Annotated in this window: 47 protein-coding genes (2 of these 47 cut by a window edge); 19 read left to right on the top strand and 28 right to left on the bottom strand. The window is 60.5% G+C overall.

Annotated features, from left to right (window positions below):
• The 7 genes from DSM14862_RS19330 to DSM14862_RS19300 form a co-directional block, all read right to left on the bottom strand.
• A protein-coding gene (locus tag DSM14862_RS19330; RefSeq protein WP_243254602.1) for a peptide ABC transporter substrate-binding protein crosses the window boundary here: on the bottom strand, positions 1-1,120 show its 5' portion. The gene continues 497 nt to the left of window position 1, outside the view; 1,120 of the gene's 1,617 nt are visible here — the first part of the coding sequence; the start codon lies at positions 1,118-1,120; the stop codon falls past the left edge of the window.
• Between the two features lie 158 nt (positions 1,121-1,278).
• Positions 1,279-2,070: an ATP-binding cassette domain-containing protein gene (locus DSM14862_RS19325; protein WP_007120749.1), complete on the bottom strand. Its 792-nt coding sequence runs from the start codon at positions 2,068-2,070 to the stop codon at positions 1,279-1,281.
• Positions 2,070-2,939 carry an ABC transporter ATP-binding protein gene (locus tag DSM14862_RS19320; protein ID WP_007120750.1) on the bottom strand — a complete coding sequence of 290 codons (870 nt, stop codon included), beginning with the start codon at positions 2,937-2,939 and terminating at the stop codon, positions 2,070-2,072. The genes DSM14862_RS19325 and DSM14862_RS19320 overlap by 1 nt, the downstream gene beginning before the upstream one ends.
• Entirely contained in the window at positions 2,936-3,787 is an 852-nt protein-coding gene (locus tag DSM14862_RS19315) for an ABC transporter permease (RefSeq protein WP_007120751.1), read from the bottom strand. The genes DSM14862_RS19320 and DSM14862_RS19315 overlap by 4 nt, the downstream gene beginning before the upstream one ends.
• Positions 3,780-4,766 (bottom strand): ABC transporter permease, encoded by a 987-nt coding sequence (locus DSM14862_RS19310; RefSeq protein ID WP_007120752.1) that lies wholly within the window; start codon positions 4,764-4,766, stop codon positions 3,780-3,782. Before DSM14862_RS19310 ends, DSM14862_RS19315 begins: the two co-directional genes overlap by 8 nt.
• 86 nt (positions 4,767-4,852) lie before the next feature.
• Positions 4,853-6,379 (bottom strand): ABC transporter substrate-binding protein, encoded by a 1,527-nt coding sequence (locus DSM14862_RS19305; RefSeq protein WP_007120753.1) that lies wholly within the window; start codon positions 6,377-6,379, stop codon positions 4,853-4,855.
• A 43-nt stretch (positions 6,380-6,422) separates the two neighbouring features.
• Positions 6,423-7,991, bottom strand: coding sequence for a phytoene desaturase family protein (locus DSM14862_RS19300; protein WP_007120754.1), 1,569 nt, complete (start codon positions 7,989-7,991; stop codon positions 6,423-6,425).
• Between the two features lie 103 nt (positions 7,992-8,094).
• Here DSM14862_RS19300 and DSM14862_RS19295 point away from each other — a divergent pair, with 103 nt between their 5' ends.
• Positions 8,095-9,654 carry a phytoene desaturase family protein gene (locus DSM14862_RS19295; protein ID WP_007120755.1) on the top strand — a complete coding sequence of 520 codons (1,560 nt, stop codon included), beginning with the start codon at positions 8,095-8,097 and terminating at the stop codon, positions 9,652-9,654.
• On the opposite strand, the gene DSM14862_RS19290 is transcribed toward DSM14862_RS19295, so the two are convergent.
• The 9 genes from DSM14862_RS19290 to DSM14862_RS19250 all read right to left on the bottom strand — a co-directional run bounded on the left by DSM14862_RS19290 (position 9,651) and on the right by DSM14862_RS19250 (position 19,299).
• Positions 9,651-10,682 (bottom strand): trans-3-hydroxy-L-proline dehydratase, encoded by a 1,032-nt coding sequence (locus tag DSM14862_RS19290; protein ID WP_007120756.1) that lies wholly within the window; start codon positions 10,680-10,682, stop codon positions 9,651-9,653. The genes DSM14862_RS19295 and DSM14862_RS19290 overlap by 4 nt on opposite strands.
• Entirely contained in the window at positions 10,675-12,372 is a 1,698-nt protein-coding gene (gene lhpI / locus DSM14862_RS19285; protein WP_007120757.1) for a cis-3-hydroxy-L-proline dehydratase, read from the bottom strand. Before lhpI ends, DSM14862_RS19290 begins: the two co-directional genes overlap by 8 nt.
• Before the next feature lie 16 nt (positions 12,373-12,388).
• On the bottom strand, positions 12,389-13,390 hold the full coding sequence (locus tag DSM14862_RS19280; protein ID WP_007120758.1) for a 4-hydroxyproline epimerase: 1,002 nt from the start codon (positions 13,388-13,390) through the stop codon (positions 12,389-12,391).
• Between the two features lie 8 nt (positions 13,391-13,398).
• Positions 13,399-14,622, bottom strand: coding sequence for an NAD(P)/FAD-dependent oxidoreductase (locus DSM14862_RS19275; RefSeq protein WP_007120759.1), 1,224 nt, complete (start codon positions 14,620-14,622; stop codon positions 13,399-13,401).
• Positions 14,622-15,344: an amino acid ABC transporter ATP-binding protein gene (locus DSM14862_RS19270; RefSeq protein ID WP_007120760.1), complete on the bottom strand. Its 723-nt coding sequence runs from the start codon at positions 15,342-15,344 to the stop codon at positions 14,622-14,624. Before DSM14862_RS19270 ends, DSM14862_RS19275 begins: the two co-directional genes overlap by 1 nt.
• Positions 15,337-15,990 (bottom strand): amino acid ABC transporter permease, encoded by a 654-nt coding sequence (locus DSM14862_RS19265; protein ID WP_007120761.1) that lies wholly within the window; start codon positions 15,988-15,990, stop codon positions 15,337-15,339. The genes DSM14862_RS19270 and DSM14862_RS19265 overlap by 8 nt, the downstream gene beginning before the upstream one ends.
• 13 nt (positions 15,991-16,003) lie before the next feature.
• The gene (locus DSM14862_RS19260) at positions 16,004-16,669 is read right to left on the bottom strand and encodes an amino acid ABC transporter permease (RefSeq protein ID WP_007120762.1); all 666 of its coding nucleotides are present in this window, start codon (positions 16,667-16,669) and stop codon (positions 16,004-16,006) included.
• Positions 16,670-16,729: 60 nt separating this feature from the next.
• Complete coding sequence (locus tag DSM14862_RS19255) at positions 16,730-17,536, bottom strand: ABC transporter substrate-binding protein (protein ID WP_007120763.1); 807 nt, start codon at positions 17,534-17,536, stop codon at positions 16,730-16,732.
• Between the two features lie 245 nt (positions 17,537-17,781).
• Positions 17,782-19,299, bottom strand: a complete 1,518-nt coding sequence (locus DSM14862_RS19250; RefSeq protein ID WP_007120764.1) for an aldehyde dehydrogenase (NADP(+)) — start codon at positions 19,297-19,299, stop codon at positions 17,782-17,784.
• Positions 19,300-19,404: 105 nt separating this feature from the next.
• Here DSM14862_RS19250 and DSM14862_RS19245 point away from each other — a divergent pair, with 105 nt between their 5' ends.
• The 5 genes from DSM14862_RS19245 to DSM14862_RS19225 all read left to right on the top strand — a co-directional run bounded on the left by DSM14862_RS19245 (position 19,405) and on the right by DSM14862_RS19225 (position 26,291).
• A complete protein-coding gene (locus DSM14862_RS19245; protein WP_243254633.1) occupies positions 19,405-20,433 on the top strand; it encodes an Ldh family oxidoreductase in 1,029 nt (342 codons plus the stop codon).
• 206 nt (positions 20,434-20,639) lie between these two features.
• Positions 20,640-21,191, top strand: a complete 552-nt coding sequence (locus DSM14862_RS19240; RefSeq protein ID WP_007120767.1) for a 2OG-Fe(II) oxygenase — start codon at positions 20,640-20,642, stop codon at positions 21,189-21,191.
• Between the two features lie 379 nt (positions 21,192-21,570).
• A complete protein-coding gene (locus DSM14862_RS19235) occupies positions 21,571-23,070 on the top strand; it encodes a glucan biosynthesis protein (protein ID WP_007120769.1) in 1,500 nt (499 codons plus the stop codon).
• 172 nt (positions 23,071-23,242) lie between these two features.
• A complete protein-coding gene (gene mdoH, locus DSM14862_RS19230; protein ID WP_007120770.1) occupies positions 23,243-25,045 on the top strand; it encodes a glucans biosynthesis glucosyltransferase MdoH in 1,803 nt (600 codons plus the stop codon).
• The gene (locus tag DSM14862_RS19225; protein ID WP_007120771.1) at positions 25,032-26,291 is read left to right on the top strand and encodes an OpgC family protein; all 1,260 of its coding nucleotides are present in this window, start codon (positions 25,032-25,034) and stop codon (positions 26,289-26,291) included. Before mdoH ends, DSM14862_RS19225 begins: the two co-directional genes overlap by 14 nt.
• A 14-nt stretch (positions 26,292-26,305) precedes the next feature.
• Here the strand turns inward: DSM14862_RS19225 and DSM14862_RS19220 are convergent, their stop codons facing one another.
• The 4 genes from DSM14862_RS19220 to DSM14862_RS19205 form a co-directional block, all read right to left on the bottom strand.
• Entirely contained in the window at positions 26,306-27,862 is a 1,557-nt protein-coding gene (locus DSM14862_RS19220) for a phospholipase D-like domain-containing protein (protein ID WP_007120772.1), read from the bottom strand.
• Between the two features lie 91 nt (positions 27,863-27,953).
• Positions 27,954-31,073: an efflux RND transporter permease subunit gene (locus DSM14862_RS19215; RefSeq protein ID WP_007120773.1), complete on the bottom strand. Its 3,120-nt coding sequence runs from the start codon at positions 31,071-31,073 to the stop codon at positions 27,954-27,956.
• Positions 31,070-32,239 (bottom strand): efflux RND transporter periplasmic adaptor subunit, encoded by a 1,170-nt coding sequence (locus tag DSM14862_RS19210; RefSeq protein ID WP_007120774.1) that lies wholly within the window; start codon positions 32,237-32,239, stop codon positions 31,070-31,072. Before DSM14862_RS19210 ends, DSM14862_RS19215 begins: the two co-directional genes overlap by 4 nt.
• Positions 32,240-32,839: 600 nt before the next feature.
• Positions 32,840-34,951: an NAD(+) synthase gene (locus DSM14862_RS19205; protein WP_007120776.1), complete on the bottom strand. Its 2,112-nt coding sequence runs from the start codon at positions 34,949-34,951 to the stop codon at positions 32,840-32,842.
• Between the two features lie 183 nt (positions 34,952-35,134).
• On the opposite strand from DSM14862_RS19205, the gene DSM14862_RS19200 reads away from it, so the two are divergent.
• The 6 genes from DSM14862_RS19200 (at position 35,135) to DSM14862_RS19175 (ending at position 41,498) form a co-directional block, all read left to right on the top strand.
• Positions 35,135-35,764 carry a glutathione S-transferase family protein gene (locus tag DSM14862_RS19200; protein WP_007120777.1) on the top strand — a complete coding sequence of 210 codons (630 nt, stop codon included), beginning with the start codon at positions 35,135-35,137 and terminating at the stop codon, positions 35,762-35,764.
• 182 nt (positions 35,765-35,946) lie between these two features.
• Complete coding sequence (locus DSM14862_RS19195) at positions 35,947-37,035, top strand: acyl-CoA/acyl-ACP dehydrogenase (RefSeq protein ID WP_007120778.1); 1,089 nt, start codon at positions 35,947-35,949, stop codon at positions 37,033-37,035.
• Positions 37,032-37,730 (top strand): PIG-L deacetylase family protein, encoded by a 699-nt coding sequence (locus DSM14862_RS19190; protein WP_007120779.1) that lies wholly within the window; start codon positions 37,032-37,034, stop codon positions 37,728-37,730. The genes DSM14862_RS19195 and DSM14862_RS19190 overlap by 4 nt, the downstream gene beginning before the upstream one ends.
• Positions 37,730-38,293, top strand: a complete 564-nt coding sequence (locus DSM14862_RS19185; protein WP_007120780.1) for a class I SAM-dependent methyltransferase — start codon at positions 37,730-37,732, stop codon at positions 38,291-38,293. Before DSM14862_RS19190 ends, DSM14862_RS19185 begins: the two co-directional genes overlap by 1 nt.
• Positions 38,290-39,333 (top strand): glycosyltransferase, encoded by a 1,044-nt coding sequence (locus DSM14862_RS19180; RefSeq protein WP_007120781.1) that lies wholly within the window; start codon positions 38,290-38,292, stop codon positions 39,331-39,333. The genes DSM14862_RS19185 and DSM14862_RS19180 overlap by 4 nt, the downstream gene beginning before the upstream one ends.
• A 101-nt stretch (positions 39,334-39,434) precedes the next feature.
• Complete coding sequence (locus tag DSM14862_RS19175) at positions 39,435-41,498, top strand: catalase (protein ID WP_007120782.1); 2,064 nt, start codon at positions 39,435-39,437, stop codon at positions 41,496-41,498.
• A 35-nt stretch (positions 41,499-41,533) separates the two neighbouring features.
• Here the strand turns inward: DSM14862_RS19175 and DSM14862_RS19170 are convergent, their stop codons facing one another.
• Positions 41,534-42,316, bottom strand: a complete 783-nt coding sequence (locus DSM14862_RS19170; protein ID WP_007120783.1) for an IclR family transcriptional regulator — start codon at positions 42,314-42,316, stop codon at positions 41,534-41,536.
• 164 nt (positions 42,317-42,480) lie between these two features.
• On the opposite strand from DSM14862_RS19170, the gene DSM14862_RS19165 reads away from it, so the two are divergent.
• The 7 genes from DSM14862_RS19165 to DSM14862_RS19135 all read left to right on the top strand — a co-directional run bounded on the left by DSM14862_RS19165 (position 42,481) and on the right by DSM14862_RS19135 (position 50,913).
• Complete coding sequence (locus DSM14862_RS19165; protein WP_243254631.1) at positions 42,481-43,998, top strand: ABC transporter substrate-binding protein; 1,518 nt, start codon at positions 42,481-42,483, stop codon at positions 43,996-43,998.
• 114 nt (positions 43,999-44,112) lie between these two features.
• Positions 44,113-45,030, top strand: coding sequence for an ABC transporter permease (locus tag DSM14862_RS19160; RefSeq protein WP_040702053.1), 918 nt, complete (start codon positions 44,113-44,115; stop codon positions 45,028-45,030).
• 1 nt (position 45,031) lies between these two features.
• Entirely contained in the window at positions 45,032-45,934 is a 903-nt protein-coding gene (locus tag DSM14862_RS19155) for an ABC transporter permease (RefSeq protein WP_007121381.1), read from the top strand.
• Positions 45,935-45,937: 3 nt separating this feature from the next.
• Positions 45,938-46,936: an ABC transporter ATP-binding protein gene (locus tag DSM14862_RS19150; protein WP_007121382.1), complete on the top strand. Its 999-nt coding sequence runs from the start codon at positions 45,938-45,940 to the stop codon at positions 46,934-46,936.
• Positions 46,933-47,928 (top strand): ABC transporter ATP-binding protein, encoded by a 996-nt coding sequence (locus DSM14862_RS19145; protein WP_007121383.1) that lies wholly within the window; start codon positions 46,933-46,935, stop codon positions 47,926-47,928. Before DSM14862_RS19150 ends, DSM14862_RS19145 begins: the two co-directional genes overlap by 4 nt.
• A 4-nt stretch (positions 47,929-47,932) precedes the next feature.
• Positions 47,933-49,516 carry a gamma-glutamyltransferase gene (locus tag DSM14862_RS19140; RefSeq protein WP_243254630.1) on the top strand — a complete coding sequence of 528 codons (1,584 nt, stop codon included), beginning with the start codon at positions 47,933-47,935 and terminating at the stop codon, positions 49,514-49,516.
• Between the two features lie 2 nt (positions 49,517-49,518).
• Entirely contained in the window at positions 49,519-50,913 is a 1,395-nt protein-coding gene (locus tag DSM14862_RS19135) for a M20 family metallopeptidase (protein ID WP_007121449.1), read from the top strand.
• 35 nt (positions 50,914-50,948) lie between these two features.
• Here DSM14862_RS19135 and DSM14862_RS19130 read toward each other — a convergent pair whose 3' ends face one another.
• The 7 genes from DSM14862_RS19130 to DSM14862_RS19100 form a co-directional block, all read right to left on the bottom strand.
• Entirely contained in the window at positions 50,949-52,121 is a 1,173-nt protein-coding gene (locus DSM14862_RS19130) for an iron-containing alcohol dehydrogenase (protein WP_007121450.1), read from the bottom strand.
• The gene (gene glpK / locus DSM14862_RS19125; protein WP_040702080.1) at positions 52,085-53,581 is read right to left on the bottom strand and encodes a glycerol kinase GlpK; all 1,497 of its coding nucleotides are present in this window, start codon (positions 53,579-53,581) and stop codon (positions 52,085-52,087) included. Before glpK ends, DSM14862_RS19130 begins: the two co-directional genes overlap by 37 nt.
• 78 nt (positions 53,582-53,659) lie before the next feature.
• Entirely contained in the window at positions 53,660-55,357 is a 1,698-nt protein-coding gene (locus DSM14862_RS19120; protein WP_040702056.1) for an ABC transporter substrate-binding protein, read from the bottom strand.
• 87 nt (positions 55,358-55,444) lie between these two features.
• On the bottom strand, positions 55,445-55,717 hold the full coding sequence (locus tag DSM14862_RS19115) for a DUF2160 domain-containing protein (RefSeq protein ID WP_007121386.1): 273 nt from the start codon (positions 55,715-55,717) through the stop codon (positions 55,445-55,447).
• Between the two features lie 15 nt (positions 55,718-55,732).
• Positions 55,733-56,572, bottom strand: a complete 840-nt coding sequence (locus DSM14862_RS19110) for a carbohydrate ABC transporter permease (RefSeq protein WP_243254636.1) — start codon at positions 56,570-56,572, stop codon at positions 55,733-55,735.
• Positions 56,573-56,622: 50 nt separating this feature from the next.
• Complete coding sequence (locus DSM14862_RS19105) at positions 56,623-57,495, bottom strand: carbohydrate ABC transporter permease (RefSeq protein WP_007121388.1); 873 nt, start codon at positions 57,493-57,495, stop codon at positions 56,623-56,625.
• Positions 57,492-57,671, bottom strand: the final stretch of a protein-coding gene (locus tag DSM14862_RS19100) for an ABC transporter ATP-binding protein (protein ID WP_007121389.1). Its footprint extends 906 nt past the window's final position; only the last 180 of its 1,086 coding nucleotides appear in the window; its start codon lies off the right edge, out of view — the gene reads right to left on this strand; it ends in the stop codon at positions 57,492-57,494. Before DSM14862_RS19100 ends, DSM14862_RS19105 begins: the two co-directional genes overlap by 4 nt.

The following is a 57,671-nucleotide window of genomic DNA, read 5'->3' as shown; positions in this document are numbered from 1 at the left end:
CCATCAACTCTTTGGCCTTCTCAACCCGCTGCGCCTGATCCATGTTGTCAGCCCAGTCCAGCTCGGGCCGCTCGAAATCGGCAATCGCCCAATGGGTCCAGTTATAAGACGGCTTCTGCCCGCCTTGCAGGATACGGTCGACGATGATGTCGCGGTCGATCGTATAGGCCAGCGCCTTGCGCACGCGCGCATCCTTCAGCGCTTCGGGCCCCTTTTCGCCGACGTTCAGCATGTAGATATAGGAACAGTTATAGGGGGTGGAGACGGCCTGCTCAGGGTATTCTTCTTTCAAGCGCGGGTACTGACCGGCGGGGATATCGACGCGGTCCAGCTCACCAGCCAGATAGCGGGTCAGCGCTTGGTTTACGTCATTGATGGTCAGCGCGGTAAGCTTCTCCATCACCACGTTTTCAGCATCCCAATAGGTGTCGCTCTTCTCCATCACGACGCGCTCGCCCAACTGGTGCTCGACCAGTTTATAGGCACCGTTGCCGACCAAGGTGCCCGCATCGGTCCAGTCATCGCCGTGCTCTTCGACAGCACTTTGCAACACGGGGAAGGTCGAGCCATGCACAAGCATCTGCGGGAAATAGGGCAGCGGCGTGGTGATCTTGACCTCAAGCGTGTGATCGTCGACCGCGCGGATGCCCAGCTCTTCGGGGGATGTGTTGCCTGCGATGATCTCAGGCGCGTTTTCGACCTGCATCAGCTCCATGTACCACGCATATTCCGACGCAGTCGCCGGGTCGGCCAGACGGCGCCAAGAATAGACGAAATCATTCGCCGTTACAGGCTCCCCGTTCGACCACTTCGCATCGTCGCGCAGCTTGAAAGTATAGGTTTTGCCGTCTTCGGAAACCTCATGCTCCAGCGCGACGCCGGGCACCAGTTCGCCATTGCCGTCTTCGTTATAGAGCCCCTCAAAGAGGTTACGCAGTACATCGGAACCCTCAACATCGGTGTTGATCTGCGGGTCCATCGACTTGATCGCGTCGAGCAGCCAGAAGGTGTAGTTTTGGTCTTCGGCAAGGGTCACGCCCTCGGGCACATCGGCGGCCTGCGCCTGAAACGCAAGGCTCAGCGCCAGTGCGGAGGATGCAAGAGTGGTACGAAATTTCATGGGGGCTCTCCGTTGTTTTTATGTTCGTGTTCTGATTGAAAAGCAATCAATCGAAAACGAAGAGCATTTGCAAGACGTTGCCTCGCGTAAGCCTAAGACGGCGGCTTAGCGCCGAGGAAATGACTCGCCACCGACCTTCTCGTCACTGGTTTATCCGGTCAAACCCATACCTGATCCGGGTCCGGCAGCGGGATCGCATCAAGCAGCGTGCGGGTGTATTCAGCCTGCGGCGCGGCGAAGAGGTCTGCGGTTTGCGCCTGCTCCACGATCTCTCCCTGATAGAGCACGATGATCCGATCACAGAGCCGCCGGATCACCGACATGTCATGGCTGATAAAGGCCAAGGTCAGGCCCAGTTCGCGCACCAAGTCCTGCAACAGGTTCAGCACTTGCGCCTGCGAGGATACATCAAGCCCTGAGACGATCTCATCCGCGAGGATAAACTCGGGCCTGAGCGCAATGGCCCGCGCGATGCCCACTCGCTGGCGCTGCCCGCCTGAGAGTTCATGGGGATAGCGATTGGCGAAACTGCGCGGCAGGCCCACCATGTCGAGCGCCTCTGTCACCTTGGCGGCGATTCCTTCATGCCCCTGCACCCGCAGCGGACCGGCGATGATACCCCCCACCTGCCGACGCGGGTTGAGCGATGACATCGGGTCTTGAAAGATCATCTGCATCTGCGCGCGCATCGGGCGCAGGTCGTCCTCCTCCAAATGGGTAATGTCACGCCCGTTGAAGGTGATGCTGCCGCTCGTCGGCTCCAGCAGACGCAGCATGGCTCGGCCCAAAGTGGATTTGCCTGAGCCCGACCCGCCGACGATGCCAAGCACAGCACCTTTCGGCACATCAAAAGTAAGCCCGCGCAGAACCTCGATCCTTGGGGCCGCGCCGAACAGCGGTTTGCGGGTCATGTCTGGGAAAGACAACCGCAGGTCTCTCACTTGGTACATCAAAGGCCCGCCCTCCGGTCATGGTCCGTCACTTCGCGTTCCACCTGATCAATCACCGATTGCGGCACTGGAGTGAGCGAGCCATCGGGGTCTTTGTAGCTGGGTGTCGCCGCCAAAAGTGCCGCCGAATAGGGATGTATCGGATGCATGAAAAACCGCCGCATCTGCGCCTCTTCCACGACCTTGCCCGCATAAAGCACGCTAAGCGTGTCGCAGACCTTTGACACCACGCCGAGGTCGTGGGTCACGAACAGAAGCGCTGTGTTATGCCGCGTCTGCATGTCGGCAATTAGGCGCAGGATCTGCTTTTGCACCGTCACATCCAAGGCCGTGGTCGGCTCATCCGCGATGATGAGTTTCGGCTCGGCAGCAAAGGCGGCGGCAATCAAGATGCGCTGGCGCATTCCGCCCGACAGCTCATGCGGGTAGCTGCGCATCACGCGGGCGGGATCGGGGATCTGGACCTCTGCCAGCAGCTCCAGCGCACGCGCCTCAGCATCCGCGCGGGACCAGCCGAGGATATCAACCAAACGCCGCGTGATCTGCGGCCCAATGCGCCGCGCGGGGTTAAGTGCGGTCAGCGGGTCTTGGGGGATCAGCGCCGCCGATGCGCCGATACGGCGGCGACGTTCAGCCGGGCGCAGGGTTTGCAGATCGACCCCATCAAGCCAGATCTCGCCCCGCGTCACCGCAAGCGCCCGCGGCAAAGTGCCTAGCACCGCCTTGCCAATCATCGACTTGCCCGCGCCGCTTTCGCCCACCAGCCCATGCACCTGCCCTGCCGACACGCTGAGCGAGACATTGCGCAGGATCGGCGCGCCGCCCTTCAGCGTGACGCAGAGGTTGCGGATTTCTAAAAACGCACTCATCGCAGCACCGGATCAAAGCGGTCTTTCAACCCTTCGCCCAATTGAGAGAAGCTGAGCACCGTCAGAAACAACGTGACCAGCGGAAAGACCAGCACCCACCACGCTTGATGGACCGAGGTGCGCCCTTCGGAGATCATGCCCCCCCAAGTGGGGCTGTCGGTCGAGATCGACAGGTTCACGAAGCTCAGGATCGCCTCAACGATCACGGCAATGCCCATCTCAAGCGTCAGCAGCGCAATGATTGTGGGCAGCACGTTCGGCAAGATCTCGGTCAGCATCGTTCCCATCCGCTTGCGCCCCGCCACTTGGGCAGAGGCGACATAATCCATCGCGCCTTGGGTCATCGCCTCGGCCCGGATCACGCGGGCAAAACGGGTCCAGTCGATCACCACAATGGCGATGATGATTGAGGTCAGCCCCGTGCCCAAGACCGCGATCAGCAGAATGGCAAACAGTACCGGCGGGAAGGCCATCCAGATGTCGACAAAGCGGCTGATGATGCGATCCGGCCAGCCACGATAAAAGCCCGCGATGAGCCCCAGAGCCGTGCCGATCACGCAGGTCAGCGTGCCTGCCACCAGTGCCACAATCAGCGCCAGACGCGCGCCATGAATGATACGGCTCAGCACATCGCGGCCCAGTGAATCCGAGCCGAGCCAATAGCCCGGTTCGGCCCCCGCCTCCCAAAACGGCGGCAGGCGTGAAGTGAAGAGATCCTGCGCCAGTGGATCCTGCGGGGCGATCCACGGCGCCAGCAGAGCCGCTAGCACCAATAAGCTCAGCCATCCGCCCGAAAGCCACAGCCGCAGTCCGATCGGGCGTTTTACATCACCTCTGGCATCACGCATGGCGGAGCCTCGGGTTCAGCACGACATAGAGCATATCAACGGCGAGGTTAACGAGGGTGAAGATCAGCGCGAACAGGATCACGATCCCTTGGATCAACGGCAGATCACGATTGATCACAGCGTCGATGGCCATATTGCCCAAGCCTTCGTAGCTGAACAGCCGCTCAATGATCACGGTGCCGCCGATCAGAAAGGTGAACTGCACGCCCACGAGCGTGAGGGTTGGCAGAATCGCATTGGGCAACGCGTCGCGGGTAATGACATGGTATTCGCCATAGCCATGGGTGCGCGAAAGGGTAACGTAATCAAGATGCATGGTTTCTTTCAGGCTTTGCTTGAGCAACTGCGCAATGATCGCCGACAGGGGGATCGCCAGCGCCAACGCGGGCATGAACATATGGCCGATCAGATCGCCCAGCACGTCAAAGCGCAGCCGCAGCAGGGCTTCGAAAAGGTAGAAATTCGTGGTGAAATCAATGTCGAGCGCGGGGGATATGCGACCAGAGATATGGAATACCGGCCAGAGCACACCAAAGAGCAAGATCAGCACCAACCCCCAAAGGAAATCCGGGATCGACAGGGCCATGCCGGTTGAGACGTCAATGGCCCCCTCCTTACGGGTATTGCGCCACCGCGTGCCGGTCAGCGCCATCGTCCCGCCGATCACCACCGCAATCACCAAGGCGACGATGCTGAGCTCTAGTGTCGCGGGCAAACGGTTCAGCACCAAAGCACTGACGGGTTGGCGCAGCGAGATCGATGTGCCGAAATCACCCTGAACCACCCCGCCCAGCCAGATCGTGAACTGCTCAAAGATGGATTTATCAAACCCATATTGCGCCTGAAGCCGTGCGATATCGGCCTCTGTCGCCCCGGGGGGAAGCATCATCGCGATGGGATTGCCCGGCACGACACGGATCACCACAAAGATGATCACGGCCACACCAAAGAGCGTGATGGCGGTGCTCAGGAGCCGCATCAATATACTGCGCAATAGGGTCATTTTGCCTCTGAAAGGTTGGGGTGACGGGGCGACAAGCGCCGCCCCGTCAAAGCCAGCTGGCGTTAAGCGCGCGTCATCAGATGCGGGAGCAGCGCGCCTGAGCGGTGCGGCACCACGTTGACGGCAGAGACATGCAGGATCGGTTGGACATATTGCAGCAGCGGGATCACCTCTGCGTTCTCGGCGATGTGGCGGTCAACGGCCTTCCAGCCCTCGATGCGCTTGGCCTCGTCCTTCTCGCCCCAAAGCGGCAGGATCATGTTGAAGGTCTCTTCCCCATCCCAAACCGAATGCGGCGAAGGGCCGAACATGGCGAAACCGGTCGAGGTTGTGGGATCACCCACCGAGTTCCCCCAGTTGTAGAAGGCCGCAGGTGCCAGCGTATCCGCCGCGCGCAACTCATAGTGTTTGGCGATCTCGTAGACCTCAATCTCGGCTTCGATCCCGACCTTGCGCCAGAGCCCGACAATGGCCTGCACCATCTCGTAATCCTTGGGTTTGAAGCCCTTGGTGGTCTGGATGGTGAACTTCACCGGGTTGTCGGTGCTAAAGCCCGATTCCGCCAACAGCGCCTTGGCCTTTTCCATGTCATGGCCGACGTTGATGCTCGCGTCATAGGCAGCGTAATCCGGGGTCTGCAACGTGTCGATCGGCACGCCATAGCCCGACAGGAGCCGGTCGATAATCAGCTTCTTGTCGATCGCCAAGGCGGCAGCCATGCGCACGTTGGGGTCGGTCATCGCTTCGATATCGTTAAGGAAGATCATGCCGATGTCAGAGATCGGCTCGGCCACGCCTTCGATGCCGTCCTTTGCTTTCAGGCGGTCGAACTCTTCATAGGGTACTTCGAGCGTGACATGAGCATTGCCCGATTCAATTTCCGCCACGCGGGAGGCCGCGTCGGTCACAAATTTGATTGTCACGGATTTGAACTCAGGTGCACCGCCCCAGTAATTCTCGTTCGCTTTCAGCCGGACGAAAGCGTTGCGCTCAAACTTCTCGACCATATAGGGGCCGGTGCCAATGGGCGCGGCCTCAAACCCGTCTGCGCCGACTTCCTCGTAGTATTTCTTGGGCAGCACATAGCCGGTAAGGAATGACATCCACTTAAAGAACGTCGGCTCATATTCCTTCACATCCGCCGTGACGCGGTTGCCCTCGGCGGTGATGTTTTCGACCTTGCCCCAGATGAATTGGATCGGGTTGCCCGTCTCGGCATTTGCGGCGCGTTCAAGCGACCATGCGACATCTTCAGCGGTGAAAGGATCGCCATTATGCCATGTCACCCCGTCGCGGACCTCCATCCAAATTTTGGTCTGATCGTCATTCCAACCGTAATCGGTGATCAAGCCTTGGCCGAAAGACAGGTCTGGGTTCTGCGGGATATAGAGATCGAAAACCGATTGATAGAACCCTTGGATTGTTGGGTTCACCGCCGAAGGGCCCACGGTCGGATCCCAGCTGGGCAGGTTGACGTTATAGGCGATGACCAGTTCGTCAATCTCTTGAGCAAAGCTGGGCAGGCCGACGGTGGCAAAAGCAGCCGCCGCGGCGCTGGTCTTGAGTAGGCTACGTCTGGATAGTTTCATTGTCTTTCTCTCCCTGAGAAATGGTTATTATTGGTTTTTATTGTTATTTTCCGACAAGTTTTCGGGCGAGCAAGGTGCCGGGCCCTGCCCCTGTGCCACCTCCGGGCCAGACAGCGGCACCGGTGTGGTAAAGTCCTCTGATCGGCGTGCTGCCATCGGCAAAGCCGCGCGCGGGACGGTTCATGAAATGCTGGTGCAGGTGGTGGCTGCCGCAGACCTGATCGCCACCGATGAGATTGGGGTTGTCGGCCTCCAGCATCGATGGTGTCACCACATGGTGGTCGAGGATACGGGCGCGGGTGCCGGGGGCGTAGCGCTCCAACAGATCAAGCGCACGCTCAGTCATCGGCGCGGCGGCGCTCTCCCAATCCTGCGCTGCAATCTCGCCCTTGGCATCGCCCTTTATTTGCCCCGGCACCATACGGACCTGAAGCCAAAGAACGTGTTTCCCCTCTGGCGCACGGCTTGGGTCAACCACCGTGGGCTGGCCGCAGACGATCACCGGCTCGTCCGGCAGCATCCCGGCTTTGGCCTGCGCATAGGTGCGCGCCATCTGGTCCATCGATGGGGCCAGATGCACATAAGCGAAGCGGTTCAACTCGGCGGCAGGCCAGTTCGGTAGGTCGTCCATCGCCAGATGGATCATCATCGTGCCGGGCGCGTGTTGGAAGGTCTTCATCGCCCTATCATGCCGCGCGTCGCCGCTGCCGCCGGTCAGGCGCAACAGAGCCGAAGGCGCGACATTTGCGATAACCGCCTTGTCCGCCCCGATAAATCGACCGTCAGAAAGTGTGATCCCGGTCGCGCGACCACCGGCCTCTTCGATGCCCGTTACCTTTGCATTGCAGGTGACGCTGCCGCCGTGCGCTTCGATCATCCGCACCATTGCGCGGGTCACTGTATCCGCGCCGCCTTGACCCAACACCATGCCGAAGGCTTGCGCCGCCATAGCTTCGAGATAGGGAAAAAGCGCGCCGCCCGCGATGTCAGGGGCGAAATCAAGATGCATGCCCCAAGCGGCGAAAGTGGCTTTTACCCGGTCATCCTCAAAGGTCTGATCCAGCCACGCCCGTGGCGACATCAGCAAAAATTGCGCAAGATCAAGGCTGCCGCCCGCCCCGCGTTTTCGGAGTGTCGACCAACCCAGTTTGGCCAATGACCCTGCCCGCATCGGGCTGCCAAGCAGGGCAAAAATCGTCTCAGCCTCAGCAGGAAATTCATCGCTCAGCCGGTCCCACGCCTTGGCATCCACCGTGCTAAACCCGGCAATCTGCGCCCGGTTCAACGCGCGGTCATTCGAGATGCCCAGCCAACGCCCATCCGGGAACAGGCTGGCAAAAGGATTTGCCGTGGGCGCAAAGCCTAGCCCATGACGCGCAAGCTCTTCGCCGTGCTCCGCATGAAAAGCCGAGCCCGCAAAAAGCGACAGGTTCATCGCCGCCCAGTCATGGCGGAACCCCGGTTGCGTGTACGCGCCCGACTTGACCGCGCCCCCCGGTTCAGCCGCTTGCTCATACACCGCCACCCGCCAGCCGCGCGCCGCCAGATGGCAAGCACAAGCTAGGCTATTGTGCCCCGCGCCAATGATGACAGCGTCAACATTTGAAGTCATTGCCCTAGTCTCCCTGAGCAAGATAATTGCAAACGCATATTTTTTTGTCTAGCTTTGTTTCAAATATCTTGAACGTCATGAAACATTTGCGGAAGGATTGGGCATGGCCGATGTCGATCACATCATCATTGGGTCCGGCATCAACGCGCTGGTCGCGGCCGCCTTGCTCAGCCGCAAGGGCGACAGCGTGCTCGTGGTCGAGCGCGAAGACCGGATCGGCGGCTGTCTGATGACCGAAGAGGTCACCCTGCCCGGCTTTCGTCATGATGTGATGGCCGCGACCTTTGTGCTTTTTCTGACGGGTCCCGCCTATGGAGCCTTGGGCGATGATCTGGCCAAACATGGGCTGGAATTCTGTCACAGCCCCCATCCCACCGCCGCGCTGCGCCCCAATGGGCGGGCTCTGAGGCTTGAGACGGACCGCGCCGCGAATGTCACCGCATTCAACGCGCGGGCACCGGGAGACGGGGATCAGCATGCCACTGATGTCGGCGCGATTGAGGCCGATGCTGAGTTCCTTTTCGCACTTTTGGGCCAGCCGCTCTGGTCACGCCAATCCGCATGGCTGCTTGCAAAACAGATTTGGAAAAAGGGGTTGGGCCCTCTTAAAGCATGGTTCGGTGAGGCGTTGGAGCCAGGCCGCGCGTGGCTTGAGACGCGCTATGAAAGCGACGACGTTCAGGCGCTTTGGGCACCTTGGGTCTTGCATGTTGGACTGACGCCCGAGGCCAGCTATGGCGGGCAGATGAGCCGGGTCATCGCCTTCGCGCTGGAGGCTGCAGGCGCGCCCGTGGTTAAGGGCGGCGCGGGACAGATGGCCGTGGCATTCGAGAAATTGATCACGGCAAACGGTGGCGAAATCCGCACCGCCGTCGAAGCCAGCCGTATCCTTGTCGAGAACGGAGAGGCGCGCGGGATTGAGACGTCCTTAGGCGAGAGGATCAACGCCAAGAATGTCATCGCATCCGTCGCGCCGGGGCAGCTTTACGACGGCTTGTTAAAAGATCAACCGCGCCCCGAGCATCGCCGCAAATTCCGCCACGGGAGGGGTAATTTTCAACTGCACTATGCGCTGGATGGCGACCCTGATTGGGTTGCCGAGGGGTTAGAGGATGTCGCATTGATTCACCTGACCGATGGCATCGACGCCGTCTCGCGCGCCTGTAACGAGGCCGAGCGTGGGCTGCTTCCGGCGGTGCCTACAATTTGCGTCGGGCAACCGCATCGCCTTGATCCCAGCCGCTGTCCTGAGGGGAAAGCGGTGCTCTGGCTGCAGATCCCCGACGCGCCGCGCGTTATCAAGGGGGATGCCGCGGGTAAGATCGAAACCGCCCCCGAGTGGACCGAGGCGATGCGCGAGGCCTTCGCCGACCGGATCGAAGATATTCTGCGCAAAAGCATCCGCAACTTCGATGAAATCAAACTCGCCCGGCGCGCCTATTCGCCTGCCGATCTGGCCGCGATGAACGTCAACCTGGTGGGCGGTGACCCCTATGGCGGGGCCTGCACCTTGGATCAGTTCTTCCTCTGGCGGCCTTTTGCGGAACAGAAGAACTACGCCACACCGATCAAGGGGCTGCACCATATTGGCGCCTCGACCCACCCCGGCCCGGGTTTGGGCGGGGGTTCTGGGTTCAACTTGGCGAAAGGGATGGGCGCTTAGCCGCGCGCGCCCCAAGTGTCTGACAGGCGGTAGCCGCCGGGCCACGGATCGTCAGGGTCGAGCATGTGCTGGTGGATGCCGGTGATCCATCCCCTCCCTGAGAGTTCGGGAAGGATTGCCGGGTGATCGCCGACGCGTGTCTCGCCCAAGATACGCCCGGTGAAGGTTGAGCCGATCAGCGAGACGGTGGTCAGACTGTCTTCCAACCCCATCTCCCCCCGCGCATGCAGCAGCGCCATTCGCGCGCAAAGTGCTGTGCCGGTGGGGGACCGATCCACCTTACCCGGTTGGATCGCCACCGCCGCCCCGGCGCGCAGGCCGGTTTCGTCACGGGTCACTGGCCCGGCGAAAAGACAGAAAGAGAAATGCTGCCAATCCGGGTTATCGGGATGCTCAAAGCGCATCGCGGCATTGGCGGCATTGGTGATCCGCACCCCGAGACGGGCGATATCGTGGGCCTCATGCGCCTCTAACGAGAACCCCATCGCGGCGGCATCGACGACGACGAAGCTGTCGCCGCCATAAGCGGTATCCACGGTGAGCGTGCCCAGACCTTCAACCTCAAGCGGCACGTCTAAGCGCGCTGCGAAACTCGGCAAGTTCTGCACGAAAATGCGCTCTGCCTTGCCATTGCGACATTCCGCGCGGACCTTCACCAGCCCCCCCGGCGCTTCGAGAGTCAGTTCTGTCACCGGCTCCGTCATAGGCAAGATGCCCCCGTCGAGCAGAACGGTAGAAACGCAGATCGAATTTGAGCCCGACATGGGCGGCGTGTCTTCCGGCTCCATAATGATGAAGGCCGCATCGGCGCGGGGGTCTTTCGGCGGGACCAGCAGGTTCACATGGCGAAACACCCCGCCACGCGGCTCGTTCAACACGAAGTTGCGCAGCGTCTCATCCCGCGCGATCCAACGGCTTTGCTCCCACAGCGTTTCGCCCGGGGGTGGGGTGACACCGCCGACGATCACGTCGCCGACCTCGCCCTCGGCATGGGCCGAGATTACATGAACGGTCTTGCTGCTACGCATCGTGCGTCTCCTTTTCGACCAACCAGGCGGGCATAGTTTCCGCTGCCTGTCCGGTCACGGCGGCCTCCACACAATCCGCGATGCTGCCAAACCGTACCGCGCGGCCCGAAAGACCGGGGGCGTAATGCGCATATTTGCCAGAGTTGGTCATCAGCACCTTGGCCGAGGGCGGGAAGACCGGCTCGGAGATCGAGCACCAGCAGATGTCGGGCACGACCTGCACGCCCGCGGCTTCGAGCCGCGCCACAGTGCCGTCAGCCCGCGCGACTTTCAGTGTGTCATGGCCCAGCGTCACGATGACCGCCGTATCGGGGTGACGCTTGCGCCCCGCTAAAGCCGCACCCAAAGCGTGGCATTCAGCGTGGGAGAAATGCGGGCTGCCGAAGGCGATGAGGTCAACTTTAGCAGGTCCTGCATTGAACTGCTGCCAGACCCGGCGCAGGTCTTTGGGTGTGATGCGCAGCGTATCCGCCTCTGCGACAGGCGCCAGATCTGCTTCGGGAGTGATCCCCGCCACATGAAGCATCGGCGCAGCAGAAGTCGTACCGAAAGCAGCACAAAGCCCCTTCAGGTCATCCTCATTCGGCGCGGCATTCTCTAACCCGCGCAAAACCGGGATCCGATCTGGCGCGGCCTGTCCGGCCAGCCAGCCGAGCATTGGCCAGATCGCTTCGTCATATTGCGCGGGCAGCTCCACGTCGATCACCCTACGCGGCGCGCGGTGGGCATCAAGGTATACGTCAGATAGCGGCGCGCGTCCGATCAGCGCGATACACAGGTCGAGGAAATCGGGGTGCTTTACCGTCCGCGCACCGAGCACGCTATTGGCATAGATCACGGCATTGGATTCCGACCAAGCGATGAACTCGCCCCGCTCGGGCGGCGCGGGCAGTTGATAGGGCGCGCAGGTGAAACTGGGCCGTGCGCCCATGGTAACATAGGCATCGGCCAGACGGCTGGCGGGCAGGCCAAAATCCGGCGGCACGCCTTGCGCGCGCCAGTTGCCGTGATCGACTGAGATGGCGTTCATCGTTGTCGGCACCCGTACCTGCGAGCCCATATCGGCCATGGTCTGGGCAAAAGCCAAGTTGGCCGGGCTGGCGTAGATGCAGCCGTCGATATGCACGCGTGTCACGTCAACCAACCTCTCGGCCCCCTGCCCGCGCGCCATGGTGCAGGTGATCTCCATTGCCAGTTGAACTGCCGGACCGTCGGCCCCATCAAGCATCGCTTGGTCCTCGGCGGTGAGATGCAGATCGCGGGCGGGTTTGTCAGACAGCGGCAAGTCCCACTCATCGGTGCTGAGCATCTCAGGCGTAATGCGCGCACTGCGGGCTTTGGCGAGCAGGTCGTAGTCCTTGGCTCCGAGGCGCAAGACCGCCAGTGGCTTGTCGAACATCTTGCCCGCGATCAGGGCACCCAAGGTCAGGATGTCTTCGGCCTCGCGGAAAACCAATGCGGCGGGGGCATGGCCGTTCATCGCCAGTTCCAACAAGACGCCACTGCCGGTGCAGGAGCCGCGGCTCGTGGGCATCAACACGATCTTGCCCGCCAGCGACTGTCCGCAAAGGGGGTGATGCGCGTCGATGACTGTGCCGCTGGTCGGATCGACGCCGCCCCAGAAGCTCAACCCCTCGGACGAGACGAGCACCGCGCCTTGTGCCTCGGCGGGAACGATGATTTGCGCCATGGGCAGCCTTTCCAAATCAGGTGACAACAAAGCCGTGCGCGAAGGGGTCACGCTCGTCGATGAAGATTGTGTTAAAGCCGGTGACCCGCGCCCAACCGGCGATGGAGGGGATGATCGCAGGCTTGCCTGCCACCTCCGCTGCGGCTTCGACCCGGCCTTTGAACATGGAGCCGATGATGGATTCATGCACGAAGTCATCGCCAACCTTCAGCTTCCCCTTGGCCGCGAGTTGCGCCATCCGGGCAGAGGTGCCGGTGCCGCAGGGGGAGCGGTCGATCGCCTTGTCGCCGTAGAACACCGCGTTGCGGGCGTGGGCCTCGGGGGCTTGGGCAGCACCGGTCCAGAGGATGTGGCTTAGCCCGTTGATCGCGGGGTGTTCGGGGTGGATGAATTCATATTTCGCGTTCAGCGCCGCGCGAAGTTTCGGGCTGAGACCGACCAGTTCGGAGACCGAGAAATCTGCCATATCGCGGAAATTCTTTTGCGGCTCTACGATGGCGTAGAAATTGCCGCCATAGGCCACATCAACCACCACTTCACCCAAGCCTTCGACCTCGGCCGTCAGCCCTTCGGAATGGAGGAAGGCAGGCACATTGGTCAGCCGCACTTCTTCGACGAAACGCCCCTCTTGGCGGTAGGTCACATCGACCCGTCCGGCGGGGGTCTCAAGGCGCAAATGGCCGGGAGTGGCAGGCGTGACCAGCCCATTTTCCAGCGCGATGGTGACGGTGCCGATGGTCCCGTGACCGCACATCGGCAGGCAGCCCGAGGTCTCGATAAACAGCACAGCGATGTCGCAATCGTCGCGCGTTGGTGGGTAAAGGATCGCGCCGGACATCTGGTCATGGCCGCGCGGCTCGAACATCAGGCCCGTGCGGATCCAGTCATACTCGGCCAGAAAATGCGCGCGCTTTTCCAGCATGTTCGCGCCCTTGAGCAGAGGCGCGCCGCCGGTGACGAGCCGCACCGGATTGCCGCAGGTGTGGCCGTCGATACAAGGAAATGTGTGTTGCGTCATGTCAGCCTCTAAAAGCGCGCGGGGGAGAAGGGGGTCAGGTCGATGCCGGGGTCTTGGCTGGTCATCAGGTCAGCGATGATAGCTGCGGTGCCCGCTGACTGCGTAAGGCCAAGATGGCCATGGCCGAAGGCGCAGAACACATCCGGACGGTTCGGCAGCGCGCCGATGGCAGGCAGGCTGTCGGGCAGCGACGGGCGGAAACCCATCCATTGCGTGCCGCCCGAGGTGTCGAGTTCCGGCAGGAAGCGTTTGGCCTTTTTCAGCATCGCATCGGCGCGGGCAAAGTTCGGCGGCAGATCTAGCCCGCCCAGCTCCACCGCGCCGCCAACACGCAGGCCGTTGCCGACTTTGCTGATGACAAACCCATGGCCGCCGAAGGTGATCTGACGTTTGAGGTCGAATGCGCCTGCGGGCAGCGTGGTGTTATAGCCGCGCTCGGTTTCCAGTGGGATTTTCACGCCAGCGGTCCGCGCCAGATGATGCGAATGCGCGCCGGCGGCCAGCACCACGCGGCCCGGCATCATCCCGTCAGAGGTCTCGACCCCGCCTGCAACCAAACGTTCGGCGCGGGCGACGGTGATCTCTCCGCCGCCTGCGCGAAAACGTTCGGCCATCGCCAGCACATAGTCGCGCGGGTCAGAGATGGACTGCCATTCCGGGGTGAAGGTCGCATGGGTGAAGGAAGGCGCAAGGCCAGGTTGATAGGTCGCGACCTCTTCGCCCTTGAGGTGCGTGAAGGCGATCCCGGCCTCTTCGCGGGCCTGCCAGCCGGGGAGCGACGCGCGGAACTCGGCCTCGCTTTCATAGACCTGCAACTGCCCATCGTGCCGCAGCATATGGGCAAGGCCGCTTATCTCCAGATGCGGATCAAGAGCGGCTTGCGAGAGCTTCATCAGTGCCGTCTGCGCCACGGTCGAGGCGCGCACCTGTGCGGGCCAGCTCGCCTTCCAAAAGCGCCACATCCACGGCGCGATTTTTGCGGCATAGCGCGGCGGCACGGAAAGCGGCCCCAGCGGATCCAGCAGCCACTTCGGGGCCTGCCGGATCATCCGGGGCGAGGCCAGCGGCAGAATCTCGGTAAAGGCAAAGGCACCCGCGTTGCCCGCCGACGCGCCCGCTGCCGGGCCTTCACGGTCAATCACCCGCACGGTCAACCCGCGCGCCTGAAGCGCCAGCGCGATGGAAAGCCCCACCACGCCAGCGCCGACAACCGTCACCGGAGATTGGCTCATTACCGGACGCTCGACAGGAATTGACGGGTTTCTTCTTGCTGCGGATCGCCAAAGATCTGATCCGGCGCGCCGATCTCGGCCATGACGCCCTTGTGAAAGAACGCCACCCGGTCCGACACATCGCGTGCGAAACTCATCTCATGGGTGACACAGATCATCGTCATCCCCTCATCTGCCAGCAATTTGAGCGTATCGAGCACCTCGCCCACCAGCTGCGGGTCGAGCGCCGAAGTCACCTCGTCAAAGAGAATGTAATCGGGCGACATCGCCAATGCACGCGCAATCGCCATCCGCTGCTGCTGCCCGCCCGATAGGCGGCTGGGGTAAACGTTGAGCTTATCGGCCAGACCGACATGCGAGAGTTGCTGCACCGCGATCTCTTCGGCTTCCTTGCGGCCCATGCCCTTTACCTTGCGGGGGGCCAGCGTCACGTTTTCCAGCACCGTCAAATGCGGGAAGGCGTTGAACTGCTGAAACACGATGCCAATTTTGCGGCGCAGCTTGTTCAGATCGGTGTCGCGGGCGTGAACCTCGGTGCCGTCGACAACGATGCGGCCCTTGTCGATCGGCTCCAACCCGTTGATGCAGGTCAGCAGCGTCGATTTGCCCGAGCCAGAGCCGCCGATCACCGAGACGACCTCGCCCTTTTGTACGGTCAGGTCGATGCCCTTAAGCACCTGAAGGGCACCAAAGGACTTATGGACGTTTTCAATCTCAATCATTTTCTTGCCACCTTTTTTCCAAGCGGCTGCCAAGCCGGGCAATGGGGAAACTAAGCGCGAAATAGATCGCACCCGTTACGAGCAGGATGAACATCGGCTCTTGCAGGCGTGTCACCAGAATCTGCGAAGACCGCAGCAATTCGATGATGCCAAGCCACATCACCAGCGCACTGTCTTTCATCACACCGAGCGTCAGGCCAATCCAACTGGGAAGGCCCACCCGCAGCGCCATGGGAAAGACGATCTGCGTGAGGTCTTGGCCCCATGTCATGCCGAGCGAACGGGCCGCACGGCGGGTGACCGAAGGCACCGCCTCAATCGCGCCGCGCACGATCTCAGTGCAATAGGCCGAGGTATAAAGCGCCAACACGATGCAGGAGGTCACGAAGGGCGAAATCCCCCAGCCCGCGATGGCCTGAAAAGCGTTGGCGAGGATCAACTGGATCAGCAGGGGAACCGAGCGGAAGATATCCAGCACGAAGGTCAGCGGCAGCGCAGCCCAAGGGCTGATCTGGCTGCGCAGCACCCCGAAGAAGAGCCCCAGCAGCGTACCGCCCACCACCGCAAAGGCGGTGACCGATAGCGTCACGCCCGCGCCTTTGAGCATGAACATCAGGTCGTTGAAGGTCAGAGCCGTATCAAACATCTATTCTCTTCCTTCAGTAGCGAAACAGGCGGGCGGCCAAAAGCCGTGCACCGAGCATCACGGCTTTGGCGATCACGTAGTAGATCACCGCTGCCAGTGCGAAGAATTCAAAGGTCCGGAAGCTGCGCGCATTGAGGTCTTGTGTGACCCCCGCTAGGTCCGAATTCAGCCCCACCGTGACGCCCAAAGAGGTCATCAAAATCGCCCAGATCATCTGGTTCGTAGTCGGCAGGAACGAGATGCGGAACATCTGCGGCACGATGATCAGGCGAAACGCCTTGGCTTGCCCCATGCCCAGTGACCGCCCGGCGCGCAACTGCGTGCCCGGAATGGCCCGCATCGCGCCGCGGAACGTCTCGCACAGGTAGCCTGCGTTGTTGAACGCGATCCCGGCAAGCAGCGCGGCATAGGGGCTGAGGTAGATCCCGAAAGACCCAAGCCCGAAATGCGCCATGTAAATCTGAAAAAGTGCGGGTGTGTTGCGCGCCACTTCGACCCATGCGGTCGCAGGCGCGCGCAGCCAGCGTGTTTTGGAATCCCGCGCCACGGCCAGCAGCACGGCAATGGTCACGCCGATCAGCATCGACAGGATTGATATCTGTAGCGTAACCAGCGCGCCTTCCAGCATCTCTGGGAAAGCGCGAAAGGCCTGTCGCCATTGAAAGGTGTAGTTGCCCATCTTTTGCTCCGATCAGCGGTTATCGGCAGTGGGGGCCGCAGGCTGCGGCCCCCGCTTCCATCAACGATAGGCTTTGGCGATGGTCAGGTCAGGCGCGTCGCCGCCGACCCATTTGTCGAACAGTTCCTGATAGCGACCCGAACGCACCTGCTGGTTCACGAAGAGGTCGAGATAGTTAAGCAGACCGTATTCTTGGCGCAGACCGATCAGGCCAACGTAGTCGACGTCAAAGGGCGCGTCGCCCGCGATGGTCAGACCTTCGAACTTGCCGCCGTTGACGATGGAAGACGCCACGGTGGAGGTCACGACGGTCGCGTCGATCTGGCCCTGGGACAGGGAGAGGAACACGTCAGCTTGGCTCTGGTAGGAGCGGAAGCTGCCGTCGTCCCATGCGTCAATCTGCTCTTCCAGCGCGATGGCCTCAAACGTGCCCGCGACGGAGCCGACGGTCTTGCCCTTAAGGCTTTCAAAGCTGTCGACGCCCGCGTCTTCGCGTGTCAGCACAACGTTGGTGAAGGCGAAGTACGGGACGGAGAAACCAACGGTCTTGGCACGCTCCAGCGTATCGGAGGTGGAGGCAACACCCACATCCGCGCGGCCAGAAACCAGCGCAGGGATACGGTCAGGGAAAGGCGTCTCAACGATTTCAGCGTCGACACCAAGGGCGGCAGCCAGATCGTTGCAGTAATCCACGTCAAAGCCGACGGGCGTGTTCGTGTCATCACGCGAGCCCATGGGCGGGAAGTCCAGCACCACGGCGCAGCGCAGCGTGCCCGAGGAAATGATGTCGTCCAGTTTGTCGGCCTGAGCGGCGGACCCGATCACGGTGGCGGCCACAAGGCTTCCGGCGAGTTGCGTAAATTTCATAGCTATCTCCCTTTTGGGTTGGTCGCCCCCGACTCTCGTCGGACGGGGTGCGGGGTAGTGTGAGGGAACAATGTCCTCATCTAAAATACAATATGTATTTTTACGTTTCTTTAGCATGTCGACAGATTTTTCGAGAATCGAGTTGCCGACGTGATCGCTTGGCGCCGTGCAGCAGATCGCGCCGCCCCCCTATTCGGACAGAGATGAAAAAGCCGGGCGCGCTGCCCGGCTTTCGTTGCCTCTGATTATTCCACCGCGTCTTCGGGCAGGAGGGCTTCAGGCAGGTTCTGATAGGAAACCGGACGCAAGAAACGCCGGATCGACAGGGTGCCGACACTGGTCGCGCCGAAGTTGGTGCTGGCAGGGTATGGCCCGCCGTGCACCATGGAATCCACCACTTCGACGCCCGTCGGGAAACCGTTTGCCAAAACGCGACCAGCCTTGCGCTCTAGCACCGGCATCAAGGTACGCGCAGCGTCAACATCGGCGTCGTCCATGTGCAGCGTGATCGTCAGCTGACCGTCCAATTCAGCCGCGAGGGCACGCATCTCTTCCAACGAGGCAACCCGCACCACCAGTCCGAGCGGGCCAAAGACTTCTTCATGCAGCGCCAGGTTGGCTTTGAACTCTGCGCCCGTGGTTTCGAACAGCGCCGGGGCGGCGTTGCGGCCTGTGCTCTCGGCCACATGCACTTGGCGCAGGCTTTGCTCGGCATTGAACTTGTCGCGGCCCGCGCAATAGGCCTGTGCGATGCCGTCGGTCAGCATGACCTGCTCGGGCATACCCTCCAACGAGGCGGCAGCACTATTCACGAAACTGTCGGCGCCCGCACCGTCGATCACCACCGCAATGCCCGGATTGGTGCAGAACTGCCCCGCACCCATGGTCAGGGACGCGGCCCAACCTTTGCCCAGCTCTTCGCCCCGTGCGTCTATCGCGGCGGGCAGCATGAACATCGGATTGACCGACCCCAACTCCCCAAAGAACGGGATCGGCTCTGGCCGCGCGGCGCAAAGATCAAAGAGCGCCCGGCCCCCGGCAAGAGAGCCTGTAAAGCCCACGGCTTTGATCAGCGGATGCTGCACGACGGCTTGACCAACGGCGCGGTTGCCGCCTTGGATCAACGAAAACACACCGCACGGCATGCCGCAGCTTTCAACCGCCGCATGGATCGCTTCGGCCACGATCTCACCAGTGCCGGGATGCGCGGAGTGACCTTTCACCACAACGGGACAGCCTGCCGCCAGCGCCGCCGCCGTGTCACCACCCGCGACCGAGAAGGCCAGCGGGAAGTTCGATGCGCCAAAGACAGCGACCGGGCCGATGGGGCGTTGCACCATGGTGATCGCGGGGCGCGGCGCGGGCTGACGCTCGGGCATCGCTGCATCAAACCGGCGGTCGAGGTATTCGCCCTTTTCGATATGCGCGGCGAAGAGGCGCAGTTGGCCAACGGTCCGGCCCCGCTCCCCCTCTAGGCGCGCTTCGGGCAGGCCGCTTTCTTGGCTGCCGATCTCGGTGATCTGTGCCCCGCGTGCGTCGATCTCATCGGCGATGGCGTTCAGAAATTTCCCGCGAGCAGCCCGGCTGGAATAGCCATAATCCCAAAACGCCGCTTCGGCGGCTTCGCAAGCTTGGTCGACAAGTTCCACTGTGCCAACCGAAAATTCATGTGCGTTTCCATGGGCGGGGCTGGAGCTAAAGCGCGCGTCGGTTGCGATCCATTCGCCGGCGATCAGGTGTTTGCCATGGGGGGTAAAGGCCATCGTCTATCCTTTCATGCGGGCCGTGGCCCGGTGTCAGCTTGCGTCTTTGCGTAACTGCATACATGATGTATGCATGATTGCAACCCAAGCTGTGCGAGGATCCAAATGAGCGATGCAACCCTGTCCCACGACGAACTTAATGGAATTGTCATCCGGATTTTCGAAGGAGCGGGTTTATCGCCGCTTAACGCGTCTGCCTTGGCGCGGGTGATCGTGGCAGGCGAAGGCGATGCTTGCAAATCCCATGGCATCTACCGGATCGAAGGGTGCCTGCGCACGATCAAGGCGGGCAAGGTGGTCCCCGATGCTGTGCCTCAGGTGGTGCAAGACGAAAGCGCCGTCGTGCGGGTAAACGCGGGCGGCGGTTTCTCCAACGCTGCTTTTGACGCGGGCGCGCCGGTGCTGGCCGAACGTTGCCGCGCCACCGGGATTGCCGCGATGGTGATCAACGATTGCACCCATTTCGCCGCCCTCTGGCCCGAGATCGAGGCCCTGACGGACATGGGCCTTGCCGCCATGGCCATGTGTCCCAGCTATGCCAGCGTTGCCCCTTCGGGCGGTACCGATCCGCTAATGGGGACGAACCCCTTCGCATTCGGCTGGCCGCGTTTGGGCGACGATCCTTACGTCTTTGACTTTGCCACCAGCGTCGCCGCGCGTGGAGAGATCGAACTGCACCGCCGCGCGGGCACACCCCTGCCCGAAGGCTGGGCCATTGCCCCCGACGGCACGCCGACCACTGACCCCGAAGCTGCCCTTGCCGGGGCGATGCTGCCGTTCGGCGGTCACAAAGGCTCGGCCATTTCGACCATGATTGAACTGCTCGCGGGGGTGATGATCGGTGATCTGACCAGCCCGGAGGCACGCGACGCCTTAGGCTCACTTTCTCTTGCGCCTGCACATGGCGAGCTGATCATCGCATTCGATCCGGTGAAGTTTGCCGCTGACCGCCCCGGAGATCCTTTTGCCCGGGCCGAAACGCTCTTTTCCGCCATTCTCAGCCAAGGCGCGCGCCTGCCCTCGCAACGTCGCTTCAAAGCGCGGGCAGAGACGCGCGCCAATGGTATTCCATTGACTGACGCAGAAATGAGCGGGCTAAAGCACCTGCTGGCCCAAGGGCTTGATGCAGTATAATTAAATCTGCCACGTCTAGACCGATCTCGCGCTGGTTGGACGTGGCCGCTGTACCCACCAGAATGAAAGCGCAAGAAGCGCAAATGTACACTAGCGTTCCGGTTCAGATTTCATGCTAAGGGAAATTACCGAGCCACCTTCGACAAAGAGATTCGCCGCAGCATGCGCGCACTCCGAAGCAGGCTCATTTCCAAAGGACCGAAGGAATGCTTGCACTACACGCAATGCCGGCTGCATTCAGCAAAAGCGAATGCGAGGCCATCATCAAACGGATCTCTGACGTGCCCACAGACGAAGCGTTGTTGGTGGGCCGCAACCGGGATCACAACCTGCGCAAATCCCAGCTCGTTTGGACTGACGAAGTGGAAGGCATGGAATGGGTGATGGAGCGCCTGATCGATCTGGTGCGCACAGCCAACCGCGCGCATTTTGAGTTCGATCTGACCGAATTTGCAGAAAGCCCACAGGTCGCGATCTACAAGGCGTCAGACAGCGGGCATTTCGTCTGGCATTCCGACATCGGAAGCGGCCCCGCGGCGGGAAAACGCAAGCTGACGCTCGTGCTCCAATTGAGCGATGGCGACAGCTATCAGGGTGGTGATCTGGAAGTTATGCCGGGTGCGCATACGCTAAGTGCCAATCGCACACAGGGCTGCGTGAGTATCTTCCCAAGTTTCACGCTGCATCAGGTCACACCTGTCACACACGGCACCCGCTATTCGATGACCGTTTGGGCGCACGGGCCCGCGTTTCGGTAAAACGGGCCTGGCGGAGCGGTTGGTCTGGCAGAAGGCCGGACAATCGCCTGCGGGCTTGCGCCGAAACCGTCGCCGGGTGTCACAAAAGAGCGGCGATCCTACGGAAATCAAGGCGAAATTTTGGGCAAACAGCGAAGAACATAAGACCGATCGGCGGTTTCCCGCGCTGCTGTGCAGCATTTCGCTGAAATATTGAGATTCAAGTTTTCAGCGGTGCCGAAACGATTAGATAGGGCACAAAATTGCACACTCATAACGTGTCTCCCGGAGTATTATATTGTCGATTTCTAACACTACACGATCTGAAGGATTGAAAGCGGCTCGCTTGGAGAGGCGCCAGTTTTTGAGGCTCTCAGCCGTGTCCTTTGCTTCAGCACTTATGCCCCTACGCAGTCACGCGCAGGAGGTTGCTGCAGCGTCCTTCACCTTCGATAATCTTGTAAACGAGATGCGTGAGCTGGCGCAGTCGCGCTATGCGGCCGCTGAGCCTGTCGAGGGGTTCCTCGCAGACCTTGATTACGACGCTTACCAGCGCATTCGCTTCCGCCCTGAACAGGCCCGTTGGCAGGAAAAAGGCGTTGGCTTTAGGGTGCAGGCTTTCCATCCCGGCTGGCTGTTCAAAGAGGCGGTTAAAATCAATGAAGTCCAAGGCGACAGTGTTGCGCCTATGGGCTTTACCACGGCTGATTTTGAATATGACGACGATGCCTTGGCCAAGTCGATCCCGCCCAATGCCGAAATGCCAGGCGTTGCTGGTTTCCGTCTTCACACTCCGATTAACCGCGCCGATATCTTTGATGAGTTGATCGTATTTCAAGGTGCCAGCTATTTCCGCGCACTTGGGAAAGACACGCTCTATGGTCTGAGCGCACGCGGGCTTGCAGTGAACACCGGACTGCCCGAAGGCGAAGAATTCCCCCGGTTTAGCGAAGTTTGGCTGCGCCGTCCGGAACCCGGCGATACCACCGTGATGATCTACGCCGCTCTCGATAGCCCGTCTGTGACCGGTGCGTATCAGTTGGCCGTCACACCGGGAGAGACGACTTCGGTCGACGTGACGATGCGTCTTTTTCTGCGCAAAGACATCAAGCAACTCGGCATCGCGCCACTCACCTCGATGTTCTTACATAATGGTGCGGACAAAGGGGCATTTGACGATTTCCGCCCCTCGGTCCATGACAGCGAAGCTTTGGTGCTGAATGCGGGCAAAGACGCGACCCTCTGCCGACCGCTCAACAACCCACCGCGCCTTGCCAGCTCCTATTTCGGAGCCGAGAACCCACGCTCTTTCGGACTGGTTCAGCGCAACCGGGATTTTGAACATTACCTCGATGCACAGGCCCATTACGAGCGCCGACCGTCGCTGATGATTGAGCCGATGGGCGATTGGGGCAAGGGCACGGTTCGACTGGTTGAGATACCGTCGGATCTGGAAGGCAACGACAATATCGTCGCCTATTGGATCCCCGAAGGCGAAACACGCGCCGGGGATGAATTGGCCTATAGCTACCGTATGCACTGGGGGATCAACCCGCCGGGCGCGACACCGAAAACCCTTGGTCGTGTGGTAAGGCTGCGCTCGGGCCATGGCGGGGTTGCGGGTGTTAAGGCAGATACCGAAACGCGCAAATTCGTCATCGACTTTGCCGGGGGTCAGCTCAGCGATATGCCGAGCGACGCGAAATTGGAACCGGTTGCAAGCGCGCAGAACGGTGAAATTGTTGAGGCAATCCTAAGCCGGGTCGCCGGCAGAAATGAATGGCGGCTTGTACTGGAATTGCGCGCAGAGCCCGACGCCATCGTCGAGATCAAGGCAGTTCTATCGGGATATGACCGCAATCTTACAGAGACATGGGTGTACCAATGGATCAACGCGTAAGCTTTAACGAGGGGGAATCCCCTTATTCGGCAATGACGACAGAGGTGGAAAACTGGATGCCGCCAGTGGCGCCACTGTTGATGCCCAGACAGACCTTGGAACGACGTCCACATCGGGCCGGACTTGTTGAATTGACGCGGGCCCTTTTGCTGCGCCGTAAGGCCTGACACCGATGATACGCCAGCAGACGCAGCTTGCAGCGGACACCCGAACGCGCTTTGCACGGGCGCTTGCCGTGACCGTTTCGCTTGGATGTGCTGTCATCGCCTCGACGCTTTTGGCAGAGGCGGCCGCGCGGGACGGTTTCAGTGGTTGGGATGGCATCCGCGCCGTGCTTGTCTTTGCTACGACAGCTTGGCTGGCATGGGGGGCCTCGCTTGCACTGATCGGGTTGTTCGGCGCCAGATCGGACGCACCGCGCCCAGAACTTCACGCGCCGCAGCCCCGCACCGTGGTTGCGGTGCCCATCTGCAACGAAGACCCGCTGACCACATTCGCCCGCATCGCCGCGATCGACCGCTCTGTGGCACAGGCCGGTGTCGCCGCTGATTTCGTCGTTCTGTCTGATACCCGCGACGAAATTTTGGCCGGGAAAGAGCAGTTCGCCTTTGCACGTTTGCTGCGCGAGACGAACGGCGCGGGGCGCATCTTTTACCGCAGGCGGCGTGACAACACAGGCCGCAAGGCGGGCAATATCGAAGAGTTCATCCGCACCTCTGGTGGGGCTTATGAACTGGCCGTGATCCTTGACGCAGACAGTTTGATGGAGGGCAGCACGATCCGCGCGATGATTGCCCGGATGCAGTCCGACCCGCGGTTGGGGCTATTGCAAACCCTGCCCAAGATTATTGGCGCACGGTCGTTTTTTGGCCGTGCTTTGCAGTTTGCCTCTTGGTTTCACGGCCCGATTTTCACCCGTGGCCTCGCCCGCATGCAAGGCCCGACCGGCCCATTTTGGGGTCACAACGCGATCATTCGGGTCAACGCTTTTGCCGAAAGCTGCGGCCTGCCCGAACTTTCCGGTCCGCCCCCTTTGGGCGGCCATATCCTAAGCCACGACTACGTCGAAGCCGCTTTGCTGGCCCGCGCAGGATGGAAGGTTGAGGTCGACGAAACCTTGAGCGGTTCCTTCGAAGAGGGCCCGGAAAATGTCCTTTCTTTCGCACGTCGAGAGCGCCGCTGGTGCCAAGGCAACCTTCAACATGCCCGGTTGATCTTTGCACCCGGGCTGGCGGGGTGGAGCCGGTTTGTGTTCCTGCAAAATGTAACCGCCTATGTGGTTTCCCTACTTTGGGCCGCGTTTTTGGTCACGTCAGCGATCAGTACTCTTTATGCGCCGCCGCCAGAATACTTTCCCGGACCGTATCAACTTTTTCCCGTTTTTCCCGACACCAGCACCCGTGAGATCACGTTGTTGGCTTTGGGCGTGTTGGGACTTTTGGTGGTTCCAAAGATGCTGATCCTGCTCCACGCGGCCCTTTTTGGTCGGGCGCGCGACTTTGGTTACAGCTTGCGTATGGCACGGTCTGTTTTGAGTGAAGTCATCCTGACGACGCTCTTGGCCCCGTTGATGTTGCTCTATCACAGCCGGTCGGTCTTACAGGTTCTATCGGGCCAAGATGGTGGCTGGCCTGCAAATCAGCGCAATGAAGGTCGGCTGAGCCTGCGTGACGGCTGGGCGGCGGGCAGTTGGATCGTGTTGATCGGGGCTGTGATCTTGGCAGCGGTGCAATGGCTCGCGCCGGACCTGACCGTCTGGTTGCTGCCGGTGGCAGTCCCGATGGTGTTTGCGCCATTCCTTATTGCTTGGTCTTCGCTCCCTTCAAGCCAGAGTTTCACCGTGACAGAGGATGCAAACCCGCTTGATATCGTCGCGCAATACGACAGCATTTGCGATGTCTGGCGGCTGACTTGGAATGATGAGCACCTGATGAACAACCTCACATCGACTGACCTGATCCATGCAACAGCATAATGTCGGCCTGTCCTCCGCGGCGGTATCTGCGGGCTCTGCTCGTATCGGCAAAGCCCCCCGCGACCCGCGCATAGACGTGTTTCGCGGCCTTGCGCTGATCATGATCTTTATCAATCACGTGCCGGGCAATCCTTACGAGTATTTAACCATCCGCAACCTAGGGTTTGCCGATGCTGCCGAGGCGTTTTTCCTGATGTCCGGCATTGCGGCGGGATTGGCCTATACCCCCCGGTTTATCGAAAGAGACCGCGTGCGCCACGGCCTTTGGCGTGCGGTCGCGCCTCTGTGGAAGCGCGCTTGGTCCCTTTACCTTGTGCAAATAGCCTTGTCTGCCATTGCTTTGGCCATCTTTGCAGGAGCGTTTCAGATCACCGCACAGGCCGAACTCCAGACCAAGATCAACATGCGGCAAGTGTTTCAAAACCCGACCCAAGCCTTAATCGGCATCCCGCTTTTGACGCATCAGTTTGGCTATGTGAATATTCTACCGGCCTATTCGGTCTTGCTGGTCTGCGCTCCGGCGGCAATCATCCTTGGGCTGCGCTGGCCCCGGATTTTGCTCACCCTGTCGCTTACCCTTTGGCTGTTTACTGGCGTTTTCCGTCTTAACCTGCCGAACTATCCCAATCCTGGCGGCTGGTTTTTCAATCCCTTCGCATGGCAGGCAATTTTTGTTTGCGGGCTGTTGGTCGGGCTAAGTCAGCGCCAGGGGCATCGCTTCTTTCCCGCATCCAGATTCCTTTTTGGCCTGTCGATTGCAGTGCTGCTTGGGGTCCTCGCGTGGAAATACGTGCCGGGGTTGGGCAAATACCTAAACCTTCAGATGCACAACCTGAGAGAGGCTGGCGTGCCCTTTAATCTCACGTCGCATGACAAAACCTATCTCTCTGCGCCCCGGTTCATCCATATTCTGGCATTAGGATATTTTCTGTCCCAACTGCCAAGCGTGACCCGACTGGCAGGACATCGGGCGGCTGGCCCATTCCGGCTGATTGGCCAACACGGGCTGCTGATCTTTGCCAGCGGTACGGTTCTGGCGCTGGTCTGTCAGACGTTGATGTTGGCACACCCAAATGCAGTTTGGATGCCTTGGGTTCTGCCAGCACTCGGGACAGCGGCACTCTTTGCAATCGCGTTAATCGCCGACATATCACGCCGGATTTTGTCCGCGCAGGCAACGCCAATGGACCCCGCGAAGAGTGGAACTGTTTTCGAGAAAACGCGCACGATTGCGGTAACACCTTAACGCGAAAGGGGCGGCTAGTCCCGCCGCCCCCATTTGCGCCATGCCAACCAAGCAGCGCCCAGCCCGCCTGCGATCAGCCCCAGATGACGCGGGCGGATGCCGCGCCCGGTGGAGGTGTTCTCTCCGGGGTGGTAACGTGGGTCGAGCAAACGGGTGTTGGCCAGAAAGCCACCGACCACAGTTTCACTGCCCCGAAAAACCGCACGCAGCCCCCGGCCCTTTTCGCCATTAAGGGTTTCGATCGTGCCAATCATCGATCCCGTGCGCGTCATAACCTCGACCACACGCTCAACCGTTTGGCCCAAGTGCTCTGCAAGCAACCTGTTCCTGAACCCTTCAATGACCTCAGCGGGCTGCTCAATCGCGACGTCGCATTCCGTGTCGAACCCCATAGAGCGGTTGTTAAGGTTGCTAGACCCAAGCCGCAGCAAATGATCGTCGATAATCATGATCTTCGCGTGGACATAGATCGGCTCATCCTCATCAGTGACCGGGAAATAGATGCGGAAACGGTTTTGATGATCTGCGCGCTTTAACTCTTCGACCAGCCGCTCACGCAAGACGTGCATCGCATCGTCTTCTAACTGTGATTCCGCGTTGCGCGGGTTGATGATAGCAATCTCCGGTCCGTCTTTTTCAACCAAACGCTCCTTTAGCGCATCGCAAACCGATTCAGCGGCAAGATACTGTGATTCAATATAAATATACTTCCGCGCGGACTTTATCCCTGCAAGATAGAGCTGTTCGATCTCATTGATCAGAGGCTCTTCGTCAAAAGGCGGTTCGGTGCGCGCGATGCCCACGTCAACGTCTTCGGCATCTACTGGCAGAAGGTCGGGCCATTCGAACTCAAGCGCATTCGACGGCCCTTCAATCTCGTCGCCGGTGGCCCGCAGCCAGCGGCGGCGGGAAAGTTCACCAAAGGCTGCGGCAGCGGGGCCGGATATGGCCGAGGTCGCATCGTGCCAAGGATCAGACGGTGTGCCATCCTTGCGTACCCGGCGCGGGTCACCCGGCAGGTGGTCTGGGGTGTCCCAGCGGTCTTCCGTCGCGTCGATGCCGCCACAAAAGGCCAAAGCATCGTCGGCCACGACGATTTTTTGATGATGGCAGGCACCGAAAGGGTGATGCCCATCCAATGCAAAATGAATGCGGTCCCCGCCGAACAGGCTGAGAGCAAGCGAGGGGACCAACCGTCCCGGCGCGGCGAGCACAGCCCCGTTCCATTTCAACAGATAGACATGCAACTCGGGCGTCCGTTCAACCACCGCTTCGACAAAAGCCCCAAGCTGATTGGGATAGCCGTCAGGGGCGTTGCCATCATCATCACTTTCGCCCGGCAGCATTTCGAGTTCAAAATCAAAATCCCAGCCAACAAGCATGAGTTGCTGACGGGCACCCAGAAAAATTTCGCGCAAAATCCGAAAGTAATCCGCAGCGTCGACGATCAGGCCAAAGCGGTCGGCCCGCACCACACGCCAGGTTGTGCTGTCGGTGAAAAGGCTTGGGCTGTTTGCCCCGTCGGCGGGGGACTCGTTGCTGGGTGTTGCCAAACTTAGATCGCTGCGCACGTCATGTCCCTTTCGCTTTGGTCCTACATGGCTAAACGCCCACCACTGGCCGAAGTTGCATAGGTCACGAAATATCACGCAGACAGGCCGCTCAGACCACCTGCGCCTCAGAGAGTTCGCGCTGCAGCCGGGCTTCTTCCGCCGCTTTGGGAGTGGTGAACCGGGCCAAAAGAAAATAGGCAACAGGGGTGAGGTAAAGCGTGGATAGCGTGGCCATCCCCAAGCCCCCCACAATCACCCAACCAAGCGCCTCGCGCGCTTCTGCCCCCGCGCCCGAAGATAAGATAAGCGGCACGCCCCCCAGCACGGTTGAGGTCATCGTCATCATCACGGGACGCAGGCGGATCGTAGATGCGCCAAAGATCGCCTCATGAATATCCGCCCCTTGATCGCGTAGTTGATTGGCAAACTCAACGATAAGAATGCCATTCTTGGCCATGATCCCGATCAACATAACCAAACCGATCTGGCTATAGACGTTCAGGCTTTGCCCCGTCATCAACAGCGCGAATATCGCGCAGGCGAGCCCCAAAGGCACCGTGGCCATCACCACAATGGCCGAGACGAAACTCTCAAACTGGGCAGCAAGGACGAGGAAAACCACGAGGATCGCAAAGCCAAAGGTTACGAAAAGCCCCGAACTGGTTTGATCCAATGCGGCGGCTTCGGCCAAGGGCACGATCAGGTTTTCATCGCCAAGCACCTCATCGCCGATGGCGCGCACTTGCACCAGCGCGTCCCCAAGCGACAGACCCGGCGTCAGCCCCGCAGAAATCTCGACCGAACGGTTCTGACCTTCGCGGTCCAGCTCAGGTGCGACGGCGCGTTCTTCGAGGGTGACAAAACTGGCCAATGAGATCATCTGCCCGTTGCCCGATTGGACAAAGACATTCTCAAGGTCGCGCGGGTCGTTCACCGGGTCTGAGGTCGACAGCATCTGCACGCCGTAGCTGGTGTCGTCGATAAAGACCGATGCCACCTCGCGCCCGTCGAGCATGGCTTGCAAGGCTTGGCCCAAGCCTGTGATATCAACGCCCAGATCAGCCGCCAACGTCCGGTCAATCTGCACGAAAAGCTGCGGTTGCGTGCGCTCATACTCCAGCCGCACTTGGCCCATCGCGGGGTTCGTGCTCAGTCGGTCAACCATCGCCTGCGCGACTTCCGAGAGTTGCTCATAGTTGTTACCAGTGATCGCAAAAGACAGCCCCCGCCCCGCGCCGCGAATGCCTAGCGAATTGGGCTGGATCGCAAAGGCCCGCACGCCAACGATGCCGCGCAGCTTGCCATTCATCTCGCCGACGATCTCATCTTGGCTGCGCGCGCGGTCTTCCCATCCGGCGAGGGTGAACACCATGAAGCCCCGGTTGTCCGCGCCAAACCCGGTGATGGAGAAGATGTTCGTCACCTCCCCGGCTTCTTGATGCGGGGTTATCAGGTCTTCGATCTCGCGCATTTTGCTTTGGGTATACTCAAGCGACACACCCTGCGGGGCCGTCACGCTAAGCAGGGCCACGGCGCGGTCTTCGCGCGGGGTCAGCTCTTGGCGGATTTCGCCTGAAACCAGCACTGCCGTCAGCGCCACAAAGGCGGCAATCAGCACCACAACATAGGGCATTGCCAGTGCCCAGCGAAGCGTCGCGGCGTAGAGCCGGAAAAGCCCGTTGCCAAGGGCCACCACAGGACCGCGCGGATTTTCCGCTGCAGGCCGGGTGAGCAAACGGCTGGCCAAAACGGGGCAAAGGCTGAGTGCCACGACAGAAGACAGCATCACCGCGATCGCGAGGGTAAAGCCGAACTCTCGAAACAACCCGCCTGCTTGGCCGGGCAGGAACGACAGCGGGATGAAAACTGCCGCCAGCGTCGCGGTGGTGGTGACAACGGCAAAGAACACCTGCGACGTGCCCAGCACCGCCGCCGCGCGTGGCCCCATGCCCGCCGCACGCTGTCGCACGATATTTTCCAAGACGACAATCGCGTCATCCACTACCATGCCCGTGGCCAAAACCAAGGCGAGCAGTGTCAGGATATTGATCGAAAAACCGACCAGATAGATCGCCGCCAATGTGCCGATCAGGGCCACGGGCAGGGTCAGCGCCGGTATCAGCGTGGCGCGGAAATCGCGCAAAAAGATGAAAATCACCGCAACGACGATGCCCACAGCAAAGGCCAGCGTCGAGAGCACTTCGCGGATCGAGCCCGAGATAAAGGTCGCGTCGTCAGAGGTGACAAAGATCCGCACATCTTCGGGCAGCGTGCCATTCAATTCTGCCACCACGGCGCGCACGTCGTTTGAAATTTCCAAAGTGTTCGAGGTCGCCTGCCGGATAATCCCGATGCCCAACCCCAATTGCCCATTCGCGCGTAAGATCGTTTCGCCCTTGGCGGGGCCGAGCGTCACTTGAGCGACATCGCCAAGCCGGACATTCTCCTTGATTTCCATCGCTTCAAAGGCCTGCGTTGTGGCGACGCTGGCGGTTGTGCGTACGTTGATCGACTGGCGGTCCCCCGCAAGATCGCCCGCAGGGGCATCATAGGCGACATCGGCCAAGGCGCGTTGGATATCGCCCAAGGTTAGGCCACGACTGGCCAGTTCCAACTGATCAATATCGACCCGAAAAAATGGCTCGCGGTCGCCGTAAATCTGCAGGTCCGCGACCCCGTTGACCGAGATCAGCCGATCTTCGACGCGGTCCTGCACAAGTTTGGTCAGCTCTTCGGGCGAGCGGCCCATGGAGGTCACGGCAATCCGCATCACCGGCTGGGCATTGGCGTCGGCCTTGACGATCTGCGGCTGCTCGGCGCCGTCGGGCAGTTGGTTTAAAATCCGCGCGACAGCGTCACGGACATCGGTGGCAGCCACGTCGATATCAGTGCTGTCATTGAACTCAAGCGTGACCCGACTGCGTCCAAAACGTGAGTTGGACGAGATTGCCCGCACGCCAGAGACACGGCCAACAGCGCCTTCGATCCGTCCCGTCAGCTCTTGGTCGACAGATTCAGGGGAGGCACCCGAGAAGGTCGTGGTGACAGTTACGACGGGCCGATCGACATTTGGCAGTTCGCGAATTTCCGCCCCAAAGAGCGCGGCGACGCCTGCCAGCACGATCAGCGCGTTCAACACAAAGGCAAGGATTGGCCGCCGTACAAAAAGCGCTGTCCCGCCTCCGGTGGAAGGGGGCGGCGAACCTTCGCTCGGGGCACTTGCGCTCATAGGGATTTCTTTTCTGGGGATGCGGCGTCTGACTGCACGCTGCCGGATTGATTGGCTTCTCGCACATCGCCGCCTTCGCGCAGGGTTTGCACGCCCTCGGTCACCACGACATCAGTGGCGGCAAGCTCTTCCGATAGAACCAAGACGGAATCGCTGTTGCGCTGCGCGATTTCCACCGCGACCTGTTGCGCCTTGCCCTCGCGCACTGCCCAGACAAATGGACCGTCGGAGGACCATTGCACCGCCAACGGCGGAATCGCCAAAAGCGCGTCACCGACAAATGTGAGGCTGACGGAGAACGCCATGCCAGCGCGCAATTGGTCGTCTTCGTTCGGCACCCGGCCTTGCACCAACAGAGTGCGGCTGGCGCGGTCAATCACACTGTCGATAGCGCTGACTTCGCCCTTGAGGGTAAGATCGCGCATGCCAAGGGGGGTGACGATGATTTCTTTACCCAAGGCCAATTTGGCCACCACACGCTCTGGCACGCGGAAATCAATTAAGATCTCGCTGCGGTCGGTCAGGGTGGCGAGTTCGTCTTGGGCATTCACCCGGTCGCCTTCCTCGATGTCAGTGATCCCAACCCAGCCAGAGATCGGCGCAAGAATACGGCGCTGAGAAAGGTCAAACTGCGCTTGGCTGAGTGCAAGCTCAGCGCTTTGCAGTGCCAGTTCCGTCTCGCGCAAGCGCACTTGGCTAACCGCGCCTGTGTTTTGCAATCGCTCTACGCGGACCTGTTCGGTGCGGGCATTCTCTAGCTGCAATTCGGCCTGTTTCAGCGCGATCTGCTCGGCCTGATCCTCCAACAGCGCGATCACAGCGCCTTTTTCAATCAGCTGCCCGGCGGGCAGATTGAGTTCGGTAATGACCCCCACCGCGTTGGACCGCACGGTCACGGACCGGCGCGCGCGCCCGTCGCCAATGGCGGTAATGCGGTCGGCTAATGTCTCTTGGCCCACCTCGGCAGTCACGACCAGCGATGGCCCGCCGCCGCCCCAGCCGCCACCTGACGCCTTGGGCTTTTCCGGTGCCGCGCCGATACCCAAAAGATCAAGGACACCCGTCTGCGCCACGAAGGGGCGAGACGCAGGCACGTAGGTTAACATCACATAAAGACCGGCAACGAGAACCAGCAGGAATACGATAAATTGGCGCAGGGCTTTCACGAGGATGCGCTTTCAAATTGCGTTACAAGGCGCATATTTGAGCATCCCCCCGAAAAAGGCACGTCAAATCTGCTTGATCATTGGCTGGACATTCCGCGAAGGAACCACTGGCTGATACGACTATGACGCGGAACCTTGCCCGGTGGAAGAGCGTCTGGGTTGATTACTAGAAATGGCAAATCCGCCGCACAAAATATGGGCGAAGCTGAGATTAAAGAATTATCACGCGCGCTACGGTCATGTCATTGACGATATGACTGCTCAGCCTCAACTTTGGCTGATGAGCATTGGGTTGCGAGGCACGCGTCTGACCGTCTGCGCGGGGATTGATGCGGTGACCCTAATCATGTCGGGCATGTTCGCGGGTCTGAGCATCAGGTTTTTTGTTGCACCGCGGCTGGTCAGGGGCGTTGGGCATATCCGCACCGTTGTCTCGCTCGCCGCTGTCACTTCGGCAGCGGCGTTGATGCACCTTGCGCTTATCGCCCTTGGGTTTCGATCACGGTGTGCTCTCTTACCGACTTAACTATCGGCGGGCAGGGGTTACGGTTTCCGCTTGGTCGGAGTTTCAACCGTAGGAGCTGCGATGAATAGGGCTGCTTACCCCTCGGGCCATGCTTCGGGCACATTGCGGCGCAACTCGTCCAACCACGGGGTCGCCACACTGTCCGACGGCGCCCGCCAATCGCCGCGCGGCGACAACGCACCCCCGGCACTGACCTTTGGCCCATTCGGCAGCGCCGAACGTTTGAACTGGCTGGTGGCAAAGAAACGATGGAGGAATTTTTCCAGCCAGTGGCGGATGGTTTGAAGGTCGTAAGCGTTGCGCTTGGCCTGCGGAAAACCATCTGGCCAGCGGCCCTGTTCGATATCATGCCAAGCGTGCCATGCGAGGAAAGCCACCTTTGACGGTGACAGCCCATAGCGCATTGTGTGGTAGAGGAAGAAATCGTTCAACTCATAGGGCCCGATCATCGCCTCGGTGCTTTGAATGTCCTCGCCCTCGGCCGCAGGCACTAATTCGGGTGAAATCTCGGTCTCCAAAATGGCGTCGAGCACCTTGTCGGTCTCAGCGTCGAATTGGCCCGAGCGAGTAGACCAGCGGATCAGATATTGGATCAGCGTCTTCGGGACGCCGGTGTTCACGGCATAATGGCTCATCTGATCGCCCACGCCATAGGTACACCAGCCAAGCGCCAGCTCACTCAGATCGCCAGTGCCGATGACAAAACCCTGCCGCTGGTTGGCCAACCGGAAAAGGTAGTCGGTGCGCAAACCGGCCTGCACGTTTTCAAAGGTGATGTCATAGACCGGCTCTCCGTCCGAGAAGGGGTGATCCATATCCTCTAGCATCTGCCGCGCAGCGGGGCGGATGTCGATCTCATCGGCGGTGATGCCCATGGCGCGCATCAGCTTCCATGCGTTGGATTTGGTGCCCTCGGAGGTGGCGAAGCCGGGCATGGTGAACCCTAAAATACAGTCACGCGGCAGCCCCATTCGATCACAGGTCTTGGCCGCCACGATCAGCGCATGGGTGGAATCGAGCCCGCCAGAAATGCCGATGACCATCGTCTTGCTCTTGGTCGCCTCAAACCGACGCCGTAGGCCTTCGACCTGAATGTTGAACGCCTCATAGCAATCTTGATCCAGATGGCTTTCGCGGTTCGGCACATAGGGAAAACGGCGCAGCGGGCGTTGCAGGCCCGCGTTTTCATAATGCGGCTGATGGGTGAACGTCACGCGGCGGAATGAGGGTGCGCGGTGCCGTGCGGCGTCATGGAAACTGCCCGTTCGCATCCGCTCTGACTGAATGCGCCCGCAGTCCACATCGGCAATGGTCAGTTCCGGCTCCAGCGGAAAGCGGGTGGATTCCGCCAGCAGATCGCCCAATTCGTGGATCATCCCCTGCCCGTCCCACGCCAGATCAGTCGTGCTCTCGCCCGGCCCGGCGGCGGAATAGACATAGGCCGCAAAGGCGCGCATGGATTGCGACCGGCAGAGCAGATGGCGGTCTGACGACTTGCCGATCACGATGTTAGAGGCAGAAAGGTTGGCCAAGATCAACGCCCCTCCAAGGGCCGCATCAGCCGACGGCGGTGCAGGCGTCCAAAGGTCTTCGCAAATCTCGGCATGAAAGATCAGGCCAGGAAGATCCGTCGCTTCAAAAATCAGATCATCGCCGAAGGGCACGCGACGTCCCGCCACGGTGATTTCACCGCTGGTGTCACGGCCATGGGCAAACCAGCGCTTCTCATAGAACTCGCGGTAGTTGGGCAGGTAGGATTTTGGCACCACCCCCAACACCTGCCCGCGTGATATCGCGATGGCACAGTTATAAAGCCGCCCCTCGCGCCGCAACGGCGCGCCGAGTAGGACCACCGGTGTCATCTTGGCGGTGGCCTCAATGAGCGCCCCAAGCGCCTCTTCCACCGCATTCAGCAGCGCGTCCTGCATGTGCAGATCGTCAATCGCATAAGAGGAAAGCGACAGTTCAGGGCAGACCAGCAGATCAACGCGGGCCGTGTCGGCACGGCGCATTTCCTCCAGCAGACTATCGCGGTTGAACGCCACATCGGCAGGGCGCACCCGCGGCGTGCAGGTGGCCACGCGGACAAAGCCATGACGGTGGTAGGCGGTAAAGGCGTCGGCTTGGCTCGTGCTCACGTCAAGGTTTCCTTCAATATCGACTTTCGGGCCACGCTCCCGGATCATGGCGCGGCGGATTGACCCGATGAACCTTGTTACACCCTTCGCGTGCAAGCGCAAAATGCATGGATTTCTCTTCTGCGTTCACGCGGGGCCGCCTGATCGGACTGCACATTGACCCAACCTTGCGCGCCTGCTTAACATTGCAAGAAATCAATGCGCGCGCATCCATAGACGGGACCAATAGCGATGATCGACCTTTATACATGGACCACCCCAAACGGCCGCAAGGTCTCGATCCTGCTTGAAGAGCTTGGGCTCGACTATAACGTGCATGCCATCAACATCGGCAAAGACGAACAACACACCCCCGAGTTTCTAAAGATCAGTCCCAACAACAAAATCCCCGCCATCGTCGACCATGAGACCGGGGTCAGCTTGATGGAATCCGGCGCGATCATGTGGTATCTGGCCGAGAAACATGGCCGCTTCTTGCCCGAAGGTCAGGTGGCGCGGGCCGAAGTGATGCAATGGCTGATGTGGCAAATGGGCGGCTTTGGCCCCATGGCCGGGCAGGCACATCATTTCTTGCACTTTAACCCCGGCAAAGCCGCCTATGCAGAAGAGCGGTTCAGCGCTGAGGTCAAACGCCTCTACGCCGTGCTCGACAAACAACTGGAGGGGCGTGACCATATCTGCGGCGAATACTCTATCGCCGATATGGCCTGCTGGCCTTGGGTCTCGCGCTATGAATGGCAGCAGATCGACCTTACCGAATATCCAAACGTGCGCGCATGGTACCAACGCCTGCGGGCGCGGGGCGCGGTGCAAAAAGGCTATCACGTGCCCAAAGTGATGGGCGATATTCCCGAAGGGTGACACGCCAAATGCCCCGCCGTTTGCGCGACAATGACGCCAGCGGGAACCAACCACCAAACTGAACGGTTGCACTTGCATGGGCAGTGCCGCCGTTCGCGCGGTCTGCCCCATTCTATAAATGGGGAGTGAATCGTGGTGCATGATCTGATGGTAGCAAACTGTACCGACATCCGGACGCTGCCATGAACAGTGCCCCACGTTTCGATCCCCTTCCGCCCGCCCCGCAGATTGACGCCCTTTCCGATGCCGCCCGGCAAGCCCTGCGCGACGCGGCCTCTGCCGAGGAAAGCGGTGAAAGACCGATCGCTGCATCCATCGACATCCTTCGTGACGCCGGGCTGATGTTTGAGGACGGCGCCACGTCGCCGCTGCGGACCGCGCGTGCCTTGATGCAGATCGGCGCTGCCAATCTTAGCGTGGGCCGGTTGTGGGAAGGGCACGTAAACGCGCTACGGCTCATTCGCTTGTATGGCACCAAGGCGCAAATTCGACACGCGGAACAGGTGATTGAGCAAGGCGGCCTTTTGGGGGTTTGGGGGGCCGATGGGGACACGGCCGCCACGTTTGAAGCAGATATCTTGCAGGGTGAAAAGATTTTCGCTTCAGGCTTGGGCACCGTTACGCATGCGGTTATTTCGCTAAACTCCGGCCCCAAGGTTCAGCTCGCGCTGGTAGAGGTCACCGACCCTAAACGTGGGGATGCATCGCAGTGGGACATGCTGGGCATGCGTGCCACGGCGTCGGGCCGGTTCGATTTTTCTGGCCTGGCAGCGCAAGAAAAGCACCTGATCGGCGCGCCCGGTGATTACTTAAACGAGCCGCATTTTATTGGCGGGGTCTGGCGGATTGCCGCCCTTCAGGCCGGAGCGGCGGCAGGCCTTATCGACACGGCAGCAACAGCCCTGCGCGCGATGGACCGTTTGGAGGCCGACGCCCAATTGGCTCGGCTTATGCAGGTGTTGATGCGTGTCTGGGCCGGGATGGCTTTGGTGGAACGCGCCGCACTTGCCAGCGTGGATGATGTGCAACCTGAGACCATCGTCAGCACTTCTATCGCCGCGCGGATTTACACCGAGGAAGTCGCCCTAGATGCGATTAGGGCCGTGGAGCAAAGCCTTGGCTTGCGCCACTTCGCAGCAACCTCCGAAACCGGGCGGATGGCGCGCGATCTGTCGGTCTACCTGCGCCAAGCCGCGCGGGATGCGTTTCTACAACGCGCCGCGCGCCACGCCTTGTCCTCTCATGAGACGGTCTGGGGTGTCTTCGGATGAGTGAGAATGCCCGCCTTCTCGACGCCCTTTCTGGCAGGGAAAAGATTGCTGTTCTGGCCCCGCATCCTGATGACGAAACCCTTGCCTGCGGTGGCCTTCTGGCCCGTGCTTTCTCGGCCGCGGGCGTGCATGTGGTTTGCATGACAGATGGCAGCGCCAGCCACCCTGGTTCTCACGATTGGCCCCCTGCCCGCTTGGCCGAAACACGCCGCGCGGAGTTGCTTGCAGCGCTTAATATTCTGGGCGGCAATACTGAAGACCTGACATGGCTTGGCCTGCCCGACAGCCGGATGCATGAAGTTGCGACGTCTGAGGTATTGGCGTCGCTTACCGACGTGATTGACGCCCAAAACATACGCCACATCTTTGTCCCGGCGCGCGAGGACAAACACTGCGATCACCAGACCACCGCACAGCTCGCTGACGCTTTGCGCGACACACGGCCTGACCTGCATTTCTACAGCTACCCGGTTTGGAGCCGTTGGGACGACCCTCAGTTTGCCCAAAACACCGCGCCATATGACCCGGTTCATCTCGACACCTCCCCTTTTCGCGAAACCAAGATCAACGCCATCCGGGCGCATCGCAGTCAGCTTGGTCAGGTCGTGCAAGATGATCCTGAGGGCTTTGTCCTGCCTGAACCCATGGTCGAGCTGTTCGCGCAGGAAGATGAGATTTTCTGGAGGATGCCGTGATGGGCGTTGGATTGGATCATTTGCAAGGGCTCTACGCGCAGACCAGCGATCCTTGGGGATTTGAGCATAGCGCTTATGAGCAGGCAAAGTTCAAAGCAACCCGCGCGGCGCTTTCGCAAAGTGGCTATCGCAGTGCCTTTGAATTGGGGTGCGGCAACGGCCAGTTGGCGCGGCATCTGATCGATGTTTGTGCGCGCTATACCGGGATGGACGCTGTGGCGACCGCGCTACGCGCCGCGCGACAGACCGTACCACAAGGCCGCTTTGTTCAAGGCTTCTACCCCGGCCCCCTGCCCGAAGGCGATTTTGATCTGCTGATCTTGTCAGAGGTACTTTATTTTCTGGATCACGCGGGCTTGGAACAGCTGGCGACAGACATTGCGGCACGGTGGCCGCAGGCCGAGATCATCTGCGTGACGTGGCGCGGCCCTACCGGAAATCCGCTTGAGGGAGAGGAGGCGTTGCAAGGCTTTGCACAGACCCTCACCACACATGATTTCACCTGCGTGACCCAGACCGACGACTACCGCATAGACCGCGCGTTGCCGGGGGCAAGCACATGAGTTTCGAGCGCTGCAAAGATACCGCGGTCATCATCCCCGCGAGAAATGAGGCGGAGCGGATCGCGGCCTGTCTCACCGCCCTCGCCCCGCAGTGTAACGAACGGGTCAGGGTCGTGGTTGTGGTCAATAATTCCGATGATGACACCGCCGCGATTGCGCAGTTCACAGCGAGGCAGCACCACATCGATCTAAGCGTGCTAGATATCACTCTCGCCCCCGGGATGGGGGTCGGGGCGGCGCGGCAGCGGGGCTGCGCCCTTGCGCTTGAGCAAATGCCCCATCTGCGCCATATCTTGACGACCGACGCCGATTGTCGGGTAAGCCCCGACTGGGTTGCCCAAAGCATCCATCACCTGCAAGACGTTGATGCGGTTTGCGGAAAGGTCACCTTAAACCCCGCTGAGGCCGAATGCTTGGCCAGTTTAGACCCCAGTTTGCACGACTATGAAACAGCTTACCGCGCCCTGGTGCTTGAGCTCTATACCCGCCATGCCCCGAATTGCGCTGATCTTCGCGGCAGCCACGGTGGCGCCCCCGGCGCCAGCCTTGGTTTCACCCGGGATGCCTATGAAACCGTCGGTGGCTTTGCCCCGATCCCCTGCGCCGAAGACCGCCAAATCATTCGTACGTTGCGAGAGTTTGGCAAAAAGGTGCGGCATGCAGACGATATCTGGATCGAAGCCTCCTGCCGTCTTGTCGGGCGGGCTGACGGCGGTATGGCGGATACTTTGCGCACCAGATTAGCCGGGGCGGATTATCTGGCCGATGACTGCTTGCCGAATGCGGCATTCTTGATCGATCAGCAGCGCCGTGGCGTGATGGGCTGTTGGCCGCCGCAGGTGCCACCTGTTGAGCGCGTATCGGTACGCGATCTGCCTGCGCACATTTCGGTTCTGTCGGCCTTCCTTAACGGACAAGACGGCGCATTTGACCGGACCGCACATACCGTGCCGTCCAAATTCTGGTCCGGGGAGAAGTTTCAGAGCCCGGTCACGAATGCTTGGGAACCCCCCGCCTCCCGGGCGGTTGAACTCTCGTAGGGCTGAGCAATTGCGCCCCACTCTGGAAGGGCCAGTTGGCCCACCGCGAATTTGCAACAAATCCTCCCGATCATATTCCGGGGGCGCTGTGGAGAAAGATCATGACAGATAAAGAACTTGGCAAAGGCGGCGAACCCCGCCAGCAAACCACGGACCGCGAAAAGACGATGACCACCGCGCAGGGCGGTCCGATCGCGGATGATCAGAACTCGCTCAAAGCGGGCCCGCGCGGCCCGGTCTTGATGGAAGATCACATTTTTCGCGAGAAAATGTTCCATTTCGACCACGAGCGCATTCCAGAGCGCGTCGTTCACGCGCGCGGCTACGGGGTGCATGGGCACTTTGAGCTGACCGAGGCGATCCCCGAACTTTCCGCTGCTGACATTTTCCAGCGCGTTGGCGAAAAGACCCCGACATTCACCCGCTTCTCGACCGTGGCGGGCAACAAGGGGTCCTTCGATCTGGCCCGTGACGTGCGTGGCTTTGCGACCAAGTTCTACACCCAAGAAGGCAACTGGGATCTGGTCGGCAACAACATCCCCGTGTTCTTTATCCAAGACGCGATCAAATTCCCCGATCTGGTCCACTCAGTCAAAGCCGCCCCCGACCGGGGCTTCCCACAGGCACAATCGGCGCACGACAACTTTTGGGATTTCATCTCGCTCTCGCCCGAGGCGATCCATATGACGGTTTGGCAGATGTCCGACCGAGCGATCCCGCGCTCCTTGCGTTTCATGGAAGGTTTCGGCGTGCATACCTTCCGGCTGGTCAACGCTGAGGGCAAATCCCATTACGTCAAGTTTCATTGGAAGCCCAAGCAAGGCGTGCAATCGGTCGTCTGGAACGAGGCGCTCAAGATCAATGGCGCGGACCCGGACTTCCACCGCCGCGACATGTGGGATGCAATCGACGCGGGCGATTTCCCGCAGTGGGATCTGGGCATTCAGGTCTTTGACGATGAGTTTGCCGATAACTTTGAGTTCGACATCCTCGACGCGACCAAACTGATCCCCGAAGAACAGGTGCCGGTGCGCATCATCGGGACGCTGATGCTGGATGCCAATGTCGACAACTTCTTTGCCGAGACCGAGCAGGTCGCATTCTGCACCCAAAACATCGTGCGCGGGATTGACCACACCAACGATCCGCTGCTGCAGGGCCGGAACTTTTCGTACCTCGACACGCAGATTAAACGCCTTGGCGGGCCGAACTTCACCCATATCCCTATCAACGCGCCGAAATGTCCGTTCCACCACTTCCAGCAAGATGGCCATATGGCGATGCACAATCCCAAAGGCCGGGTGAACTATGAGCCGAACAGCTGGGGTGAGGATGGCGGCCCGCGTGAGAACCCGGAGATTGGGTTCAAAAGCTACGCGGAAGAGGTCAGTGGCACCAAACAGCGCGTGCGGTCAGAGACCTTTGCCGACCACTATAGCCAGGCGCGGCAGTTCTACATCAGCCAGACCAAGATCGAACAGCAGCACATCGCGGCGGCTTATACGTTCGAGCTGTCCAAGTGTCAGGAGGAGCGCATTCGCTTGCGGATGCTGTCGCATCTAATGAACGTGCATGACGATCTGGCGAAACAAGTCGCCGACGGCCTTGGTGTAACCGAGATGCCCGAACCTGCGACCCCTGCCCGCGCGCCGATCACCGATCTGCCTGCCTCCGATGCGTTGAGCATTCTCAAGAACCCACCAAACACCTTCGCGGGTCGTAAGCTGGGGCTCTACTTGACGGATGGTGCCGATGCATCTGTGGTGGAAGCGCTTGAGCAAACCTTTAAGGATGAAGGTGCGATGGTGGCCATCGTCACACCTCACATTCAAGGGGTCACTCTGTCCGACGGCAGTACCCGCGCGGGGGATGAAAAGATCGACGGTGGGCCGTCGGTTGTGTTTGACGCCGTGGCACTGGTCTTTGGCGACGAGAAAGCCGACAAAATCGCCAAGAACAAGCCCTCGCAGGATTTCGCCTCGGACGCCTTTGCGCATAACAAGTTCATTGCTTGGACCAAGGCCGCCGATCCGCTGCTCAAAGCCGCCGGTGTTGAAAAGGACGAGGGCACCACGGAGATCACAGCCGACAACGCCGGAGATTTCCTCAAGTCCTGCCGCAAGCTGCGGTTCTGGGAACGCGAAGAAAAGCCGAATTGGGAATAAGAAATCATTGGCCGGGGCCGCAACGCCCCGGCTTTTCAACGTCGGTGCACCTGTGACGAGGGCGAGATGGCATTGGCGGTGTCTTGCAACCGCGGCAGGATCTCCGCCCTGATACGCTCACGCGTCCATGTATGGGCCGAGACCGAGCATTGCACCGCCGCAAAGGCACGCCCGTCGGGGCCGATGATCGGGCAGGCGACACCAATCTCTGACAGAATCATTTGATCGCTGGAGATCGCATGGCCCTGCTGCACGGCCTCATCGATGCTGTTGCGGATTGTCGCCCGGTCCAAAGTGGTGCGCGCGGTAAATGATTTAAGCGGCCAAGTCTCAATCGCCTCTTCACGGTCCTCTGGCGAGAATGTCGAGATGATCGCGCGGCCCGCTGAGGTTGACAGCGCAGGCAGCCGCCGTCCGATGACCGTGGCTGCAAAGTAGGTCCGTTGGCAGGGCAACCGGCTAACGTAGATGATATGATCCTTGGAAAGTTCGGCCAGATTGACCGTTTCGCCAATCTCTTGGCTAAGGTCGATCAGCTTGGGAATCGCCTGCCCGACCAGTTGATCCGACCAGTAATAGGCATAGGCCAGCTCCAGCCATGCATGGGATGGACGAAAGCGCCGGGTCACCGGATCTTTGTCGAGCATCCCTTCGATATGCAGCGTATTTGCAAGACGTTGCACCGCGCTTTTGTCCAGCCCGCTGCGCTCTGCAAGCGCCACAAGGGACAATTCCGTATGCGATTCATCAAAGGCGCGGAGCAGGCGCAGCCCTTTGGCGAGTGACCCTACGTAGAGCGTATTTTGCTTCTTTTCCAATCACCTACCCCGAAAGTTAGCCTAAAATATCAAACCGGGGCTTGACGTATACCGAACGGATTGCGTTTACTAATCGTATAGCGATATCCAGTATTATTATATGATACGCTTCGCAAGTCAAAAAGATACGGAACTGAATTCGTAAACCAACAGGGGAGTTGACCATGAAATCCACGGTCCTGAAATCTACCATCACCGGGCTTATCCTAGCCGCCGCCACGGGCGCGGCTTGGGCCGACAAGGCAGACGACACGCTGAACGTCGCCTTCACCAAAGAGCTTGAGAACGTCGACAGCTATTTCAACTCATCGCGGGAAGGCGTGGTTTTGCAGCGCGCGGTCTGGGACGGGCTGATCTACCGTGATCCGGTCAGCAACGAATACATGGGCAACCTCGCCACCGAGTGGGAATGGATCGACGACACGACCATCGAATTCAAACTGCGCGAAGGCGTGAAATTCCACGACGGCTCTGACTTCACAGCCGACGACGTGGTGTTCACCGTCAACTACGTGGCCGACGAGGCCAACGGCGTGAAGACACAGCGCAACGTCAACTGGATGAAATCGGCTGAGAAGATCGACGATTACACCGTGCGCATCATGCTGAAAGAGAAATTCCCGGCGGCGATCGAATTCCTTTCCGGCCCCGTGTCGATGTACCCCAGCGACTACTACGAAGAAGCCGGCCCTGAGGGCATGGGCCTCAAACCCGTCGGCACCGGCCCCTACAAAGTGACCGAAGTCGTGCCCGGCCAGCACTTCAAACTGGAAGCCTATGAAGGTTACCATGACAGCCCCAAAGGCAAGCCCAGCATCAAAAACGTCGACATCCGCACCATTCCGGATGTGAACACCCAGATGGCTGAACTCTTTAGCGGGTCGCTCGATCTGATCTGGCAGGTGCCTTCGGACCAAGCCGAAAAGCTGGCCGAGCGGGACGAGTTTCAGGTTTCCAACGAATCCACCATGCGCGTCGGTTATCTGACGCTGGATGCGGCGGGCCGTTCGGAAGACAGCCCCTTCACCGACATCCGCGTGCGCAAAGCGGTGAACTACGCGATCAACCGTCAGGAACTGGTCGATGCGCTGCTCAAGGGCAAATCTAAAGTCGTTTACACCCCCTGCTTCCCCAGCCAGTTCGGCTGCGACGAAGAGGCCGCGGTTAAGTATGAGTACAACCCCGAGAAGGCCAAAGAACTGCTGGCCGAAGCGGGCTATGAAGATGGCCTGACAATCGACTTCTACGCCTACCGTGACCGCGAATATGCCGAAGCGATCTCAAGCTACCTGAACGCTGTGGGCATCGATACCAACTTCAAAATGCTGCAGTATTCCGCTCTGCGTGAGCAGAGCATGAACGGCGAAACAGCCGTGTCGTTCCAGACCTGGGGCAGCTATTCGATCAACGACGCCTCTGCCATGGTCAGCCAGTTCTTCAAGCACGGCTCGCTTGACTATGCGATGGACGACGAGACACTGGAATACCTCAACATAGCCGACAGCTCGACCGATGAGGCCGTGCGCAAAGAGAACTACTCCAAGGCAATTGAGCGCATCACCGAGGAAGCCTATTGGGCGCCGATGTTCTCCTACAACACCAACTACGTGACCACCAATGAGGTGGAATACACGCCCACAGCCGACGAAGTTCTGCGCTTCACCACGGCCAGCTGGAAGTAAACCAACCCGCAGGGGCGCCGTGTTCGGTGCCCCTGCCCGGCTTTTTTCCGCACCCCACCCAGACCCACGCGGCAGGCCATCCGTCTGCGGCGCAGCCTCAAGGTAGTTGCACCCGTGCTTCAATTCATTCTCAAACGATTGGGATTGGCCATTCTCGTGGCCTTCACCGTGTCGTTTATCAGCTTTAGCCTGCTGTTCCTGTCGGGCGATCCCGCCGCCGCACTGGCCGGCGAAACCGCCAGTGGCGAAGATGTCGAGGCCCTGCGCCGCCTCTACGGTTTTGACCGTCCGATGCTGGTGCAATATGGCGAATGGCTGTTCTCGGCCATTCAGGGCGATTTTGGCGAAAGCTACTATTTCCGCCTGCCGGTTGCCTCGCTCATTGCTGACCGTCTCAGTGTTACCATGATACTGGGCGTCTGCGGCATCACCTTCGCGCTGCTGACTGCCGTGCCGCTTGGCGTGGTCGCCGCGATCCGCCCCAATTCAATCATTGACCGTGTGGCGCTGTTCATCTCGGTCGCCGGGCAAGCGATGCCAAGCTTCTGGTTCGGTCTGATCCTGATTGTTGTTTTTGCCATCCAACTGGGCTGGCTGCCGCCATCGGGCACCGAGACTTGGCGTCATTTCATTCTGCCGACCATCGTGCTGGGCTATTACGCGATGCCCGCGATCATGCGCCTGACCCGCGCAGGCATGCTGGATGTGCTGAACTCAGACTACATCCGCACCGCGCGGGCCAAGGGGGCCAATGAAACCCGCGTGCTGTTCCGCCACGCCCTGCGCAACGCGATCATCCCGGTGGTGAGCCTTGCCGCCGTGCAAATGGGCTTCATGCTGGGCGGCTCCATCGTGGTGGAATCGATCTTTGCCCTGCATGGCGCGGGCTATCTCGCGTGGGAAAGCATCGCGCGTAATGACCTGCCCACCGTACAGGCGCTGATCCTAATTTTCTCGATGTTTTACATCGTGTTCACCTTCCTCGCAGACGTGCTGAACGCATGGCTCGACCCCCGCATGAGGAGCAGCTGACATGATCACCGCTGGTACACATGACAGCCTTTTGGACGAAATCACCGGCCCGACCCCCGGCCAGATGCTGCGCAAGCGCGTCTTTGGGCATCAGGGTCTGCTGATCGGGGCGATTGTCCTCGTGATCCTTACGATCATCGCGATCCTCGCCCCATGGATTGCACCCCATGACCCCTATGCGCAAAGCCTGATGACCCGGATGGAGCCTCCTGTGTTCCTCGGCGGCGATTGGGAGCATCCTTTGGGCACCGATCACCTTGGCCGCGATTACCTGTCGCGCCTGATCTATGGTGCGCGGATTTCACTGTTGATTGGGGCCGTGGCGGCGCTGATCTCTGGCGTGATCGGCACGGTCATGGGCGTGGCTGCGGGCTACTTCGGTGGCAAGGTCGATGCGGTCGTGACCTTCCTAATCAACGTGCGTTTGGCGATGCCTGTGGTGCTGGTCGCCCTCGCGGTCGTGGCGATCCTCGGCGGTTCGCTTCAGGTCGTGATCGGCGTTCTGGGTCTGCTGCTCTGGGACCGTTTTGCCGTGGTGATGCGCGCCTCGACCATGCAGGTCCGGCGGCGCGAATATGTTGCGGCAGCACAGGTCATCGGTGCCTCGACCCCGCGCATTTTGCTGTCCGAAATCATGCCCAACATCGCCAACAATCTGATCGTCGTCGTGACGCTGGAAATGGCCCATGCGATCCTGCTGGAAGCCGCGCTCTCCTTCCTCGGCCTCGGGGTGCAACCGCCGACGCCGAGCTGGGGGCTGATGGTCTCGGAAGGTAAAAACATGATGCTGTTCGAGCCGTGGCTCGTCCTGATCCCCGGTGCCGTTCTTTTTGTGCTGGTGCTGGCGATCAATCTGATGGGCGATGGTCTGCGCGACGTGACCGCCCCCGAAAACCGGAGCTGACCCATGACAGAACCTCTTTTGAGCGTCCGCAATCTGCGGCTCGACATACCCACGGGCGGCGGCACTCTGCATGCGGTGCGTGGGATCGACTTTGATCTTAACCGGGGCGAGACCCTGTGCATCGTTGGCGAAAGCGGCTCGGGGAAATCCCTGACCTCGCTGGCGTTGATGGGCCTTCTGGGAAAGTCCATCAACCGCCGCGCCGACCGGATGACCTTTGACGGGACTGAGTTGACCACCGCGAGCCAAAGCCAGATGCGCAAATTGCGCGGCGCACGGATGGCGATGATTTTCCAAGAGCCGATGACCTCGCTGAACCCCGCCTATACCATCGGGGACCAACTGGCCGAGGCGCTGCTGTTGCACCGCAAGGTTAGCCGTCAGCAGGCCCGCGACCGGGCGATCGAGTTGCTGGAGAAGGTCGGCATCACCGCCGCCGAGAGCCGCTTGTCGCAATACCCACACCAGTTGTCGGGCGGCCTTCGGCAACGCGTGATGATCGCGATGGCGCTGATGTGCGAACCGGAACTGATCATCGCGGACGAGCCGACAACCGCGCTCGACGTGACCATTCAGGCGCAGATCCTGCGGCTGCTGCATGATCTGGGACGCGAGATGAACATGGCGGTGATCCTCATCACTCATGACCTCGGCGTCGTGGCGCGGGTGGCAGATAAGGTCGCGGTAATGTACGCGGGCGAGTTGGTCGAGACCGGCCCGGTGGCCGACATCTTTAACGCGCCTTCGCATCCCTACACCCGCGGGTTGCTGCGCTGTATCCCGCTGCCCGGCAAGACCGACCGCGGTGCGAAGCTTGGCACTATTCCGGGCATCGTGCCATCGCTGGTGGGCGAAGTCGAAGGCTGCGTTTTCCGCACCCGTTGCCCCCATGCGGTGGCCGAATGCCGTGGCGACATCCCCAAACGCGAGGACGGCAATCACGCCTTCCGCTGCATTTTCCCCGATGGCAAACGCCATTCCGAGAAGGAGCTGACCGTATGAAGGACAGCGTAAACACCCCCCCGGTGCTGGAGCTTTCCGGCGTTAGCAAAACCTACCGGGTGAAACAGGGCATGTTTGGCAAGGTCAAACCGCTGACCGCCGTGAACGACGTATCGCTGCAACTGGGCCGGGGCGAAGTGCTGGGGCTGGTCGGTGAGAGCGGCTGTGGTAAATCCACCCTCGCCAAGATCCTGCTGGGTCTGGAACAACCCACCGCCGGTCACGTTAAGATTGACGGCGAAGAGATCACGCAGCAGGGCCGCTTGGCGCTCGCGCGGCGCATCCAGCCGATCTTTCAAGACCCCTATTCTTCGCTCAACCCGCGCAAAAGCATCTATGACGTGATCTCCCTGCCGTTGCGGGTACATGGCATCGGGGATGAGGCCAGCCGCAAGAAAAAGGTGAAAGAAATCCTCGACGTTGTCGGCCTGCCGCAGCGCGTGATGAACACCTACCCCAGCCAGATGTCGGGCGGCCAACGCCAGCGCGTGGCGATTGCACGGGCGCTGATCATGAAGCCCGAAGTGGTGATCTGCGACGAGCCGACCTCGGCGTTGGATGTGTCGGTACAAAGCCAGATCCTCAACCTATTGGGTGAGCTGCGCGAAGAGTTTGGCCTGACCTATCTTTTCATCAGCCATGACCTCGCGGTGGTCGAGCACCTCGCGACGCGCGTGGCAGTGATGTATCTGGGCGAGATCGTCGAGCAGAACTCGGTCGCCGGGCTCTTCGACGCCCCGCGTCACCCCTACACACAAGCGCTGTTGAAATCCGTGCTGACGCCCGAGCCGGGCTTAGGCGTGCCGGACACGCAGCTTGGCATGGCCTACCCCAACCCCATCGCGCCGCCGCCGGGCTGCCATTTCCATCCGCGTTGCCCGCGCGCGACGGATTTCTGCAAGCAAAAGGCGCCGCGCCACATTCCGATCCCGGAGGGCCATGTTGCCTGCCATCTGCACGATCCGGAAACCCCCATGTACGAGCAAGAGTAATCCCATGTCATCGAACCTGTCGCACAGCAGTCAAACCCGCAAAACCGTCATCGAAACCGAACACGGCGTCGTCGCGGCCCAGCACCGGCTTGCAGCAATCGCAGGGGCCGAAGTACTGGCGGCTGGGGGCGACGCGGTAGACGCAGCCGTGGCCACCTCATTCGTCATCGGGGTGCTGGAGCCGTGGATGAGCGGCCCGGCAGGCGGCGGGGCGATGATGCTTTGGCGCGCCGACGAAGGCCAAGCCCACGCATTGAACCACGGCATGCGCAGCCCCGGCGCGCTTGACCCGGCGAACTATCCGCTCAGCGGACGCGGCAAGGCGGGCGATTTGTTCCCGTGGGAACATGTCGAAGGTGACCGCAACGTGCAGGGTGCGACTGCCATCGCGGTGCCGGGGGTTGTCGATGGCCTGGGCCAAGCGCATGAGCGTTTCGGCAAAATGCCATGGGGTGAGCTGCTGTCGCCCGCGATAGACCACGCGCGCAAGGGGCTTTTGGTCGATTGGTACGCCGCGCTTGTCATCGCCTCTTGCACGCGCGAATTGGCGAAAGATGACGATGCCGCAGCGCTCTTTCTCGAAGATGGGCAATGGCCGACGGTCAGCGGCTGGACCGCGTTGGCCGAGAAGCGGTTGGATCAATCGCGCATGGCCGACAGTCTGGATCAGATCGCCCGCCACGGGGCGCGTACCCTTTACGACGGCGACCTCGGTGCCGCCATGGCGCAAGACGTGCAGGACAAAGGCGGCAGTCTGTCGCGCGAAGACCTAAACGCCTACCGCGCCAAATTTCATGCACCGCTCGATTTCGCCTACCGCGATGCGCGTTTTCATGTGGTGCCGGGGCTGACCGCCGGGCCGACTTTCCGCGATACTTTCGCCTCGCTTGAGACCGAAGCCTTGGGCAACGCCCCCGGCCCCGACAGCTATGCCGCGATGGCCAACGCCCTTAAAGGCGCTTATGCTCGCCGACTTGGTGCAATGGGTGACACGGGCGAAAGCCCCGAAGCCCCTGGCTGCACCACGCATTTCTCGGTCGTCGACCGCGACGGCAACATGGTCGCGCAGACCCAAACACTGCTGTCGATCTTTGGCTCGCGCGTCGTCTCCCCCTCTACCGGATTTCTGATGAACAATGGCATCATGTGGTTCGACCCGGTGCAGGGCCGCCCGAATTCGCTCGGCCCCAACAAGCGCTGCTTGATGAATGTCTGCCCGGTGATCGGCGAACAGGGTGACAAACGCTTTGCCTTCGGTGCCTCCGGTGGGCGTAAGATCCTCGGCGCGGTGGCGCAGCTTTCGTCCTTCGTGACCGATTTCGACATGTCACTGGAGGACAGCTTCCACGCGCCCCGGATCGACGCCTCGGACGCCAACCAACTTATCGCCGACGAAGACCTGCCACGCGATGTGCTGGACCGCCTGCGCGAAGACAATACTGTCGCCGAAACCAAGCGCACCATCTTTCCTTACGCCTTTGCCTGCCCTGCCGGCGTGATGCGCGACGCGGGGCGCAATTCGGGCTGTACCGAGATCATGTCGCCGTGGGGCGACGCCATTTCCGAAGATATGACAAAGGACATTTAACCATGAGCCGCGACAGCGCGATCCAAGCGATTTCGACCTATTTCGACGAAGGTACCTTCCAATCCGAACTGGCCAATCTTGTGTCCTACGAAACGGAAAGCCAGAACCCGGACCAAGCACCCGAACTCAAACGCTACCTGATTGAGACGATGGAACCGCGCCTGAGCGCGATGGGTTTTGCCTGCAGCTTTCACGACAACCCCGACCCGCGCGGCGGCCCATTCCTTGTGGGCGAGCGCCGCGAGGGTGACGATCTGCCAACTGTGCTGACCTACGGCCACGGCGACGTGATCCGCGCGCAGACCGATCAGTGGCGCGAAGGGCTGCATCCTTTCAAACTGGTTGAGGAAGGCGACAAGCTTTATGGCCGTGGCACGGCGGACAACAAAGGCCAGCACCTGATCAACATCGCAGCGATCGAAGCGGTTCTGAAAACGCGCGGTAAGCTGGGGTTTAACTGCCGCATCGTCATCGAGATGAGCGAAGAGACCGGCAGCGCGGGCTTGCCGGAGTTCTTTACCGAGCATCGCGAGAAGCTGACGGCGGATGTGCTGATCGCCTCCGATGGGCCGCGCCTGCAACCCGATGTGCCGACGATGTTCATGGGCTCACGCGGCGGGGTGTCTTTTGACCTGATCGTCGAGAAGCGCGAGGGCGCGCATCACTCGGGCAACTGGGGCGGCCTGCTGTCCGATCCGGCGATGATCTTGGCGCAGGCGCTCGCGACCATCACCGACAAACGGGGGCAAATCCAGATCGCTGAATGGCGTCCGGACAGCCTGACCCCTTCGGTACGCGAAGCGCTGAAAGACCTGCCGATTGAGAGCGACGACGGCCCGGCCATCGACATGGATTGGGGCGAAGAAGACCTGACCCCGGTCGAGCGTGCCTATGGCTGGAACAGCTTTGCTATTCTGGCGATGAAAAGCGGCGTTCCCGAAGCGCCGGTCAACGCGATCTCGGCCCATGTGACGGCCACCTGCCAGCTGCGCTATGTCGTCGGCACCGATCCCGAAGATATTTTGCCGTCGCTGCGCCGTCACCTTGATAAACAAGGGTTCGAAGACGTACGGATCGAGCCGCATGACCGGGGCTTCTTTCGCGCAACGCGTCTGGATGCGGACCACCCTTGGGTCAAGTTCGTCGCCCGGTCCTTGACCGAGACAGCAGGCAAAGCACCGCATATCCTGCCGAATCTTGCAGGGTCCCTGCCCAACGATAGTTTCAGTGACATTCTCGGCCTGCCTACGGTCTGGGTGCCGCATTCCTACCGCAGCTGCTCGCAACACGCGCCGGATGAGCATGTGCTGAAACCCGTCTGCCGGGACGCGCTGCGGGTGATGGCCGGGGTCTTCTGGGACTTGGGCGAAGGCGATACACCGCCGCGCGCCGGATAAAAAACACGCGCAGGGGCCTGTAGCCCTTGCGCGCCTTACAGTGCCGCGCGGATGCAGCTTTCGAGCGCGTCTTGACTGAGCACGCAAGGGTTCGCCCGCATAGAAGAAGACATAGCCGCTTCATGCGCAGTCTCGCCAAGGTCCGTCCCTTCGGGAATCCAGCGGTTCAAACGGTCGAGCCGCCAGCCGTCGAGCAGCGCCGCAAGGGCGTCAAAAGTATCGGTCTCGGGCAGATCAAAGCCCTCTGACAGCCATCTTTGCACCTCAGAAAACCGCACGGATGCGCCGAGCGCACGGCTATTGGCCGCCAACACCGGCCCCAACAGACGCCCGCAGATCAGACCGTGCGGAACGTTGAAACGTCCACCGATCACGCCGGCCAGCCCATGCACCGCGCCAAGCCCCGCATTGGCCAGCGCCAGCCCCCCCGAGAGACTGACATAGGCCAGCGCATCCCGCGCGGCTTTGTCTTCGGCCTCTGCCAAACGTTTGAGGGCCGCGATCCCTTGTGGGATTGCCGCACGGCAAAGCGCATCACTCAGCGGGTTGGCTTTGTTAGATAGGTAAGGCTCAATCACCTGCACCAGCGCGTCGAGGCCAGACCCCAATGTCACCCCGCGCGGTGCGCCGTCGGTCAGGACGGGATCGACCAAGGCCAGGCGCGGCAGCATCCGCACGTCGCGCAGGCTCACTTTTCGTGCGGCCTCCGGCACGGCGATGACGGCGTTTTTCGTGACCTCGGCGCCGGTGCCTGCAGTGGTCGGGATCGCGATCATCGGCAGCGGGGCGGCCTGTAACGGCCTGCCGCCGCCCACGACTTCGAGATGTTCCATCACGTCGCATTCCGAAGGGATCAGCGCGGCTGCGGCTTTGGCAAGGTCAATCACCGCGCCGCCACCGACGCCTATCACCACCTGCGCCCCCCGTCCCGCCGCCACGGCAGAGCGGACATCGTCGACAGAGGGCTCGCCGCTGCTGCGGACCTCGGTCACGTCGCATCCTGCTGCCGTTAGCTCGCGGCTCAACTCATCCACCCAAGCGACAGAGCCACCGCGCACAATCAGCACCCGGCTGCCATAGGCGCGCGCGGCATCAACAGCGTCCCCTGCCACACCCCGGCCAAAGCGAATGCGCCCGGCGGTGGCGAAGCCAAAAGGCGCGATCACCTCCATCAGAACTGCAACGTGGCGTTCACGGCGCGCTTCCATGCGCCGTATTTCTCATCCCGCGTGGCTTCATCCATCTGGGGTTTAAAGCGCCGGTCGAGCGCCCATTCGCGGGCGAATCCTTCCATGTCAGGGTAAATCCCCGCCCGCTGCCCCGCCAGCCATGCCGCGCCAAGTGCTGTGGTCTCCAGCACATCAGGACGGTCGACCGAAGCGCCGATAACGTCTGAGAGAAACTGCATCGCCCAGTCACTGGCGCTCATCCCGCCATCAACGCGCAGGGTGGCGATTTCGCCTGATTGACCTTGCGCTGTCCAATCGGCTTGCATCGCCTCCAGCAAATCGCGGGTTTGGTAGCCGACGCTTTCCAGCGCCGCACGGGCCAATTCGGCGGGACCGGAATTACGCGTCAGCCCATAGATCGCACCACGGCATTCCGCATTCCAGTAAGGCGCACCTAGGCCAACGAAAGCAGGCACCAGCACGACGTTCTGATGCGGGTCGGCCTGTTCGGCCAGCCCTTGGGTCTCGCTTGCCTCGCGGATCATTTTCAACCCGTCGCGCAGCCATTGCACCACGGCCCCGGCGACAAAGATCGACCCTTCGAGCGCGTAGGTCGGCTTGCCGTCGAGTTGATAGGCGATGGTCGTGAGCAACCGGTTGGTAGAGGTGACCGCAGTCTCACCCGTGTTCAGCAGCGCAAAACAACCCGTGCCGTAGGTCGACTTCATCATGCCGGGCTGAAAGCAGGCTTGGCCAATGGTCGCCGCCTGCTGATCGCCCGCGACGCCGAGGATGGGAATCTCGCGGCCAAAAAGATCGGGGCGCGTGGTGCCGAAATCGGCGGCGCAGTCTTTGACCTCGGGCAGCATCTCGACGGGAATGTCGAACATCTTGCAGATCGTCGTGCTCCAGCGGCCTTTGTGGATGTCATAGAGCATGGTGCGCGCGGCGTTGGTGGCGTCGGTCACATGGCGCGCGCCGCCGGTGAGCTTCCAGATCAGGAAGCTGTCGACCGTGCCGAAGAGCAGCTCGCCCGCCCGCGCGCGGTCACGGGCACCTTCGACGTTGTCGAGTATCCACTTCAGCTTGGTGCCAGAGAAATAAGGATCAGCCAGCAGGCCGGTGCGTTCGGTGATGATCTTGTCGTCACCGCGCTCGCGCAACTCGCGGCAGAAGTCAGCAGTGCGGCGGTCTTGCCAGACGATGGCGTTATGCGCCGGCTGGCCGGTCTTGGCGTCCCAGACCAGCGTTGTCTCGCGTTGGTTGGTGATGCCGATGGCGGTGATGTCATCCGGGCGCAGGCCGGCCTTTTCGATCACCGCGCGGCAGGTGCCTGCGGTGGTAGACCACAGATCGCCCGGATCATGTTCGACCCAGCCGGAGCGGGGGAAATGCTGCGGGAATTCTTCTTGGGCAGTGGCCGTTACGGCCATATTGCCGTCAAAGAGGATCGCCCGCGAGGACGTGGTACCTTGATCAATGGCGAGGATATGGGTCATGGCGCAGCCCCCGAATAATGGTTTGGACATGAAAAAGGGGCCGGGACGCTGTTGCGCCCCGGCCCCCAAAAGTTTGGCTTACTGCCAGGACTTGATCAACTCTTCGTAGCTGATGGTCTCGGGCTCAGGGTCTTCGTTGTCGAGCTTGGCAACAGGCGAACCTTCCTGCTCGAGCCAGTAGGAGGCTTCCTGCTCTTCGTTCATCTTCGGACCCAGATCGCCTTGGACGCCTGCGCGCTCAAGCCGTTCCAGCACTTTTTCCTGCTCGGCACAGAGGCTGTCGAGCGCTTCTTGTGGGGTTTTCGCACCGGACATTGCGTCGCCGATGTTCTGCCACCACAGCTGCGCCAGCTTGGGGTAATCCGGCACGTTTGTCCCGGTGGGGGACCATGCCACCCGCGCGGGCGAGCGGTAGAATTCCACCAAACCGCCAAGTTTCGGCGCGCGTTCGGTGAAGCTGTCGTGCTGGATGGTCGACTCGCGGATGAAGGTCAGACCGGCATGGGCCTTTTCTACGTCCACAGTCTTGGAAGTGACGAACTGCGCATAGAGCCAAGCGGCCTTGGCGCGGTCCACGGGCGTGCTTTCCATCAGCGTCCAGCTGCCCACGTCCTGATAGCCGACCTTCTGGCCGTCTTTCCAATAGGCGCCGTGCGGGCTGGGAGCCATGCGCCACTTGGGTGTGCCGTCTTCGTTCAGCACGGCTTTGGCGGCATCGTTCACCATGTCCGCGGTGAAGGCGGTGTACCAGAACATCTGCTGGGCGATGGCACCCTGTGCAGGAACCGGGCCGGCTTCGCCGAAGGTCATGCCAGCGGCTGCGGGCGGCGTGTATTTCTCAAGCCATTCGATGGATTTGGTGATCGCATAGACCGCCGCCGCATCGTTGGTCGCACCACCGCGGGTCACACAGGAACCGACGGGCTGCGAGTTTTCGTTGACCCGGATGCCCCATTCGTCGACCGGCAGGCCGTTGGGTTCACCGACATCGCCCATGCCAGCCATGGACATCCACGCATCGGTGTAGCGCCAGCCAAGCGACGGGTCTTTTTTGCCGTAGTCCATGTTGCCAAAGACTTCGACGCCGTCGATGGTGCGGCCAGTGAAGAACTCAGCGATGTCCTCATAGGCAGACCAGTTGACCGGCACGCCCAGCTCATAGCCGTATTTCTCTTTGAACTCAGCCATCAACTCAGGATCGGTGAACCAGTCTTGGCGGAACCAATAGAGGTTCGCGAACTGCTGGTCGGGCAGCTGGTACAGCTCACCGTCGGGGGACGTGGTGAAATCAAGACCAATGTAATCGTCCAGATCGAGACCGGGGTTGGTCACGTCTTTGCCTTCGTTCGCCATCCAGTCGGTCAGGCTGCGCGCTTGCTTGTAGCGCCAGTGCGTGCCGATCAGGTCAGAGTCGTTAATATAGGCGTCATAGATGTTCTCGCCCGACTGCATCTGTGTTTGCAGCTTCTCGACAACGTCACCTTCGCCGATCAGATCGTGGGTGATGTTGATGCCCGTGATCGCGGTGAAGGCCGGGGCCAGCACGTTGGCCTCGTATTCATGGGTTGTGATCGTCTCGGACACGACTTTGATGTCCATGCCCTTGAACGGCTCAGCAGCGTCGATGAAGAACTGCATCTCCGCTTCTTGCTCTTCGCGGCTCAGCGCCGAGCGCTCGATGTTCTCTTCGAGAAATTTTTTCGCGGCTTCCATATCCGCAAAAGCAGGCCCGGCCAGCAGGCCAAGCGTGACCGCAAGCGCGGTGCTTGATTTCATCATTGAACGTTTCATTGTGTCCTCCCTAGACATCTGGTCGTATCGTTTGGCCGCCCCGTTTATGCGGGATCAGCCGTTGGAAAGCGCCTAGACCCAGCGAAATACTGCTGCGGCATAGGCAAGGCAGACCAGCAGCGCATAGGGCTGCGGACCCGCCTCAAAACCCAGCCAGATCAAATTGATAAAGGCCGAGCCGAGAAGCGTGATGAACAGACGGTCACCACGGGTTGTTTCAATCCTAAGGATGCCGGTGCGCGGCGTCTCGGGGAATTTGATCGCGAGGATCGTAAAAGTGACGAGTAACAGCGCGATGACACCGAAGAAGATCGCGGTGGGCATGGTCCAAGCCATCCAAGACATGAGCGGTCTCCCCTTTTATACGCGGCCTAGGGCAAAGCCCTTGGCGATGTAGTTACGGACAAAATAAATAACCAGCGCACCGGGTACGATTGTAAGCACACCCGCCGCAGCCAGCACACCCCAATCGAGGCCCGAGGCGGAAACCGTACGGGTCATGGTGGCGGCGATGGGTTTGGCATCGACCGACGTCAACGTGCGCGAGAGCAGCAGTTCCACCCACGAGAACATGAAGCAGAAGAAGGCCGCGACGCCGATGCCGCTGGCAATCAGGGGCGTGAAGATGCGGATGAAGAAGCGGGGGAAGGAGTAGCCGTCGAGATAAGCGGTCTCGTCGATCTCCTTTGGTACGCCGCGCATGAAGCCTTCGAGGATCCAAACCGCCAGCGGCACGTTGAACAGACAATGCGCCAGCGCCACGGCGATATGCGTGTCGAAGAGCCCTACTGAGGAATAAAGCTGGAAGAACGGCAGCGCGAAGACCGCCGGAGGGGCCATGCGGTTGGTCAGCAGCCAGAAAAACAGGTGCTTGTCGCCCATGAAGCTGTAGCGCGAAAAGGCATAGGCGGCTGGCAGTGCCACGGCGAGGCTGATCACCGTGTTCAAGACCACATAGATCAGGCTGTTGACATAGCCCATGTACCAACTCGGATCGGTGAGGATCTTGGCATAATTCGCCAGAGTCAGGTCACGCGGATAGAGCGAGAAGGATCCGAGGATTTCGGCGTTGGTCTTCAGGCTCATGTTGATCAGCCAGTAGATCGGCAGCAGCAAAAACAGCAGATAAATCGTCATCACCACGACCGACCCTTTGGGCCGGAAACGGCTGCGACGGGCTGTGGTGGTGGCGGAGGTCATGTCGCCGGGAATGGGCGCTGCGCCGGGGGCTTGTACGGTGCTATCGGTCATCAGACACCATCCCTTTTGTCGAGGTTAACCATGACGGTGTAGAACACCCATGAGATCAACAGGATCACCAGAAAATACATCAGGCTGAACGCCGCTGCGGGGCCGAGGTCAAACTGGCCGATGGCCATTTTCACAAGGTCGATGCTGAGGAAGGTCGTGGCATTGCCCGGCCCGCCCCCGGTGACGACGAACGGCTCGGTATAGATCATGAAACTGTCCATAAAGCGCAGCAGGATCGCGATCATCAGCACGCCCGCCATCTTGGGCAGTTCGATGTAGCGGAACACGGCCCAACGGCTGGCTTGGTCGATCTTGGCGGCTTGGTAGTAAGCGTCCGGAATGGATTGCAGCCCGGCATAGGCCAAAAGCGCCACCAGCGAGGTCCAGTGCCAGACGTCCATGACCACAACAGTGATCCAAGCGGCGGTGATGTCTTGAGTGTAGTTGTAGGTGATCCCCAGCTTGTCGAGCGTGTAACCCAGAAGGCCAATGTCGACGCGGCCAAAGATCTGCCAGATGGTGCCGACCACGTTCCACGGGATCAGCAGCGGCAGTGACATCAGCACCAGACAAAAGCTGGCCCAGAAGCCGTTTTTGGGCATGTTCAGCGCGACAAAGATGCCGAGCGGAATTTCAATTGCCAGAATGACGCCCGAAAAGATCAACTGACGGCCCAGAGCGTCCCACATCCGGTCGCTTTCGAGCATGTCGGAAAACCACTCAAGCCCGGCCCAGAAGAATTCATTCCGGCCAAAGGTGTCTTGCACCGAGTAATTCACCACCGTCATCAGCGGGATCACAGCCGAAAAGGCCACGAGGATCAGAACGGGCAGGACAAGGAACCATGCCTTTTGGTTGACGGTCTTGTTCATGCGGCCTCTCCCTCTGCGCTGATGCGCCAATCATCGGCATAGACATTGATGCCCGCCGGATCGAAGCTGATCGCGGTGTTTTCGCTGGGCACGGTTGCGCCTTCTTCGGCAATGGCGCTGACCGGCTGGCCTGCCACATCAAGCCGGATGATCTTATGGCGGCCCACGTCTTCGAC

Source organism: Sulfitobacter indolifex, from assembly GCF_022788655.1.
Taxonomy (GTDB): domain Bacteria; phylum Pseudomonadota; class Alphaproteobacteria; order Rhodobacterales; family Rhodobacteraceae; genus Sulfitobacter; species Sulfitobacter indolifex.
Note: the sequence above shows the minus strand (reverse complement) of the source record. Positions and strands in the feature narration are given on the sequence as shown.

Coding starts and splice junctions, on each gene's coding strand:
- DSM14862_RS19325 (WP_007120749.1), bottom strand. CDS start 2,070: ATGTACCAAGTGAGAGACCTGCGGTTGTCTTTCCCAGACATGACCCGC.
- DSM14862_RS19320 (WP_007120750.1), bottom strand. CDS start 2,939: ATGAGTGCGTTTTTAGAAATCCGCAACCTCTGCGTCACGCTGAAGGGC.
- DSM14862_RS19315 (WP_007120751.1), bottom strand. CDS start 3,787: ATGCGTGATGCCAGAGGTGATGTAAAACGCCCGATCGGACTGCGGCTG.
- DSM14862_RS19310 (WP_007120752.1), bottom strand. CDS start 4,766: ATGCGGCTCCTGAGCACCGCCATCACGCTCTTTGGTGTGGCCGTGATC.
- DSM14862_RS19305 (WP_007120753.1), bottom strand. CDS start 6,379: ATGAAACTATCCAGACGTAGCCTACTCAAGACCAGCGCCGCGGCGGCT.
- DSM14862_RS19300 (WP_007120754.1), bottom strand. CDS start 7,991: ATGACTTCAAATGTTGACGCTGTCATCATTGGCGCGGGGCACAATAGC.
- DSM14862_RS19295 (WP_007120755.1), top strand. CDS start 8,095: ATGGCCGATGTCGATCACATCATCATTGGGTCCGGCATCAACGCGCTG.
- DSM14862_RS19290 (WP_007120756.1), bottom strand. CDS start 10,682: ATGCGTAGCAGCAAGACCGTTCATGTAATCTCGGCCCATGCCGAGGGC.
- lhpI (WP_007120757.1), bottom strand. CDS start 12,372: ATGGCGCAAATCATCGTTCCCGCCGAGGCACAAGGCGCGGTGCTCGTC.
- DSM14862_RS19280 (WP_007120758.1), bottom strand. CDS start 13,390: ATGACGCAACACACATTTCCTTGTATCGACGGCCACACCTGCGGCAAT.
- DSM14862_RS19275 (WP_007120759.1), bottom strand. CDS start 14,622: ATGAGCCAATCTCCGGTGACGGTTGTCGGCGCTGGCGTGGTGGGGCTT.
- DSM14862_RS19270 (WP_007120760.1), bottom strand. CDS start 15,344: ATGATTGAGATTGAAAACGTCCATAAGTCCTTTGGTGCCCTTCAGGTG.
- DSM14862_RS19265 (WP_007120761.1), bottom strand. CDS start 15,990: ATGTTTGATACGGCTCTGACCTTCAACGACCTGATGTTCATGCTCAAA.
- DSM14862_RS19260 (WP_007120762.1), bottom strand. CDS start 16,669: ATGGGCAACTACACCTTTCAATGGCGACAGGCCTTTCGCGCTTTCCCA.
- DSM14862_RS19255 (WP_007120763.1), bottom strand. CDS start 17,536: ATGAAATTTACGCAACTCGCCGGAAGCCTTGTGGCCGCCACCGTGATC.
- DSM14862_RS19250 (WP_007120764.1), bottom strand. CDS start 19,299: ATGGCCTTTACCCCCCATGGCAAACACCTGATCGCCGGCGAATGGATC.
- DSM14862_RS19245 (WP_243254633.1), top strand. CDS start 19,405: ATGAGCGATGCAACCCTGTCCCACGACGAACTTAATGGAATTGTCATC.
- DSM14862_RS19240 (WP_007120767.1), top strand. CDS start 20,640: ATGCTTGCACTACACGCAATGCCGGCTGCATTCAGCAAAAGCGAATGC.
- DSM14862_RS19235 (WP_007120769.1), top strand. CDS start 21,571: ATGCCCCTACGCAGTCACGCGCAGGAGGTTGCTGCAGCGTCCTTCACC.
- mdoH (WP_007120770.1), top strand. CDS start 23,243: ATGATACGCCAGCAGACGCAGCTTGCAGCGGACACCCGAACGCGCTTT.
- DSM14862_RS19225 (WP_007120771.1), top strand. CDS start 25,032: ATGCAACAGCATAATGTCGGCCTGTCCTCCGCGGCGGTATCTGCGGGC.
- DSM14862_RS19215 (WP_007120773.1), bottom strand. CDS start 31,073: ATGAGCGCAAGTGCCCCGAGCGAAGGTTCGCCGCCCCCTTCCACCGGA.
- DSM14862_RS19205 (WP_007120776.1), bottom strand. CDS start 34,951: ATGATCCGGGAGCGTGGCCCGAAAGTCGATATTGAAGGAAACCTTGAC.
- DSM14862_RS19200 (WP_007120777.1), top strand. CDS start 35,135: ATGATCGACCTTTATACATGGACCACCCCAAACGGCCGCAAGGTCTCG.
- DSM14862_RS19195 (WP_007120778.1), top strand. CDS start 35,947: ATGAACAGTGCCCCACGTTTCGATCCCCTTCCGCCCGCCCCGCAGATT.
- DSM14862_RS19190 (WP_007120779.1), top strand. CDS start 37,032: ATGAGTGAGAATGCCCGCCTTCTCGACGCCCTTTCTGGCAGGGAAAAG.
- DSM14862_RS19185 (WP_007120780.1), top strand. CDS start 37,730: ATGGGCGTTGGATTGGATCATTTGCAAGGGCTCTACGCGCAGACCAGC.
- DSM14862_RS19180 (WP_007120781.1), top strand. CDS start 38,290: ATGAGTTTCGAGCGCTGCAAAGATACCGCGGTCATCATCCCCGCGAGA.
- DSM14862_RS19175 (WP_007120782.1), top strand. CDS start 39,435: ATGACAGATAAAGAACTTGGCAAAGGCGGCGAACCCCGCCAGCAAACC.
- DSM14862_RS19165 (WP_243254631.1), top strand. CDS start 42,481: ATGAAATCCACGGTCCTGAAATCTACCATCACCGGGCTTATCCTAGCC.
- DSM14862_RS19155 (WP_007121381.1), top strand. CDS start 45,032: ATGATCACCGCTGGTACACATGACAGCCTTTTGGACGAAATCACCGGC.
- DSM14862_RS19150 (WP_007121382.1), top strand. CDS start 45,938: ATGACAGAACCTCTTTTGAGCGTCCGCAATCTGCGGCTCGACATACCC.
- DSM14862_RS19145 (WP_007121383.1), top strand. CDS start 46,933: ATGAAGGACAGCGTAAACACCCCCCCGGTGCTGGAGCTTTCCGGCGTT.
- DSM14862_RS19140 (WP_243254630.1), top strand. CDS start 47,933: ATGTCATCGAACCTGTCGCACAGCAGTCAAACCCGCAAAACCGTCATC.
- DSM14862_RS19135 (WP_007121449.1), top strand. CDS start 49,519: ATGAGCCGCGACAGCGCGATCCAAGCGATTTCGACCTATTTCGACGAA.
- DSM14862_RS19130 (WP_007121450.1), bottom strand. CDS start 52,121: ATGGAAGCGCGCCGTGAACGCCACGTTGCAGTTCTGATGGAGGTGATC.
- glpK (WP_040702080.1), bottom strand. CDS start 53,581: ATGACCCATATCCTCGCCATTGATCAAGGTACCACGTCCTCGCGGGCG.
- DSM14862_RS19120 (WP_040702056.1), bottom strand. CDS start 55,357: ATGAAATCAAGCACCGCGCTTGCGGTCACGCTTGGCCTGCTGGCCGGG.
- DSM14862_RS19115 (WP_007121386.1), bottom strand. CDS start 55,717: ATGTCTTGGATGGCTTGGACCATGCCCACCGCGATCTTCTTCGGTGTC.
- DSM14862_RS19110 (WP_243254636.1), bottom strand. CDS start 56,572: ATGACCTCCGCCACCACCACAGCCCGTCGCAGCCGTTTCCGGCCCAAA.
- DSM14862_RS19105 (WP_007121388.1), bottom strand. CDS start 57,495: ATGAACAAGACCGTCAACCAAAAGGCATGGTTCCTTGTCCTGCCCGTT.